This window comes from Pseudomonas sp. PSPC3-2 (genome assembly GCF_049897085.1).
GTDB lineage: Bacteria > Pseudomonadota > Gammaproteobacteria > Pseudomonadales > Pseudomonadaceae > Aquipseudomonas > Aquipseudomonas paraveronii.
Genome location: NZ_JAFCVO010000019.1, coordinates 1 through 57004, shown reverse-complemented (window position 1 = coordinate 57004; position 57004 = coordinate 1). Strand labels below are relative to the sequence as shown.

The 57004-nt window shown below is 60.5% G+C and carries 49 protein-coding genes and 3 pseudogenes; 29 read left to right on the top strand and 23 right to left on the bottom strand.

From position 1 onward, the window contains the following. Positions 1-329 precede the first annotated feature (329 nt). The 8 genes from ACP7CJ_RS24535 (at position 330) to ACP7CJ_RS24500 (ending at position 14697) form a co-directional block, all read left to right on the top strand. Positions 330-1475, top strand: a complete 1146-nt coding sequence (locus ACP7CJ_RS24535; RefSeq protein ID WP_426102417.1) for a 2-deoxy-scyllo-inosose synthase — start codon at positions 330-332, stop codon at positions 1473-1475. 154 nt (positions 1476-1629) lie between these two features. After that, positions 1630-3429: a hypothetical protein gene (locus ACP7CJ_RS24530; RefSeq protein WP_426102415.1), complete on the top strand. Its 1800-nt coding sequence runs from the start codon at positions 1630-1632 to the stop codon at positions 3427-3429. A 1-nt stretch (position 3430) separates the two neighbouring features. Next, complete coding sequence (locus ACP7CJ_RS24525) at positions 3431-4678, top strand: aminotransferase class III-fold pyridoxal phosphate-dependent enzyme (protein WP_426102413.1); 1248 nt, start codon at positions 3431-3433, stop codon at positions 4676-4678. Beyond that, a complete protein-coding gene (locus tag ACP7CJ_RS24520) occupies positions 4675-5406 on the top strand; it encodes a PIG-L deacetylase family protein (RefSeq protein WP_426102411.1) in 732 nt (243 codons plus the stop codon). The genes ACP7CJ_RS24525 and ACP7CJ_RS24520 overlap by 4 nt, the downstream gene beginning before the upstream one ends. 97 nt (positions 5407-5503) lie before the next feature. Further along, positions 5504-6778 carry a DegT/DnrJ/EryC1/StrS family aminotransferase gene (locus ACP7CJ_RS24515; protein WP_426102409.1) on the top strand — a complete coding sequence of 425 codons (1275 nt, stop codon included), beginning with the start codon at positions 5504-5506 and terminating at the stop codon, positions 6776-6778. 101 nt (positions 6779-6879) lie between these two features. After that, on the top strand, positions 6880-8712 hold the full coding sequence (locus tag ACP7CJ_RS24510) for an ABC transporter ATP-binding protein (RefSeq protein ID WP_426102407.1): 1833 nt from the start codon (positions 6880-6882) through the stop codon (positions 8710-8712). A 107-nt stretch (positions 8713-8819) separates the two neighbouring features. Further along, positions 8820-12527, top strand: a complete 3708-nt coding sequence (locus tag ACP7CJ_RS24505) for a hypothetical protein (RefSeq protein WP_426102405.1) — start codon at positions 8820-8822, stop codon at positions 12525-12527. 724 nt (positions 12528-13251) lie between these two features. Then, positions 13252-14697: a mechanosensitive ion channel domain-containing protein gene (locus tag ACP7CJ_RS24500; RefSeq protein ID WP_426102403.1), complete on the top strand. Its 1446-nt coding sequence runs from the start codon at positions 13252-13254 to the stop codon at positions 14695-14697. A 129-nt stretch (positions 14698-14826) separates the two neighbouring features. Here the strand turns inward: ACP7CJ_RS24500 and gudD are convergent, their stop codons facing one another. After that, on the bottom strand, positions 14827-16176 hold the full coding sequence (gudD, locus tag ACP7CJ_RS24495) for a glucarate dehydratase (protein ID WP_426102401.1): 1350 nt from the start codon (positions 16174-16176) through the stop codon (positions 14827-14829). A 12-nt stretch (positions 16177-16188) separates the two neighbouring features. Continuing rightward, positions 16189-17538: an MFS transporter gene (locus ACP7CJ_RS24490; protein ID WP_276193472.1), complete on the bottom strand. Its 1350-nt coding sequence runs from the start codon at positions 17536-17538 to the stop codon at positions 16189-16191. A gap of 319 nt (positions 17539-17857) precedes the next feature. Here ACP7CJ_RS24490 and ACP7CJ_RS24485 point away from each other — a divergent pair, with 319 nt between their 5' ends. Next, complete coding sequence (locus ACP7CJ_RS24485; protein ID WP_247396974.1) at positions 17858-18559, top strand: FadR/GntR family transcriptional regulator; 702 nt, start codon at positions 17858-17860, stop codon at positions 18557-18559. Between the two features lie 78 nt (positions 18560-18637). Continuing rightward, positions 18638-19225 carry a LysE family translocator gene (locus tag ACP7CJ_RS24480; protein WP_247396973.1) on the top strand — a complete coding sequence of 196 codons (588 nt, stop codon included), beginning with the start codon at positions 18638-18640 and terminating at the stop codon, positions 19223-19225. Here ACP7CJ_RS24480 and ACP7CJ_RS24475 read toward each other — a convergent pair. After that, positions 19167-20060, bottom strand: a complete 894-nt coding sequence (locus ACP7CJ_RS24475) for an AraC family transcriptional regulator (protein WP_247396971.1) — start codon at positions 20058-20060, stop codon at positions 19167-19169. The two genes, ACP7CJ_RS24480 and ACP7CJ_RS24475, sit on opposite strands and share 59 nt — an antisense overlap. A 254-nt stretch (positions 20061-20314) precedes the next feature. On the opposite strand from ACP7CJ_RS24475, the gene ACP7CJ_RS24470 reads away from it, so the two are divergent. Next, positions 20315-20872: a hypothetical protein gene (locus ACP7CJ_RS24470; RefSeq protein WP_253395060.1), complete on the top strand. Its 558-nt coding sequence runs from the start codon at positions 20315-20317 to the stop codon at positions 20870-20872. 11 nt (positions 20873-20883) lie between these two features. On the opposite strand, the gene ACP7CJ_RS24465 is transcribed toward ACP7CJ_RS24470, so the two are convergent. From ACP7CJ_RS24465 to ACP7CJ_RS24445, 5 genes are all read right to left on the bottom strand, one after another. Beyond that, on the bottom strand, positions 20884-21309 hold the full coding sequence (locus tag ACP7CJ_RS24465) for a GNAT family N-acetyltransferase (protein ID WP_426102399.1): 426 nt from the start codon (positions 21307-21309) through the stop codon (positions 20884-20886). Between the two features lie 258 nt (positions 21310-21567). After that, positions 21568-21705: a hypothetical protein gene (locus ACP7CJ_RS24460; RefSeq protein WP_276193471.1), complete on the bottom strand. Its 138-nt coding sequence runs from the start codon at positions 21703-21705 to the stop codon at positions 21568-21570. Positions 21706-21748: 43 nt separating this feature from the next. Further along, the gene (locus tag ACP7CJ_RS24455) at positions 21749-22141 is read right to left on the bottom strand and encodes a hypothetical protein (protein WP_426102397.1); all 393 of its coding nucleotides are present in this window, start codon (positions 22139-22141) and stop codon (positions 21749-21751) included. A gap of 206 nt (positions 22142-22347) precedes the next feature. Further along, a complete protein-coding gene (locus tag ACP7CJ_RS24450; RefSeq protein WP_426102395.1) occupies positions 22348-22713 on the bottom strand; it encodes a hypothetical protein in 366 nt (121 codons plus the stop codon). 322 nt (positions 22714-23035) lie between these two features. Further along, the gene (locus ACP7CJ_RS24445) at positions 23036-23527 is read right to left on the bottom strand and encodes a GNAT family N-acetyltransferase (protein ID WP_276193468.1); all 492 of its coding nucleotides are present in this window, start codon (positions 23525-23527) and stop codon (positions 23036-23038) included. Between the two features lie 504 nt (positions 23528-24031). Here ACP7CJ_RS24445 and ACP7CJ_RS24440 point away from each other — a divergent pair. The 4 genes and pseudogenes from ACP7CJ_RS24440 (at position 24032) to ACP7CJ_RS24425 (ending at position 28191) form a co-directional block, all read left to right on the top strand. Continuing rightward, complete coding sequence (locus tag ACP7CJ_RS24440) at positions 24032-26746, top strand: M10 family metallopeptidase C-terminal domain-containing protein (RefSeq protein WP_426102393.1); 2715 nt, start codon at positions 24032-24034, stop codon at positions 26744-26746. A 314-nt stretch (positions 26747-27060) separates the two neighbouring features. Next, positions 27061-27381 (top strand): annotated as a pseudogene (locus tag ACP7CJ_RS24435) (helix-turn-helix domain-containing protein); the annotation flags it as partial. Then, a pseudogene (locus tag ACP7CJ_RS24430) lies at positions 27366-27656 on the top strand (GFA family protein); the annotation flags it as partial. The pseudogenes ACP7CJ_RS24435 and ACP7CJ_RS24430, both read left to right, overlap by 16 nt. 97 nt (positions 27657-27753) lie before the next feature. Next, complete coding sequence (locus ACP7CJ_RS24425) at positions 27754-28191, top strand: GNAT family N-acetyltransferase (RefSeq protein WP_276193466.1); 438 nt, start codon at positions 27754-27756, stop codon at positions 28189-28191. Positions 28192-28454: 263 nt separating this feature from the next. Here ACP7CJ_RS24425 and ACP7CJ_RS24420 read toward each other — a convergent pair whose 3' ends face one another. Next, positions 28455-28727, bottom strand: a complete 273-nt coding sequence (locus ACP7CJ_RS24420; protein ID WP_426102391.1) for a fructose-bisphosphate aldolase — start codon at positions 28725-28727, stop codon at positions 28455-28457. A 250-nt stretch (positions 28728-28977) separates the two neighbouring features. After that, positions 28978-29259 (bottom strand): hypothetical protein, encoded by a 282-nt coding sequence (locus ACP7CJ_RS24415; RefSeq protein WP_426244313.1) that lies wholly within the window; start codon positions 29257-29259, stop codon positions 28978-28980. Positions 29260-29835: 576 nt separating this feature from the next. Here ACP7CJ_RS24415 and ACP7CJ_RS24410 point away from each other — a divergent pair. The 3 genes from ACP7CJ_RS24410 to ACP7CJ_RS24400 are packed head-to-tail and all read left to right on the top strand — an operon-like array spanning position 29836 to position 34139. Then, on the top strand, positions 29836-31422 hold the full coding sequence (locus ACP7CJ_RS24410) for a ShlB/FhaC/HecB family hemolysin secretion/activation protein (RefSeq protein WP_276193461.1): 1587 nt from the start codon (positions 29836-29838) through the stop codon (positions 31420-31422). 7 nt (positions 31423-31429) lie between these two features. Then, positions 31430-33244 carry a filamentous hemagglutinin N-terminal domain-containing protein gene (locus tag ACP7CJ_RS24405; protein WP_426102389.1) on the top strand — a complete coding sequence of 605 codons (1815 nt, stop codon included), beginning with the start codon at positions 31430-31432 and terminating at the stop codon, positions 33242-33244. Beyond that, positions 33213-34139 (top strand): FecR domain-containing protein, encoded by a 927-nt coding sequence (locus tag ACP7CJ_RS24400; RefSeq protein ID WP_426102387.1) that lies wholly within the window; start codon positions 33213-33215, stop codon positions 34137-34139. The genes ACP7CJ_RS24405 and ACP7CJ_RS24400 overlap by 32 nt, the downstream gene beginning before the upstream one ends. Positions 34140-34163: 24 nt before the next feature. Here the strand turns inward: ACP7CJ_RS24400 and ACP7CJ_RS24395 are convergent, their stop codons facing one another. Then, positions 34164-34631 carry a copper chaperone PCu(A)C gene (locus tag ACP7CJ_RS24395; protein ID WP_276193456.1) on the bottom strand — a complete coding sequence of 156 codons (468 nt, stop codon included), beginning with the start codon at positions 34629-34631 and terminating at the stop codon, positions 34164-34166. Further along, on the bottom strand, positions 34631-35236 hold the full coding sequence (locus ACP7CJ_RS24390) for an SCO family protein (protein ID WP_276193455.1): 606 nt from the start codon (positions 35234-35236) through the stop codon (positions 34631-34633). Before ACP7CJ_RS24390 ends, ACP7CJ_RS24395 begins: the two co-directional genes overlap by 1 nt. Before the next feature lie 395 nt (positions 35237-35631). Here ACP7CJ_RS24390 and ACP7CJ_RS24385 point away from each other — a divergent pair, with 395 nt between their 5' ends. The 4 genes from ACP7CJ_RS24385 to hemN all read left to right on the top strand — a co-directional run bounded on the left by ACP7CJ_RS24385 (position 35632) and on the right by hemN (position 40270). After that, positions 35632-36948: an OprD family porin gene (locus ACP7CJ_RS24385; protein WP_276193454.1), complete on the top strand. Its 1317-nt coding sequence runs from the start codon at positions 35632-35634 to the stop codon at positions 36946-36948. Positions 36949-37044: 96 nt separating this feature from the next. After that, positions 37045-37488: a CopD family copper resistance protein gene (locus tag ACP7CJ_RS24380; RefSeq protein ID WP_247405576.1), complete on the top strand. Its 444-nt coding sequence runs from the start codon at positions 37045-37047 to the stop codon at positions 37486-37488. A gap of 90 nt (positions 37489-37578) precedes the next feature. Beyond that, a complete protein-coding gene (locus tag ACP7CJ_RS24375) occupies positions 37579-38898 on the top strand; it encodes a coproporphyrinogen III oxidase (RefSeq protein WP_426102385.1) in 1320 nt (439 codons plus the stop codon). Further along, a complete protein-coding gene (gene hemN / locus ACP7CJ_RS24370) occupies positions 38885-40270 on the top strand; it encodes an oxygen-independent coproporphyrinogen III oxidase (RefSeq protein ID WP_426102383.1) in 1386 nt (461 codons plus the stop codon). The genes ACP7CJ_RS24375 and hemN overlap by 14 nt, the downstream gene beginning before the upstream one ends. Before the next feature lie 513 nt (positions 40271-40783). Here the strand turns inward: hemN and ACP7CJ_RS24365 are convergent. Genes ACP7CJ_RS24365 through nirS form a run of 11 tightly spaced genes read right to left on the bottom strand, consistent with a single transcriptional unit; the run spans position 40784 to position 49561 of the window. After that, positions 40784-42238 (bottom strand): cytochrome D1 domain-containing protein, encoded by a 1455-nt coding sequence (locus tag ACP7CJ_RS24365; protein WP_426102381.1) that lies wholly within the window; start codon positions 42236-42238, stop codon positions 40784-40786. After that, positions 42235-43059, bottom strand: coding sequence for a uroporphyrinogen-III C-methyltransferase (gene cobA / locus ACP7CJ_RS24360; RefSeq protein ID WP_426102379.1), 825 nt, complete (start codon positions 43057-43059; stop codon positions 42235-42237). The genes ACP7CJ_RS24365 and cobA overlap by 4 nt, the downstream gene beginning before the upstream one ends. A gap of 44 nt (positions 43060-43103) precedes the next feature. Then, the gene (gene nirJ, locus ACP7CJ_RS24355) at positions 43104-44285 is read right to left on the bottom strand and encodes a heme d1 biosynthesis radical SAM protein NirJ (RefSeq protein WP_276193449.1); all 1182 of its coding nucleotides are present in this window, start codon (positions 44283-44285) and stop codon (positions 43104-43106) included. A gap of 12 nt (positions 44286-44297) precedes the next feature. Then, positions 44298-44798 (bottom strand): nitrite reductase, encoded by a 501-nt coding sequence (locus ACP7CJ_RS24350; RefSeq protein ID WP_426102377.1) that lies wholly within the window; start codon positions 44796-44798, stop codon positions 44298-44300. Further along, on the bottom strand, positions 44773-45216 hold the full coding sequence (locus tag ACP7CJ_RS24345) for an Lrp/AsnC family transcriptional regulator (RefSeq protein ID WP_247407493.1): 444 nt from the start codon (positions 45214-45216) through the stop codon (positions 44773-44775). The genes ACP7CJ_RS24350 and ACP7CJ_RS24345 overlap by 26 nt, the downstream gene beginning before the upstream one ends. Continuing rightward, entirely contained in the window at positions 45209-45724 is a 516-nt protein-coding gene (locus ACP7CJ_RS24340) for an AsnC family protein (protein WP_276193446.1), read from the bottom strand. Before ACP7CJ_RS24340 ends, ACP7CJ_RS24345 begins: the two co-directional genes overlap by 8 nt. Further along, a complete protein-coding gene (locus ACP7CJ_RS24335; protein WP_276193445.1) occupies positions 45721-46179 on the bottom strand; it encodes an Lrp/AsnC family transcriptional regulator in 459 nt (152 codons plus the stop codon). Before ACP7CJ_RS24335 ends, ACP7CJ_RS24340 begins: the two co-directional genes overlap by 4 nt. Position 46180: 1 nt before the next feature. Continuing rightward, positions 46181-47350 (bottom strand): cytochrome D1 domain-containing protein, encoded by a 1170-nt coding sequence (locus tag ACP7CJ_RS24330; RefSeq protein WP_276193443.1) that lies wholly within the window; start codon positions 47348-47350, stop codon positions 46181-46183. After that, the gene (locus ACP7CJ_RS24325; RefSeq protein WP_276193442.1) at positions 47347-47664 is read right to left on the bottom strand and encodes a c-type cytochrome; all 318 of its coding nucleotides are present in this window, start codon (positions 47662-47664) and stop codon (positions 47347-47349) included. Before ACP7CJ_RS24325 ends, ACP7CJ_RS24330 begins: the two co-directional genes overlap by 4 nt. A 16-nt stretch (positions 47665-47680) precedes the next feature. Next, on the bottom strand, positions 47681-47995 hold the full coding sequence (locus tag ACP7CJ_RS24320; RefSeq protein WP_247408236.1) for a c-type cytochrome: 315 nt from the start codon (positions 47993-47995) through the stop codon (positions 47681-47683). A gap of 24 nt (positions 47996-48019) precedes the next feature. Next, on the bottom strand, positions 48020-49561 hold the full coding sequence (gene nirS, locus ACP7CJ_RS24315; protein WP_426102485.1) for a nitrite reductase: 1542 nt from the start codon (positions 49559-49561) through the stop codon (positions 48020-48022). A 327-nt stretch (positions 49562-49888) separates the two neighbouring features. Between nirS and ACP7CJ_RS24310 the strand changes: the two genes are divergently transcribed. The 7 genes and pseudogenes from ACP7CJ_RS24310 to ACP7CJ_RS24280 all read left to right on the top strand — a co-directional run. Next, positions 49889-50665 (top strand): CbbQ/NirQ/NorQ/GpvN family protein, encoded by a 777-nt coding sequence (locus ACP7CJ_RS24310; RefSeq protein WP_426102375.1) that lies wholly within the window; start codon positions 49889-49891, stop codon positions 50663-50665. Further along, entirely contained in the window at positions 50649-51212 is a 564-nt protein-coding gene (locus tag ACP7CJ_RS24305) for a cytochrome c oxidase subunit 3 (protein WP_426102373.1), read from the top strand. The genes ACP7CJ_RS24310 and ACP7CJ_RS24305 overlap by 17 nt, the downstream gene beginning before the upstream one ends. Before the next feature lie 7 nt (positions 51213-51219). After that, the gene (locus ACP7CJ_RS24300) at positions 51220-51450 is read left to right on the top strand and encodes a cytochrome C oxidase subunit IV family protein (RefSeq protein ID WP_276193437.1); all 231 of its coding nucleotides are present in this window, start codon (positions 51220-51222) and stop codon (positions 51448-51450) included. A 251-nt stretch (positions 51451-51701) separates the two neighbouring features. Beyond that, entirely contained in the window at positions 51702-56081 is a 4380-nt protein-coding gene (locus tag ACP7CJ_RS24295; protein WP_426102371.1) for an RHS repeat-associated core domain-containing protein, read from the top strand. Positions 56082-56090: 9 nt separating this feature from the next. Continuing rightward, positions 56091-56447 (top strand): hypothetical protein, encoded by a 357-nt coding sequence (locus ACP7CJ_RS24290; protein WP_426102369.1) that lies wholly within the window; start codon positions 56091-56093, stop codon positions 56445-56447. 98 nt (positions 56448-56545) lie between these two features. After that, positions 56546-56644: pseudogene (locus ACP7CJ_RS24285) on the top strand (hypothetical protein); the annotation flags it as partial. Positions 56645-56793: 149 nt separating this feature from the next. Then, a partial coding sequence (locus tag ACP7CJ_RS24280) for a contractile injection system protein, VgrG/Pvc8 family (protein ID WP_426102367.1) occupies positions 56794-57004 on the top strand: 211 nt, incomplete at its 3' end.

The window sequence follows — 57004 nt, the reverse complement described above, 5'->3', positions numbered from 1 at the left end:
TGTAAGAGTCTTCATACGAAAGCTGAAGCTCCTGCTAATTAGATATGTAACTTAGTGTCTCTGGTTATTGATGGCGCAGTAGTCTCGCGTGTATCAATATTTCAAATTATCTCTATTTGTTCGGCGTGATGCACATGATCGAAGGACAAAATAAGTTTGGTTTTCTTATGCGTGATGTGTTCCTGCATGGGTGCGATTGGTGAGTCGACGCTTCGTGATGTCATATATTTTGTTGACCTGCAATGCGGAGGCCGATAGCTGTGTTGATTAGCGCGGTGGCAATGAGCACCAGGTTGCTAACAGCGCTCTTGTATAACGGAGAGAGTCTTATGCGTAACTTGCGACTTCAATTCGAAGACGAGTGCTTTCCGGTATGGATTGGCGTTCGATGCCTAGAGGAAATCATATCGAATTTACGTGAGCTCAGTGCGTCGAGCTATCACGTGATTACCGATAGAACGGTCAGTCAGTTGCATGCGGGCGTATTGTGCGAGCAGCTTTCGGCTCAAGCTATTGCCAGCCTTTGGGTCGTCGATAACGGCGAATCATGCAAATGCTTGGGAACTGTCGAGCATCTTGCTCAAAAAATGGTACACGCTGGCATTGACCGGGGCAGCGTCATCGTCGCTGTGGGTGGCGGGGTGATCGGAAATCTCGCGGGATTAATAGCCGCATTGCTGTTTCGCGGCATTCGCCTCGTACATGTGCCGACGACATTGATTGCAGCGGCGGATTCAGTCGCCTCGCTCAAGCAAGCAGTGAATCTTTCTCTAGGTAAAAATCTGCTGGGCTGTTTTCACAAGCCCACAGCCGTCCTGATTGATCTTAACTTTCTGCGGACGTTACCGGCGATGCAAATTCGGTCCGGCATGTACGAGATCATCAAGAACGCATTGACCGTGGCCACCGAGAACATCCCTCTGCTCGAAAGTGGATTGAAGTCGGACGCAAATTATTCCGATACGGAACTCATGGCTATTGTCGAGGCAGGTTTGCTTGCAAAGCAGAATGTGATGAAAGGCGACAAATACGAACGGAAAGAGGCTCTTGTGTTCGAGTATGGCCACACGGTCGGCCACGCAATCGAACTAGCAGCGGAGGGGCGAGTACCGCATGGAGAAGCCGTCGGCCTTGGAATGATCGTGGCGGCGGAAGTTGCCAGTCGTCTAGGGCGGCTGAGCGAAGCAGACCGGAATCTTCATCATCAGCTACTCAGACGTAATGGACTGATGGTTCGGTTGCCTGTCGGGGTTACTGTCGCCGTAGTGATGGCCCTGCTACGCACGGACAATAAGCGAGGTTATCTCAACGCTCGTACTGACCAGGTTGTCATGATCCTGCTGGATGGCCTGGGGGTTCCGGCCGGACCGGTTGGCAGCCCCCTGACACTGGTCGACGCCTCGCTAATTCAGTCTTGCATTGAGGATTGTTTAACGGGGATCAAGGATATCGCCGTCGAGGAAAGTTGTCAGTGACAAGTGCGCTTTTCATGCGCTGGCCAATGGCGGGTCATCGATCTCTAACTACGTCGGTGTTTCGCGCTCGACGCGACCACGGCTCTCGGTACGTGCAATAACTATGATCGACCTTCTTGTGAGCCGGCCTGCCCCGGCGGGCCCTGTGGGACTCATGCACATCGATATTGGGCGAGTACTGAACCACTTGCGTGCCGCGGCTGCCCCAGGAAGCCTGGATCAATATCTGGTGGCCTGTGCCGGGGTGCAATTTTGGGCCGACCTGCTCGCAGTGGGAAAACTAAACGGCGTGCTCGTCGATACCACGATGGATGAACTCGAAGAGCAACTTCGCCGCGCCGAATGCGAAGCTGATCGCGCCGCACAGGTGATGCTGGGGCGGCGAGCGGCTGCGTCCGAAGACATCGATCACCTCGCGTCTGCGAGTGTCGCACTCCATGAAAACTCATCGCCCGATTCCCTGAGCAAAGTGCTCCACTTGCCGATGCCGGAGTGCTGCGGCTACGACCTTGCCGATCTCGCGTTGATTGCTGGCGACGTCGACCGATTGACCGCGCAGGTGCGCCTTGATCGGGCCTTCCTGATTGTCGGGATCCGCACCGGTGGGACATATCTTGCTCCACTCTGGAAGGCAGTGCTGACCGGATTGGGTGTCGCTGATGTGCATTGGTGTACGGTGCGGCTACGAGAAGGGGGCGCGACGTCTGATGGCTTAGAAACTGTTCGGGCCTGGTTGGAGCACCAATTCGCCCCCGTGATCGTGGTGGTGGACGATCGGCCGGATACCGGGGCCACCATGGAACGTGTAGCTGCGCAGTTGCGCGAGCCCGGCGTCGATCTATGGTTCTCGAGCGTCGGAAAGCTTTGGCACGGCCCGACGGCGCATCCGATACCGTCACACTCCCCGGCGTACGTGATGCGCGACTCGCGTGCACCACGGCTTTGGGAATGCTTGCGACCTGATGAACAACCTGAATTCATCGCACGACTGCGGGACACAGCAGGCATACCTCCGCTCCCCGCCCGGGTGCGACTGCACTTCCGGTGCCCACAAGGTGAGGTGCGTTACGGGCAAAGTCGCGCCTGGCTTCCGTGGAACGATCCACGGGTTCTGAACGGCCATCGGCCTTTGGTGAACCCGCGCAAGACGCCGATCGAAATTCTCGGACCTGATGGGGAGGCGCTGTTACATCTGCGTTTCATCGGTGAAGGCGTGTTCGGTCGCGCGGAGTTCGAGCGCGTGCGGAAGATGAGCGCTATGGGGGCAGCCTGGCTAGTTGACGGTTATGCCATTACGGTCGACATCGGGGCCACGCGATCATTCCAGGAGCAGTTTCATACCGCGAACCAGCCGGGACGAGCCGACTTACTGCTTCAAGCGGCGAACTGGCTGACTGTCCCTGCACGGCAAACCATTGCCCATACATACCACAGCCCTATGGTCATGGCCCTTGATCCGCGCTGGTCGGCAATGGCAGATACGATGCGAGAGCGCTGCGGTTGCGATCCGCTGCAGGAGATATCTGAGCCACTAAGCGCGTTTCTAGCGGAGCCGGTACCTTGGCCGGGACGGGCGGGCAGGACGTTCCGTTCGTCGTTGCGTTATGGCAGTGGCGGTTGGCATTGGCAGGTTGACCAACACGGAAGGCTTCATCGTTTTCAACTGGAAGCGAACTGGGGTGACATCAGCTTTCCCGAGCTGGAATTGGCAGCTTTCATTCTCGAAAATCGCCTGGCAATCGAAGACGCTGGGCAGCTCGCATCACTGTGCGGTCTTGCCTGGTCGAGTGTCCGGGAGAGCTTGTCACTAGCTGCGCTGATGATCGTCGAGTCTAGGGTCCGCAGCGTGAGAATACCCAGCGACAGTGGACGCATCACGCTCTACGAAGATTTCCATCAATTGATCAGGACAACTTCCGAGTTGGCCGAAATCAGTACACTTTCCTGGGAATGACATGGACAGACCTCACCACATCGTTACCGACATCTACACCGCACAGCCCAGGCTGCGCGCCGTCAGCTCCAGGGGAGCCACGGTGACGCTCTCGGACGGCAAGCAGTATATCGATCTGATGAATGGCAAAGGCAGCGTCACGCTCGGGCACCACCACCCAGCAGTGAATTCAGCGATTACGCGCCATTTACACCGCGGGCTGGCATCGGCGACCTGCTGGAGCAACCTGCATGAGGCGCTCACAAACCAGATCATCGACGACGTCGGAATGGACGAAGCACGGCTCGCCCTATTCAGCACGGGGACGGAAGCCTGCCGGGCCGCCGTTCAGGTCGCGCGGCAATTCACGGGCCGGCACGTCATAGTGAGTGCGGGTTATCACGGCTGGGGCGACTACTGGGCCAGCAGCGACTACTTGCTGGAAGCCAATGCGAGTGGAGTCATTGACTTCTACTTTGTGCCGGAACTACTGGAGCAGGTGCTCGAACGGCATCGCGGACAAACGGCCTTGGTGATTTTGTCGCCCGACTACGTCCACCTGCAACCGGATACACTTCGTCGGCTGGCGCAGATCGCTCGGCATGAGGGGGTGCTGCTGTGCTGCGATGATGTCAAGCAAGGCTACCGCTCGGTGTGCGCCTCCCAATTTCCAGGGACGGTCGGCTTCCATGCCGATCTGTACACCTTCGCCAAAGGGTTGGCGAATGGCCACCGACTGTCATGCCTGGTGGGCCGATCCGATGTGATGGCTGCGGCGAAGGAATTTACCTATACCGCCTATTTTGACACGATCCCAATCGTGGCGGCGTTGGCCACACTGGACTACATGGACAGCCACGACGGTTACCAGCGATTGGTCCAATGTGGAGCCACCCTGGCTGCGGAAATGCGTAATCTCGTGCAACGCAGGGAGCTGCCGATCGAGATATACGGCGATGGTCCACTGCTGCAAATCGTGGGTGCCACCGAGGCATTGGATCAGGCCCTGTACGCGAACTGCGCCACGGCGGGCCTACTTCTATACGAAGGGGACAATCAAGCGGTCTCGCTCGCGACCGGCGACGTGCTTGACGAATTGCTCGAATGTTTCGAGAAAGGACTCACTGCCACTTCGCAACGGTTCGGAAGAGGCGACCCCGCGTCGATCAGCTCGCAGCGGCGCTTCCAGGCAGCCTTTCGCATGATGGACGGAGCCAACGATGTCGTTCCTGTCGAGGAAGCGATTCGCTGGATCAAGGAGGAGCGATGACCCCATCATCCCTGGAGTCGATGACGGGCAGGCGCATCCTGCTGCTATCACCGCACGCGGACGATGTTGCCTACTCCATAGGAGGCATCGTTGCGCGGCTTTCCATGCGAGCGGATCTACGTCTCATGACAATCTTCGGCTACAGCGGATGGGCACTGCCGCAGGCTTCGTGCGAGAACTCCGCAGATGCGATATCGGCAGAACGGGAGCGGGAGGATCGTGCGTATTGCGCGCGACGGCGGATCGATTACGACCTCCTGTCGTGTCCGGACAGCTTTGTGATGGGATATGACAAGGCGACGGAACTTAGCATCGCCGCCCCCGATGATCCTAGGACCGAGGACGTCGTGAACTTGATCCATAAGGCCGTGGCGTGTCGGGGGCCTCAGGTCGTGCTTGCTCCGTGCGGCCTTGGCGGGCATGTCGATCATCAGATTGTACGAATTGCCGCAGATGAGCTGCATCACATCGAAGTCCTCTACTACGAAGACGTTCCCTACAGCTCGAGCTTGCCGCTCCCAGAACTTGAAAGGCAGCTTGCCGTTCAAGGCCTAACACCCGCCATGACGGTCGACATCGAAGTTGTGTTGGAAAGCAAATGCGAAGATATGTGGGGCTACCGTTCACAAACCAGTGCATACACCCTTTCTGAGATGCTGCTACATGCCCGCCGTGTCGGCACAGGCTCCGCACGATATGCGGAGCGTCTATGGCGCCGCTTAAATTGAATCCGCTCTAGCGAAAGAATTGATCTGGAACTACCGCTGGCCTGATCCCGTGGCTGCCATGGGCAGACCGAATTAACCCTGATTGACGGAGGCATCCATGTTGGAAAAGCTAGCAATTTACGGAGGGGCTACGGTCCACGACGGGAATTGGCCCAATTGGCCCCAGAGCAATGAGAACACTCGACGTAATATCAATGCCGTGCTAGGGAGCCACCGATGGTCCATCAGTGGTCAATACCGTGGGCAGCCGTCTTGGGAAGAGCGTTTCGGACAGGCGTTTGCCGTTTACACTGGCGCCGGGTATTGCGTGCCGTCCTCGACAGGCACCGCCAGCTTGAGCATGGCCTTGGAGGCCTGCGAGGTCGCGGCGTACGACGAGGTGATCGTGCCAGGAGTGAGCTGGGTTGCATCAGCGTCCGCGGTACTCGGGATCAATGCTATTCCCGTCCTGACCGATGTGGAACCCGAGACCGGCTGCCTTGATCCAGTGGCACTTGAGCGCGCAATCACATCGCGTACACGAGCCATCACTGTGGTCCATCTTGGATCGGCTGTTGCCAACCTGGATCGCTTGGTGGCGATCGCCCAAGCGCACTCCATTCCATTGATTGAAGATTGCGCCCAAGCACATGGCGCCCGATACGCCGGCCGGCATGTTGGTTGCTTCGGCGCGGCAGGCACCTTTTCTATGCAGCACAGTAAGCTGCTGACGAGCGGCGAGGGTGGGGCGGTGATTACTAACAACGAGGGCCTCGCACGCCGTCTGGCGCATCTGAGGGCCGACGGCCGAACGCTCTGCGAACAGCCGCCTGGAATAGACGAGATGGCGCTGGTTGAGACCGCGGAGATCATGGGTAACAACCACTGCCTCTCGGAGTTTCATGCCGCTATCTTGGTGGCACAACTGGAGGTCTTGGACGAGCAACTGGCGCATAGGCGTCGTAATGCCGCCGTTCTGGATAGCTTTCTGGTTTCTCTTGGTTTCCTGCCACAGGCTACTTCCCCTCGCACCACGGAGCGGGCGCACTACACCTACGTGGTGCGGTTGCCTCAGTCAATTGTGGATACGCAGGGTTCTGAGCGGTTCGCTGCGGCGTTATCCGCGGAAATCCGGTTGCCCTGCAAGACGATGTACAGCGCACTTAACCAGAATCGTCTCTACAACCCCTCCTCGCGAAACCGGTTCGAACTGGGCAAGGCATTCACCGATGCAGTCGATCCATCTTGTTATCAATTGCCTATAGCGCAGGAGTTTTCCAGGTCCTGCATCGCTCTGCCTCACCGCATGCTATTGGCCGATACGAGCGCGATAGAGCATGTGGCCGCCGCCTTCGAAAAGGTAGCCAGGTTGATTAACAATCGGCGTGCTTAAGCGGACGCGCAAACGGCGCATTTATCGCATTGTCTTGGTATGTCAAAGCATTGCCCGACATCCGGTAGGACGTGTGTCATCTGTCGCGGGGAGGCTATATTTTGCTCGGTTTCTTTGAAAAACTCGTCTACCCGTTCCCTTCCACCGAGCCATCGCCGCTGCCTCGGGGGTTCTTCGCCTTTCTTTGGGCTTGCACACAGGGCGTACGCGGCAAGATCACAGCCATGGCGGTACTCACGATGATAATGTCGGCCTTAGAAGTGATGCTGATTGCCATGCTCGGACACATTGTCGACTGGCTCAGCGTCCAGGTGCCGTCGCGCCTGTGGGCCGAGCGCGGCGAGACATTGCTTTGGTTGGTCGCCGCGATGGTGGCCAGCATCGCCGTAGTGTCCCTGCAGACTGTCGTCAAGCATCAAGCCCTCACCGTGAACTTGCCCATGCGGCTGCGGTGGAACTTCCACAGGCTGATGCTGGGGCAGAGCATGGCCTTCTATCAGGATGAGTTCGCGGGTCGTATCACGGCCAAGGTGATGCAAACCTCACTTGCAGTGCGCGAAACCATTTTCGTGCTGGCCGACGTCATGGTCACTACGAGTGTATACGTAACGACAATGATCATCCTGGCTGGCACGCTCGATGCGCAATTGGTATGGCCCTTTGTGAGCTGGCTCGTCCTCTACGTCGCCGCGTTGTTCTATTTCGTGCCTCGACTTGGCAAGTTCGGCAAGGAGCAGGCTGACGCGCGCGCGCTGTTGACGGGGCGTGTGACCGACGCCTATACCAACATCGCCACTGTCAAACTGTTCTCGCATACGCAGCGCGAGGCAGGGTTCGCGCGCGAGGCCATGCGCGACTTCATGCGCACTGGCTACGGCGAGATGCGGCTAGTGAGCGCCTTTGAGATCGTCAACCATGTCCTGAGCATCGGGCTCACGATTGGCGCGACGGGTACTGCATTGTGGCTGTGGTCACAAGGTGCAGTAGGAGTGGGTGCCGTTGCAGCCGGCTGTGCTATGGCGTTGCGGCTGCAGGGCATGTCGCAATGGCTCATGTGGGAGATGACCGGTCTATTTGAGAACGTTGGCATAGTGCAGGACGGCATCAAGACGCTGTCGATCCCTCCTTCCGTTCTCGAGGCGCCTGACGCCATCGAGTTTGCAGTAACGCGCGGCGAGATATGCTTCGAACGAGTGAGCTTCCGTTACGCTGAAACTGGTCGCCGCGTGATCGACGATCTGGACCTCACGGTCAGGCCTGGCGAAAAGATTGGTCTGGTCGGCCGCTCGGGGGCCGGCAAGTCGACGCTATTGAACTTGCTGCTGCGCTTCCATGATCTGGAATGCGGTCGCATCTTGATCGATGGGCATAACATTGCACACGCTACGCAGGACTCGTTGCGCAGCCAAATCGGTATGGTCACGCAGGACATCTCGCTGCTGCATCGGTCGGTAGCCGACAATATTTCCTACGGCAGACCCGATGCGACGCTGGCGCAGATAGAAGTGGCGGCCCGGCGCGCAGAGGCACATACATTTATCCAAAATCTCGGCGATGCGGGCAAGTGCTGTGGTTACGAGGCGCATGTGGGCGAGCGCGGCGTCAAGCTCTCGGGCGGGCAGCGTCAGCGTATCGCCATTGCGCGCGTGATGCTGAAGGACGCACCGATCCTGCTGCTCGACGAGGCCACCAGTGCACTTGATTCTGAAGTCGAAGCCGTAATCCAGCAAAGCCTTTACCGGTTAATGGCAGGCAAGACCGTGATTGCGATCGCGCACCGGCTGTCGACCATCGCGGCGATGGACCGTTTGATCGTGCTTGATGAGGGATGTGTTGTCGAACAGGGCGACCATCCGACGCTGCTTGCTCAAGGAGGTCTTTACGCGAGTTTGTGGGCTCACCAGAGTGGCGGATTCCTGGGCGACCCAAAATGAAAGTACGCGGACCATTGAAGACGCGCCGGCACCGACAGTGTAGCGAGGTTGATATCCCCCATCTCCTCGCACCACCACCCCACTCATCGAATTTTGGGTGCTAAACCATGACTACAGACGAAGAACAGCTCTACGGACCCAAGGTAGATCGACTACTGCGCATTCGGAAGATCGAATCCCTGGGGAATCTTGTCCTGCCCGTCTTTCCAATCGCCCCATTGCCGACCACAGTGTCGGGCAACCTGACACATGCGGATGATGCGGTATCGATTTACGCAGCCGCTTTTGAGGAGGCTTTTCCGCGTCTGATGCGAAGCGTGGAGGACGTTTGTGGTCCAGCGCCCTGGATCGTGCGTAGTGCGGGTAACGAGGACCTGACGAATCACGTTAATGCCGGCGGCTACGAAAGCCTGATATGTCCCGAGCCACAAGCGCTGATACAGTGCATTGCCGCTGTGGCCATGAGTGGATCGACCGAGCACGCTCGACGCCAGCTTGCGCTTTCAGGGCGTTACGATCCTGTCGAGGCAATTCCATGCTTTGTGCAGCCGCTGCTGAAGATCGATGTCTCCAGCGATGTCGGTCACAATCATTCGCCGTATTTGGACACGGCAGTTCTTGATCACATGGAGGCGGTATGTAACGAGCTGATGCGGACGTTTGACTTCATAGCGATCGATTGCGAATGGGGCCTCGAGACGACACTTGGTTTTGTGTCCGTGACCACCGTCATGCCGAGAAACCCACAGCTGATGAACGTCGTGCATACGATTGGTTTCGGTTTCGCCAGCGCTCAGAATACCGGCTCGCTGGCGACGGCCTTGGTCCTGCGTCCGGCTTGCTCAGACCTTAGGCTATGGCGCGGACGCCATCTGCGCGAGACGGCGGTGCGGCGGTTGCATCTGCTGCAGGCGCGGCCGGCGTATTCTGATGATGCATTTCGCGATCGTTATGTGTTGACCGATGTATGCCGTGAAGCGTTGATCGGGCGCTACGATGTCGTGGAAGCAAGCTTGTTAATGCTGGGCGCACAATCCTCGGGCCGCGCACTGGTGGCACCGGATCTTATGAGCGCCTGGCGCCGGTATCTTGCGCTCAGCGCAGGGGAGCAGATCGACGTGGCGGTGGTGATAGTGGACGAAGGCAGTGCGGAGGAACACGCGGGTATCATGTTCCGCCAGCAGGGAACTACCTGCGTCAGGATGGACACTCGACGCATGCCAGCCGGAGCAGACTGCGTTGTATTTGATCGCGGCGCCTGCATTCTCGGCGACTCGACGATGCTGCGATCAATTCAAAGTGAGCTTCGCCGAGAGTTGGTGTTGCCCGACGACTGTGCTCTTGTCTTCACCGCTGAGGTGCTGGTACCTGGCGGCGAGCTGAAGCGAGACTGCATCGATGTCCTTTCCCAGTTGCGTCGTCTGCCGGTCGCACGAGAAGTCAGGGAACGGCTGTTCGCACGTAGCGAACAGCCGATGTCAGCGAGGTGGATGCACCGCGCCGACGGCGTAGTGGAGTCCCCCTCTCTACTCGCGGCAATCTGGCGGTCAATGCACCCAGGGTATGCCGGCGAATGCTGTGCGCTTACTGAATTTGCGAGAGACTACGAACGCGCCGTCCAGGTGTTACAGGATGCGCCGCAGCGCGAACTGCGCACGCTGTTCGCACTGTCGTCCGTGACACGCACGTTGGTGGCGAGTGGTGACCTTCGAATCGTCATGGCCCTGCTCGACTGTGAGGCATCAACGTCATGGGTACCGCCGCAAACATTGCGGCGCCTGCTTGATTCGGCCGCTGTGCAATTGACGGCGCTTCGGCGAGACAACGCCGTGTTGATTCTTGAAAGCGTCGCGTTCGTCAGGGCGGAGTGCGCGCGACTGCCGGTTTATGTGCTGGACGATACCATCTCCTATCTCGACGCATTGGCGCACGATCTTGAAGAGGGCTTGTTTGTCGAAGCGATGGTATCCATCCGCTCATTGGAATTGCCGATCCCAAGTGGAGTCCTGCTTATGCGACAGGCTCTCGATAATCCAGCAATCCTTGATCCGGTGGATGCATTCCGGCAGTCAGTAGCGTCGTTTAGATGCATTGTGTCGGGTGGCGATGCGACGGCAAGGCTTCCTCAGCAACTCAACGATACTTATTTGACGCTCCGGGGCACGCTGCACGAGGTCGGTCTGGAAAATGTCGCCGAGCAGATCAGAGGATCGCTAGTCGAAACTTACGACGCCTCATTGAAAGGGTTGCTAGTGCGCGCGGTGGAGGAGGGCGACGCTAGCAGCTACCGCCGCTACCTCAAAGTGATGCAATGGTGGATCGAATTCTTGAGCATCGGATCGCTGTCTGAGCGCGATGCCGTAGTGCTTCAGCGTTTTCAAATTTGGCTGTGTCAGTGGACTGATGAAGCGATCCCTGAGTCATTCGAGATACAGGATCGTAACTGGCAGTTCGAGTTTGACGTCATTGTGGTTTTCCGCGAGACTCCGCAGCGGTACGAGAATCCGCACGTTCTACACAATCTCCTCCACCAATACTCCCTAGCGGGACTACGGCTTGATACGCTGGGGCTACCACGACGCGTACAAGCGCTCGAACACTTCTGCTCGACGTTTAGTAGTCGCTCGACGAAGGTTCTGCGTTTCGAGCGAGAGTTGCTCGAGATTCAGATTCCGATGGGAACGCACAAGGCGAGCTACGTGTTCACGCCGCGGCAGATCTCGGTAGAGTGGACGGAGCCGCCTGATTGCCCCGAGGGCGAAATCGCGCGGATCCTGGCGTTTGAGATATTCCTAGATCGATTCCGCACTTGGATGTTCCCAGCACTGACGATCCGGCGCGAGCAAGTGCTGGGTACCTGGACACTGTTCATCCGCCTCAACGCGCAAGGATCAGATCCCTGGGATTACGAGCATCTCTGGCACTTTTTGGTCGCCACGCGTTTGCTATTCGACGCCTCTTACGATTTCTCGTATGTCGCCAACGAAGCCGTCGATGCCTTCGTCGAACATTTCGACGGGTTGGAATGGAAGACGATGCTCACCACGCTAATACGGCATCGGGCGGTGCTTGAGGACGCGTCGCAGTACGTCGCCTTGCACGCCCTGCCGATGTCATCGACGGTCGCAGCTATAGCGCGGAGCCGAGTCGTTCGTGGTCTGCTCTTACGTTGTCAGCGCAGGGGGTTCGATTATTGCTGGGGCTTAATTGACGGGTATGCGCGTTGGCTGAATGTGGCGGCCGAGGACGACGGGCGGTGGTACGAACGCTATGAGTCGCTCCGGCAGGCCAGCCTTTTCCTGGCGGCCAAGTGGCCAAGCAAGGCGCTTTCGGAACTCGCCGGGCGGGCCGTCTACAATGTCGGCGATGACCTGATCGCAGCCTGCCTGTTCAAACGCTCGGACCTGGCGGATGATCTCCGGCACGTCGTGGCGGTGAGATCGTCAACGCTATCGGGAATGCCGGGGATGATCGTGCGGCATGCCCCCGAGATTGCTGTGGCGGGCCGTGGCGCATTGCCCCTGGCTGAGCAACTGGTCGGCACCGGAATTCGATTTCGCCGCGCGAAACATTTTTTGGTCGCTCGATTCGGCGACCGTCTTGATCAGGATATATTGGCGGCTCTACTACGGGACTTGGACGCGGTTCCGTGGGGGTATACCGCCGCCGCTGAGCAGGCCATCCAGACGCAGCTATTGACTCGCGGGCCTGTCTGTCGATTTGAACTAGAAAAAGGCATCGATTGGACGACGTTAGATTCGTGGCCGACTCTTGTGCAGAGGCGTCCCGCCTACTTGAGGCCAACCGAGTGTTGATTTATCTTGCGGACCCGAGAGCCTATAGCGGAATTCGTCTTGGTCTGAAATGGAGATTTCCGGCTTAGCGAATCCATTTCTCGCTTGCAAGTTGGCCGTACCGCCTCGAATGACGGCAATGCCTTGCTTGTCTCATGTTTGCACTGCGGGTGGACCGTGGGAACGACTGCACCTTGCAGCCATGGATTCGGCAATGTTCACACGCAACCTTACAGCAATGAGGCTTTCTTGCCGCTGTGGCGATTGTCTACGTCCAGTTGCGGGCGGCGAATGTGAAGGTGTCCGGAACGGCGGTGAAGGAGTCTGTCCTCACAACAGAACGCGGATCCCGTCACGACGCTGACGTTTTCCTCCGCGCTGGATATGGCTCGGTTGAGTTCGCCTAGGTAACCCGAATGAGGAGGCTGAAACGCTTATGTCGCGGTTGGGCTGCGCCAGGAGCAGATCCGCCAGCCTCGATAGAAAGAGCGAGATAAAAAAGCGAGGTAATCCTTACGCATAGGGAACTCCTTTGTGTAAGCAACGTGGCATAGCGGTCTGAAGAAACATCAGTATGAGTTTACAAGGTGTCTAGATAATCCGGGGCGATTCAAATGCCTGGTCAGTGCTGATGCAATCAGGTGGTCAGATACGGTGCAATTTCCCACCCGCATTTCGCTCCGCGCTATACCCCCACATCCCCATTTCATGCGATCTTCTCGGCATTCACCCTGGAGTCGTCTGGATGCCCTCATTTATCGCTGATCACCCCATGTTGTGCGCCCTGGCGCTGATCTTTATCGACATCGGTGTGTGGCGCCTGATTTCCGCTGACCTGGCTAACTGGAAGCTGGCGGCGCGGCTGGTGATTTTTGCGGTGTTCAGCGCCGTGTTGTTCAACGACGGCATGAACCCGATGCTCGTCGCGCCGTATGCCGACAACACCGCGTTGCACCTGGCCGCTACCGCGTTGCAGATCGGTTGGTGGCTGTTCGCGGCGCGGACCCTGACGGTGTTGTTCGGTGCGCTGATGATGCAGCGCGTCGGCCATACCGGTCGGCTGTTGCAAGACCTGCTGGGCGCGGTGATTTTCCTGATTGCGATCATCGCCGCCATGGCCTACGTGCTCGACCTGCCGGTCAAGGGCGTGCTTGCCACCTCCGGCGCGGTGGCGATCATCGTCGGCCTGGCGTTGCAAAGTACCCTCAGCGATGTGTTTTCCGGGATCGTGCTCAACACCACCAAGCCGTACCAGCTCGGTGACTGGATTTCCATCGACGGCACTGAAGGCCGCGTCACCGATATCGACTGGCGCGCCACGCGGTTGCAGACGTCCCAGGGCAGCATGGCGGTGATCCCCAATTCGTTGGCGGCCAAGGCCAAGATCATCAATTTCTCGCGCCCGGCGGATATGTTCGGCCTGTCGGTCTGCCTGCAAGTCAGCCCTCACGCACGTCCGCAAACCGTGATCGAGGCGTTGGAGCGGGCGATGCAAGGTTGCCGGCCGCTGCTGGCCAAACCGGCGCCGAACGTGGCGTTCAAAACCTCGTCCAGTGGCGGCGTCGAGTATGAAATCAGCGGTTTTGTACCGGCGATGCTACTCAAGCGCGAAGTGCGCAATCAGCTATACGACCTGGCTTTCCGGCACCTGCAGGCGGCGGGCGTCGGTTTGCTGTCGGCCACCGAAAGCAGCACGCCGCTCGCGCTGTCAGGTGCGCGGGCGTTGCTGGAGCGCTCGTCGATTTTCTCCACGTTGCGCCAGGAAGAGAAGGACACCTTCAGCCAGAATATGACCCTGCACAGCTACCGTGCTGGCGAGATGATCCTGCCGGCGGGGGAAGTCAGCGATCATTTGTTTATCGTCGAAACCGGCGTGGTCTCGGTGATGCTGAACAAGAGCGGGCACACGTTCGAAGCCGGGCGCATGGGGCCGGGGGAAGTGATCGGCGAGGCCGGGATCTTGTCCGACGAGGCCACGCTGGCGGACTTCTGCGCCAAGACCTACTGCACGCTCTACCGCGTCGAGAAGGAATACCTCAAGCCGTGCCTGGATGCGCGGCATGACATCGGCGAAGCGATGAAAGCACTGCTGGATTTTCGCGTACATACGGCGCAGACCCTGACCCAGGAAGCGCCGGTGGTACCGGTGAAGAAGGGCTTCCTGCAGTGGTTGCGCAAGCGCGGGTTGTAAAACGATCAGGCAAACGCCTCCCTCGCCGCCTGCTCGGTGGCGCCGGCCTGATGCCCGAGGATGGTCGGGTGCTGGGCGTTGACGATATCGTCCCCCAGGCACCCGCAGCGTTGTCCGTCAAATACGCGTTCAGCGCACCAGGCACGGGCGCTTGTTATCGAAGCTCCAGCCGGGAATCAGGAACTGCATGGCCACGCTGTCATTGCGCGCGCCCAGGCCCATGCCCTTGTAGCGTTCGTGGGCCTGGGCCACGGCGTCCATGTCGATCTCCACGCCCAGGCCCGGTTTGGCCGGCACCTGGATGTGACCGTCGACAATCGGCAACGGCGCCTTGGTCAGGCGCTGGCCGTCCTGCCAGATCCAGTGGGTGTCGATCGCGGTGATAGCGCCCGGTGCGGCGGCCGCCACCTGGGTAAACATCGCCAGGGAAATATCGAAGTGGTTGTTGGAGTGCGAGCCCCAGGTCAGGCCCCATTCATGGCACATCTGCGCGACGCGCACCGAGCCTTGCATCGTCCAGAAGTGCGGGTCGGCGAGGGGAATGTCCACCGATTGCAGCTGGATCGCGTGGCCCAATTCGCGCCAGTCGGTGGCGATCATGTTGGTGGCGGTAGGCAGGCCGGTGGCGCGGCGGAATTCAGCCATGACTTCGCGGCCCGAATAGCCGTTTTCCGCGCCGCACGGGTCTTCGGCGTAGGCCAATACGTGATGTTGGTCGCGGCACAGGGCGATGGCCTCCTTGAGTGACCAGGCGCCGTTTGGGTCCAGGGTGATGCGTGCGTCGGGGAAGCGCTCGGCCAGGGCGGTGACCGCTTCGATTTCTTCGGCGCCGCGCAACACGCCGCCCTTGAGCTTGAAGTCGTTGAAACCGTACTTGGCCTGGGCGGCTTCGGCCAGGCGCACGATAGCGTCCGGGGTCAGGGCCGGTTCATGGCGCAGGCGAAACCAATCGTCTCCATCGGCTTCGCTGCGGTAGGCCAGGTCGGTCTGCTGGCGGTCGCCGATATAGAACAGGTAGCCGAGCATCTTTACCGCGTCGCGCTGCTGGCCTTCGCCGAGCAGGGCGGCCACTGGCACTTCGAGGAATTGGCCGAGCAGGTCGAGCAGCGCCGCTTCCATGGCGGTGACGGCGTGGATGGTGATGCGCAGGTCAAACGTCTGCAGGCCGCGCCCGGCGCTGTCGCGGGCGGCGAAGGTGCGGCGCATGGCATTGAGGATGCTCTGGTACTCGCCGATCGGTTTGCCGATCACCAGGCTGCGCGCGTCTTCCAGGGTTTCGCGGATGCGTTCGCCGCCCGGTACTTCGCCCACGCCGATGTGCCCGGCGCTGTCTTTGAGGATCACGATGTTGCGCGTGAAAAACGGCCCGTGGGCGCCGCTGAGGTTGAGCAGCATGCTGTCGTGGCCGGCCACCGGGATCACTTGCAGGTGGGTGACGATTGGGGCGTGACTGGCGTGGTGCTGGTGTTCTGTGTTCATGAAAACGCTTCCTTATTTGCTCAAGACGGGGGCGGGGTGCAGCACGCTCGGGCTTTGGGCGCCGGGCCGGGTCTTGGCGAAGAACACCAGGATCGCCGCGAGGATCGAGGTGCCGGCCAGCCCATACAAACCACCCTGGATCGACCCGGTGGTCTGCTCCAGAAACCCGAAGGTGGTGGGCGCGACAAACCCACCGAGGTTGCCGATGGAATTGATCAGCGCGATCACTGCCGCCGCGATGCGCGCATCCAGGTAGCCCTGGGGAATCGGCCAGAACAGTGACGACGCCGACTTGAACCCAATCGCAGCAAAACAGATGGCGACAAAGGCAAAGACCGGCCCACCGGTGGTGGAGAAAAACATCCCCGCGGCGGCAATCAACAGCGCCGTGGCCACCCACGCCTGCTGGTGCTTGTACTTGCCGGCCAGGGCCGCGAACGAGTACATGGCGATGATCGAAATCAGCCAGGGGATGGAGTTGTAGAAGCCCACCTGGATGTCACTCAGGTCGCCCATCTTCTTGATGATGCTCGGCAGCCAGAATGTGGCGGCATAGATGGTCAGTTGGATGCAGAAATACAGGGCGCAGAACAGCATGATCTGGCGGTCCTTGAGCAGCGTGCCCAGGCTCGGCTTGACCGTGGTGGCGGCGTCACGCTCGCGTTGTTCGCGCTCGATCTCGCCCACCAGCGCGTCCTGTTCTGCGCGGCTGAGCCATTTGGCATCGTGGGGTTTGGAGTCGAGCCAGAACCACACAAAAAAGCACAGCAGCACCGAGGCCATGCCTTCGATGATGTACATCCATTGCCAGCCGTGCAGGCCCAGCCCGTTGATTTGCAGCAGCACGCCGGACAGTGGGCCGGAGATCAGCGAGGCCAGGGCCGAGCCGCTGAGGAAGATCGCAATCGCCTTGCCGCGTTCCACCCCAGGCAGCCAGCGGGTGAAGTAGTAGATCACGCCCGGAAAGAACCCGGCCTCGGCCACGCCCAGCAGAAAACGCAGGATGTAGAAGTGGGTTTCGTTCTGGATAAAGGCCATCAGCGTTGCGGTGATGCCCCAGGTGAACATGATGCGGGTCAGCCAGATACGCGCGCCGACTTTTTGCAGCAGCAGGTTGGAGGGCACTTCGAACAAGGCATAGCCGATAAAGAACAAACCGGCACCGAAACCATAGGCGGCCGCACCGATGCCCAGGTCGTGTTCCATGTGGGTGCGCACAAAGCCGATGTTGACGCGGTCGATGTAGTTGACGATGAACATGATCACGAACAATGGCAGCACGTGCTGCTTCACTTTCTTGATCGCGCGGGCCAGGACGGGGTCGAGGGCGGGCGCAGCTGTCGCAGGGCTGGAAGAGGTCACGGGGTAGAACTCCCACGGATTATTGTTGTGCGGGGATGGGTTCAGGGCTGCCGGAGATGTCTGACAACTTGATAGACATCATACAACTGCTTTTTTCCATGTGGCAACGTAAATTTCGGCGGTATGAGCGCGCCGTTGGAGCTTTGTTTCCTAAGAATTAGGCTTCGTTGTGCTTTATTTCAACCACGTCGACGCAATCCAAGGCAAGCCTACTCTCACAAAAATCATGGCCAGACATAGTGGAATTTGTTTGTTGTCATACAAGTTGATGGCGGATGGAGATGTTAGTATTGGCCGGGCCCAACCCATGGAATGACCGATGCACAACGACGCCCCCCGCAAGCGCTCCCAGGGCCTTGCCCATGACATCGTCACTACGTTGACCCAGCGCATTCTCCTCGGCCAAATGGCGCCGGGCGAGAAGTTGCCCTCCGAGTCGGCCATCGTTGGCGAGTACGGCGTCAGTCGCACGGTGGTGCGTGAGGCGTTGTCGAAGTTGCAGGCGGCGGGACTGGTGGAAACCCGGCATGGGGTGGGCACCTTTGTGCTTGAGCGGGACCAGCGCCAGGGCCTGCAACTGAACCACGACACCGCCGTCAGCGTGCGCGGCATCCTTGAGTTGCGCCTTGGCCTGGAAACCCAGGCCGCTGCCCTGGCCGCGTTGCGTCGCAGCGAGGCGCAGTTGCAGCTCATGCGCCAGGCCCTCGACGACTACCAGGCCTCGCTGGCCAACAACGACAGCAGCGTCGAACCCGACGTGCGCTTCCATCAGTTGATTGCCCAGGCCACTGGCAACAGCTACTTCACCGATGTGATTTATCACTTGGGTAACTCGGTGATCCCGCGCACGCGCATCAATGCCCAGGAGCGCGGCGATATCGACCTGATGAAGCTGGGCCAGTTGGCCAACCTGGAACACGAGGCGATCCTCAAGGCGATCCGCCGCCAGGACCCCGACGCCGCCCGCGCCGCCATGTGGTTGCACCTGAGCAACAGCCTGGAACGCATGACCGGCGAGTAGCAGGGGTATTTTCTTCAATACCCGGCTCGCCGGGGTGTTTACCGTGGCCCTTGTTCATCACTACAACAAGGAACCGCAATGAGCTTGATCCTTTCCATGGCCGCCTTCGCGTTGGCCACTTCCATCACACCGGGGCCGGTGAATGTGGTCGCCCTCAGTTCCGGCGCACGCTTCGGGTTTGCCGCCAGCCAGAAACACGTGTTCGGCGCCGCCGCCGGCTTCACGCTGTTGCTGGTGTTGATCGGCCTGGGGCTGCATGAAGTGCTGGTGCGCTGGCCCATCCTGACCCAGTTGATCCAGTGGGGCGGGGTCGCCTTCTTGTTGTACATGGCCTGGAAGCTCGCGGTGGACGATGGCCGGCTGGACGCCGAAGGCACCGCAACGGCGCCGTCGATGTTGTACGGGGCGATCATGCAATGGCTTAACCCCAAAGCCTGGCTGGCCTGCGTGGCGGGGATGGGGTTGTTTGTCGCCGATGGCGACGCCAGGCAAGTATGGCTGTTTGCGGCGCTCTACCTGGTGATCTGCTACCTGTCGGTGGCCTGCTGGGCCTACGCCGGCACGTTTTTGCGGCGTTACCTCGGCAACCCGCAGGGCGTGCGGGTGTTCAACCGTTCGATGGCCGCGTTGCTGGTGGCCAGTGTGGGTTATTTGCTGATGGCTTGAGCAAGTCGCGGTATTGCCCCGGCGTGGCGGCGAAGTGTTGCTTGAAGGTGCGCTGGAAGTGCGCCTGGTCGGCAAAGCCGGCGGCCAGGGCCACGTCGGCGATCAGTTCGCCGTTGCGCAATTGAGTGCGGGCAAACTGGATGCGCCGGTTCACCAGAAACGCATGGGGCGTCAGGCCGTAATACAGCTTGAACGCGCGGATCAAATACGAAGGCGACAGCTCGGCCGCCAAGCAAATGTCTTCGAGTTTCAAGGCCTGAGTGCAGTGTTCGCGGATGTACTCAGCGGCGCGTTCCAGCTTGTGGTTGACCTCCCGCACCGGCGTGTTCGAAGGGTTCAGGCGCTGCTGCACCTCACTGAAGTAACTCACCAGCACGCTCTGTTTTTGCAGCAGTTCGGCCTGCTCATCCAGCAGCACCCGGTACAGTTCGATCAGGCCGTTGTACAGCACCGGATCGCGGGTATAGGGCGTATTGAACGGTCGATAACCCAGGTCGGTGCTGAAACCCAACTGGTGTTGCAGGTCCGTCAGCCAGGGCGTGTCGAGGTAGAGCATGTGATACGACCAAGGCTGGTCGCGGATCGGGTTGCACGCATGCACATCGCCGGGGTTCATCAATACCACCGTGCCGGCACTGATCTGGAAGGTGTCCGCACCGTGGTGGTAGTCGCTGCACCCGGTGGTGATCGCGCCGATGGAGAAATGCTCGTGGGAGTGGCGGGTGTACGTGACCTTACGCCCATCGGCGATGGTCCGTGCTTCGATGAACGGCAAGCGCTCGTCGCGCCAGAAGCGCGGCGCTTGTGCGGGGTGAGTGGCAGTGTTCAGCGACATGGCGGTGGCTCCATCCCTCGAGAGATCGAGGGAGGATCATTGCACAGACGGCTGGGACCGTCAGCCTGGAAGTCCGATTTAGTCGCCAGTTGCAGGCTGCGTGGTATGCCGTGGAACCCGGTGCCTTGCTGGTCGATGACCGAAGGTCAGCAGGGTGTCGGGCGCAAGGTCTGCTTCAGGATGGCGTATCGATTGCTTAAAGAAATCAGTGGTGACGTCGATAGGCTGTCATCGCCCACAAGGACCGTTACCCGATGAAATGGCTGAAACTCACTGCCGTACTCACCTTGCCACTGCTTGGCGCCTGCTCCGACTACCACTACAAAAACTATCAGGGCGACTGGGCCCCGGAAAAACTCCAGCCTGTCGACCTCTCCAATGGCGCGCCCGACGCCGCGCTGGTGTACTTCGACACTTGGCGTGAACGTGAGCTGGGCGTGCCGTTTCACCGCCTGGCCCTGGCGATGGAAGTCGACGGTGTGCCATTGCCCGGCGCGGGTCGCCACTCGATTCTCAACGTCACCGGCGAACAAGCCCTGAAACTGGCCCCCGGCAAACATTCGCTACGCTGGTGCAACGTGTCGATGAATGCCCTCGGCACCGGTGGTGCGTTCTGCAACAACGGCGCGGACGACGTGGAGTTCAAGGCCGGCCAGCGTTACGTGGTGACCTACCGCCTGACCGCCAGCACCAAGGGCATCGGGCCGAACTACAGCACCCAATACCACACCTATTCGAGCATCAAGAACCTGGATACCCAGGAAATCATCTATCCGCCTGTCGGTACCGGCACGTTGATCTCCAACGAGTAAACGCCTGAAGCTCACAGCTGTTTAGACAGAAACACCCGGCTGCTGCCCTCGGGTTCACAGGGTATTTCGCCAAACCGCACCCAACCGTTCTTCTCATAGAACCCCGGCGCCTGGAAGCTGATGGTGTAGAGCACGGCATTGCGACAGCCCCGGCGTCGGGCTTCGTCTTCGAATGCGTGCAGCAATTGGCTGCCGATGCCTGCACCGCGCAACGTGGCGGGCAAGTGGAAGAGGTCGAGGAAGGCCATGCCGAATGCGCTCCGGCCGGTGATGCCGCCGAGCACTTGCTTGGTGTGCGGGTCTTTGACCAGCACCGTCAGCGGGCGTCGGTCATGGTAGCCGGTGGCTTGTTCGTTGAACGCCGCCAGGCCGTTGGCGAGGATGCGTTCGGCATCGGGGTTGGCTTGATCGCTGATTTCAATGAGGGGGTGCTGCATCGCGCCGGATTCCTTGTTGTGCTGAGCCTTGACTCTGTCCCTGGGGGCAGACTTTATGCTTTTTTCGCTGCGTCTGCCGCAGGATTTCCTACGCGAATTCCTGGGGTGTTTGCAGGTGTCGTTACCGTGGCGGTTGCCGGCTGCGACTTTTTGGGGGCGCGAATCGCGTTGCTGTTTTGGGTGAGCACGCAGTCGGCCGATTGTTCCTTTGGCCTCGAGTGCGGCGGCCATCACGTCGAGACGACCTATCGCAGTCGCCTAGCTCGACAACGTATAAAACCCCAGCAGGGCGCCCAGCCCGGTAAAAATAACGCTGAGCGGCGCCCAGAAGGTCAGCACCTGTTTGAGGTTCTTTTTCAACGCTTGTTGAAAGGTGAGCGGTCTTGCGGTGATCACGTGGCAGTTCCTTCCCAGGACTTAAAATGAGCGGCGCTGATTGTTACTGAGCCTTTTGTTCGGTGTCGACAGGGGGCTCCTCCAGCGCAGCAGCGTCAGCTTTCGACCGCTGCTCCTGCCCCAATTGCTTTTCCCTGGCTTCCAGGCGCGCCTTACGATCGGCCTCGATACGTTCCTGTTCGTGGCGCTGCATCAACGCCTCAAGGTCCTTGGCCTGCTGGCGATTACGTTCTTCGAGTTGACGTAACTGCTCCCTGGACTGGCGCGCCTGCTCCTCGGCGCGTTGGTCGGCCTCCCGGCGTAACTGGTCGGCGGATGAGTTTCTGATGTGCTCGATGTCTTGAGCCGTGGCCCCGAATGAAACCGGCACCATCGCCATCATCGTTGCAGCGATCAAAGAGGAGGTTAGCAAGCGGCTGATATGCGTCCCGGACATCAAGGCATTCCGTGTCGATTCGTGGTGCCTTGTTGGAGGCTGCAAAAAGGATAAGTTCCCAGGGTGGCCATTAAAAGGCCATCACCCTTGCGTGCCACGCCATCCCGCTGTGATCCGACGCCGAGGGTAGTACCGCGCGCCAGCCCTATGGCGTGCTGGCGGGGTGCTACTGGGGAGGATGAATCCGCCCCAGCCCGCCAGTTGCCTTACGCCCGCTGCCAGCCGACCATGTTATCGGGCGTGATCTCGAAATCGATGGCCTCGCGGTAAGGATCGCCAAGCGGGGCGTATTGGCCGTTGCCGGCTGCCTGGGTGGGTTGCCAGCTTTGGGTATTCGGATCGAAGACCTCGGCATCGTCCCCGGCGGTGCTATCCAAGGGGTTATGGCGTGGAGAGTCGTTATCGATGCTGTCCTGCACGCCGTTATCGTAGCCGCCCGGTTTGGCGATCAGGGCATCATCCCCTTTCGCAGGGCCCCGTGAGTTGTGGCTTGAATTGTCGTTAGTGAACCCGCTTGCGCCTGACACTGGGTAAAGCGCGGGGTATAGGTTGGAACCGCCGATGGAAGACATGAGTACACCTCGTTGATGGGGAATGAAAAGATCCGCCAGACCCCGGTCTGGTTGATCGCATCGGCAGGCTACCGAGTCATCAAGGGGCGCTCAATAAGGTGAATTCGGGCGGATGTAACCGGTTAAAACCGGCGCTGGGCGCATCCACAGAATGCGCGAGGTGGCTGTAGGGCGTGTCCGCGTCATCCTGCGCCGCGTCAGGCGTGGCGTCAGATGTTGGGCATGCCGATACGGGTTTTGCGGGTTGAAATACATTTGCTGATTGGGCAGTCGATGACGGTTAGACGTTTCGACACATAAATGCGCCCCATGCGGCGCCGACCTAAAGGTCCATCACCATCTCGTGCCACGCCATCCCGCCATGATCCGACGCAGACGGTTGCACATAGCGGTAGCCCATGCGTGTGTACAACTCGACATGGCGGTCTTTGCACATCAAGTGAAGGGTCTGCTTACCCATCGCGCGCATGCGCTGCACGAACTCGCGCATCAACGCGCTGGAATAGCCCTTGCCCTGGTGCGCCGGGGCGACCACCACCGACATGATCACCGCATTCGGCGCCTCGGCCGAATGGCCGACCAACTCCTTGAACGCCTCGTCTGACATCACCACCTTGTGCGCGCAGCCGCTGTTGATGAAGCCCACCACCTCGCCATCTGCCTCCAGGATCAAAAAGCCTTGCGGGTACAACGCAATGCGCGTGGCGATTTTTTCCAAGGTTGCGGCTTCGTCGCCTTCGTAGGCGCTGATTTCAATGTCAAAGCAACGGGCGGCGTCGGTGGGGAGGGCGTTGCGGAAGGAGAGGGCGGGCATGCGGTTTCCTGGGGTGTTAAGCGAAGGGCCACATCATAGCGGGGTGTCAATAGCGTCGCCATCGCGGCCTCGCTGGGGTTCGTATATTGATAATAAAAGCGTGGAACTTGTCAGCGATGTATTTGCTGGTAGTAGGAGGTCGTCCCGGTGAAAATGCAAGTTTGTTAACGTCTTACACGGCAACTGATAATGGTTGTAAGAACGTGAGTGGTTGATGAGTTAGAGTGTTTCTGAGTGCTGTAGGATTTGGTTCCTTTGCTCTCGATTGTAGTGTGTTTCTTTATTTTTTGTTGTTAAAACATTGGGTTGGAACGGTGTGTTGTATATTCTGCGTTTTTTGGGCATGAGTGAAAGTTTGATTGTTTGTCAGGATGGTACTTTTATTTCCATGTGTTAAATAGGCTTTGGATTTCTATGGGAGGATAGGGTAACTAACGACTGAGGAGGTCGGTCGTTTGTAGTTCTGTTTGTGGTTGTCCAGAAAAACTAATCTAAGGTTTATTTATGACGCTTTCTGTTTCACCCTCCTTTCCATGCTGTATAGACCCTGGCTTACTGAGTGCGCTGCCTGATAAGCCTGATCACTCGATTTTCTACGGGGGGGGCAAGAAGCCAAACTTCAGCACGGACGAAGCTGCAAAACATATCACGCGTGGTAGTTATAAGTTTCACGATAGAAACAGCGATGGACAGGTCGTGATCTCTTATCGTTTTGAGGGCAATCTGACCCCAGGGCAAAAAGAGAGAGCCCTGCAGGCGTTGCGCTCCTGGGCGGATCTGGCCAATGTGACCTTTGAGGAAAATGCCCAGAACGCGGACGGATTAATAACTATAAAGGATATACCCGATGCTCGCGGCGGTGTGGCGACATTCCCGTTGAAAAACTTCGCCAATGTATCGGCAGATATTGGTACTGAGGACGCAGAGAGTTATCCAACGCTGGGCAGTGATTTTCCATTTGTCGCGGTGCATGAATTGGGCCATGCCATTGGCCTTGAACACCCTGGCGGTTACAACGGTGGTGGCAGTTACGATGACAACGCCGATTACACCGAGGATACCCGGGCGCGCTCTGTGATGAGTTATTTTTCCGAACTTCATCGGCCGGGTTATGATTTCAATCACCTCTTGCCTTCCGCGCCAATGATGGATGATATCGCGGCGATCCAGCGTGTTTATGGCGTAAATACCAAAACCCGAAATACCGATACAACGTATGGCTTCAACTCCAACAGCGAGCGTGATGCTTACAGTCTGAAAAGTGCTGACGACAAGCCGATTTTCTGTGTGTGGGACGGTGGTGGAGAAGACACTCTGGACTTTTCCAACTTCGTCCAACATCAGGTCATCAACCTCAATGCCGAAGCGTTCTCTGATGTAGGGGGGCTCAAGGGGAATGTCTCGATTGCCAAAGGCGTGACCGTGGAGAACGCCATTGGTGGCAACGGCAATGACAACTTGACCGGTAATCAGGCGAACAATCGCCTGAAGGGCGGCGGCGGGGCGGATACGTTGACGGGCGGTAGTGGCGCAGATACGTTCATCTACGCGCAGGCGAGCGACTCTACGCCCGAGGCGCCCGATATGCTTGCCGACTTCACCTCTGGCGTAGACAAGATCGATGTCTCTGGGCTACTCAAAAAGTCGGGAATTAAAGCGCTCAATTTTGGTGGTCTGAACGGACGGCCTGGTGATGCACTGCTGAGCTTCGACCATAAAAGTGGAATGGGAAGTCTTGCCATCGATCTGACGGGTAATGGCAAGTCAGATCTGTTGGTCAACAGCAAGGGTGAAATCAAGTCGGGTGATGTGCTGGGATACGACGGTAAACCGGATGACCCCACGCCCAAACCCAAGCCGCGTAGCCAGGACACCATTTATGGGTTCAACTCGACCAGTGGTCAGGCTGAGTCCACCCTCACCTCGTCGTCAGACCAACCTCGGTTCAAGGTCAAGGACGATGGCGGAATCGATACCCTGGATTTTTCGGGATTCACCCAGAATCAGATCATCGATCTGCATGCCGGGTCGTTGTCTGACGTAGGCGGGATGAAGGGCAGCGTGTCGATTGACGCGTCGTCCACCCTTGAAAACGCGATAGGAGGCACAGGCAACGACCTGTTGATCGGTAACCACGCGGGGAATCGACTTAACGGGGGCGGTGGCGCCGACAAGTTATGGGGGGGAGGTGGCGCAGACATCTACGTGTACGACAAGATCAGTGACTCCGCACCCGATAGCCCTGACCTGTTGATGGACTTTGCGTCGGGCGAGGACAAGATCGATGTGTCCAGGCTTATGCGCGATGCTGGCGTTAAAAAGTTGAACGTTGTGAATACACTATCGGGGAGCGCCGGCGACGCTGTCCTGAGGTTCAACGGCGAAACTGGCTTGAGTCGCCTTGGCATTGACCTGGCGGGGGACGGTAAGGTTGACCTGTTGGTGACTGCGTTGGGTGAGATCAAGCCAAGTGACTTGGTGGCGCATGATGAAAAGGAGCCCGATTCGAAGCCCGATTCGAAGCCTGATCCGAAGCCGGAAAAAACTGAAGACACCATCTACGGCTTCAACTCCAACACTGGCAAGCCGCACATGACGCTGGTGTCTGCCAACGACAGACCCGAATTCGTCGTGCATGACAAGACCGGCAATGACACTGTCGACTTTTCCGGCTTCAGCCAGGATCAGACCATCAGCCTGCGCGGCGGTACACACTCCAGCGTAGGTGGAATGAAGGACACTATTTTTATCACGAAGAAAACGGTCGTTGAAAATGCCATCGGCGGAAGTGGCAATGACCGGATTATCGGAAACAAGGCTGATAATGTCCTGGTGGGTGGCGCCGGGGCTGATCACCTGCTGGGCGGTGGTGGCTGGAACACCTTCAAATACAACGCTGCTTCCGACTCTGCGCGTAACAGGCCAGACCTGCTGCTGGACTTCGCCACTGGCATGGACAAGATTGATCTGTCCGCCGTCGGACAGGGTGAAGGCATCACGCTGAACTATGTCGATAAATTCACCGGCAAGGCAGGTGACACCATGATCACATTCAACCCCACCACCGCGCGCTATCTGTTGGCGGTGGACCTGACCGGCGATGGTAAAACCGACTTTCTTATCAAGAGCACGCGTTTAATCAGCCCGGAAGACGTAGTTGGTCTGACGATGGAGAATGAACAATATATGTTGCGGCGTGAGGGGGTGTTAGGCGCTTGAAAAAAATCAGAGGTGTACGTTAATCGAAAAGTATAAATCGGGGGGGCGCGTGACCATCAGGTATTAACGATGGTCATGGCCCTCTTTTTATGCGTTTTTATTGAACTGGATGTTAGACGCTAAACGCCCGTACATATCCGTTTCTTCGGTAACGGCCACTGATGGTTCCGCTCTTGCGGCGGCTCACTTTTGAAAAGCGCAAAAGTAAGAAAAACGCTCTTGCCGGTATGACTCATCCACATGGGTTACCAATCAGTTCACACACATAGATAACAGTTTTTAACTGGCAGGGTCGATTTCGCGAGGATCTGACCATGCCCTGGAGAGAGCTCAAACCTATGGACCTCAACGTGATGTTCATCGTTGAGTATCTATCTGAAAAGCACAGCTTTAGCCGGCTGTGCCAGGACTACCCGATCAGCCGAAAGACTGGCGATAAATGGGTCGAGCGCTATGAACTGGAGGGACCCAGTGGGCTCGACGAACGTAGTCGCCGAAGGCACCACCAAACCTATGTGGTGCCGCTGGTTGTGAGGCAGGCAATTATTGAGCTTCGTTCGGTTGGCGAAACGATTCCAGGTCCTAAAAAGATCCAGAACGACCTGATGAAACGTTTTCCGGGGCAGCATTCGCCTCTTACGGGAGCGTTCCCCGTCGCGCGCTTCGAATACTTGGCGGCTCCATCAGCATCAAAACCTATGCGTCTTCCGAGACTGTTTTACGCAAGTTCTGCGCGGAGTGTGGTTCGATCCTTTTCTGCTCACGATCACAAGGTGAGTTTGCGAACTGGGTTTTGATAGCACTGGGCACACTCGACACGCGCTACGTGCCTCAAAAGCAGAAACACGTTCATGTCGATACCGCTGCCCCCTGGTACACACCATCCCACCCCGGCCCTAAGGTTGACTGACGGCGTTGAGTGGATTGGTGCCTCTTGCATCGCTCAACCTGTCCGCACGAATATTCTCTTTCGGTGAAAATGGCTCACTCCAAATCAGGGGCGATGAATGAAATATGTCGAGATTCAACAGATCGCACATCTGCCACCACAGATTCTTACCTTGGAAAAAGAAGCGATTGGGGAGGGTTTCAGGTTTCTCACTCGCCTGATTGCCGAATGGCACTCCAGGGCAAATCGCTTCGATGCGCCCGGCGAATGTCTGATGGCGGCATATTTGAACCAGCAACTGATAGGCATCGGAGGCCTGTCGGTTGATCCATATGCTGAGAACAATACGGCTAGACTGCGACGCGTGTACGTCGCAGCTTCGTCAAGGGGGAAACACGTCGGACAGACGCTGGTGAAAGCACTTGTTGAACATGCGGCTCTTCGGTTCGAGATATTGCGTCTTTCTACCGATACCTCTGAGGGAAACGCGTTTTATCTGCATTGCGGCTTCAGGCGTTCAGATGACGTGCACGCCACTCATGTCATGCTGCTTTAGAACGCCTGATTCAGACTGCACTCGGCCCGTCTTCACTACGTTGGTTGCTGGTCAAATCAGTGCTATTACGCAGCCAAGTGAGGTGGTCTGGTGGCCGACCTGATTCTGGTGGCCGGACTCGGTCAACTGTGGGAGCTGTCGAGCCCCCGCGAGGCTGCGATGGCGGCGGCACAAACACCGTCAAATCCAATTTCCCCCCAACTTTCAGTTCACCAAAAACCAGAAAACCCGCCACAGCGGGTTTCCTCATAACTCAAATCACATCAACTCACCGCAGGCGAATCAAACCCGCGTCGTTCCATCACCGTAAACACATCCGCCACATCCTGGACCATGATCCGGGCGGTATTGGCGGCGGTATTGATGTCGTGCTCGGCATAGTTGGACACATTGGAACAGGCCATCAGGTGCAGGTAGGCGAGCGCGGCATTGAGGCGCTCGCTGGCGCAGGCGTGCAACTCGCTGAGCGGGGCCGGGTAGTCGGTTGCGGTTTGGGACATAGGGGTGAAGCGGCGGGGCGGATTTTGATGGGTCATAAGGTTCGATTCTATTTGGGAAAAAAGAATGACCACCTTGCTGCTGCGAAACAGATTGGGTGGCAACTGTGCGCGGGTTCGCAGACCAGGAAGAATCACCCCCGGCAGACCCGAAGGTCTCCCACGCACAGCCGCCATAAAGCGAGACGCAGGCGGACTCCGCCTGATCGCCGCGCTCAAGCCAGGGCCGACAACGCATCGGCCTGGCTGTGCTGAGTCACGCAGGCGTTACCCCTGATCAGCGATGGGATTACTCGCTGGGTCCGACGTTTTGGATGTTCAGTTGCTGCAGCCGTGCGTCGAGTTGCGTGCCGAAGTTGTTGACCGCCTTCAAGTGTCCCGGGCTGTAGGTGTCATCCGGACGGTCCGGGCGGAAGTGGACGGACAGCGGCACCACGTTGCCCGGCGGGTTCAAGTTGTTATCGAAGTAGGGCTTGCCGTGGTGTGGGTTCAGATCCTTGATGCCGTTAGCTTCTGCCACGTCAAAAAAGGTATCCAGCGTGCGGTATGCATCCTCTTCTCTTACGCCCATGCGTATGGTTTCCCTGTCAGGCGCGCCTGCTTGGGGGCGCATACGCAACTCTTCGGGCGGTGCAGCGTTGAGCGGGCTGTTCAACGGCGAGTGCGGTGGAATTCCTATCATGGTCAATACTCAAAGGCTGTTGAAGTGAAAACGGCTATTAGCCGTTTCCCTATGTGGGCAGCCTTCAAATACGGTTCCGTCAGGCACGGGCGGCGATTGATGCAGGTTATGTCGCCCGCACCGCCGAGGGGCGGTCAACGCAGCGAGTTCAGCATTTTTTGCAACATCTCATCACGCTGCGCCAACTAGTGCGGTGTCGGTCGGTGCAATCGCCGGAATTACCGACGTCTGGAACGGCCCGGTCGTCGCCACCACGCGCTCTTTCGGCGCGAAGGCATCGGATACAGAGCGCTCGGTTGCGGCCGCCCGTGGCGGGGTGATGCGCGCAAACCCTTATGGATGCGAGGGAAATATATTTCGAAATGGCAATATAGTGGCTACAATCCGCGCCACGGGGGACTCGCCCCTGCTGGCTCTTCACGCAGCGTAAGCCGTTTAAACCTCACGCTGCCCAAGGGCCAATCCATGATCGATCGTTTCATGCAGTTGCTGGTGCCTGCGTCATTGGCGCTCTGCACTTCTTTCGCGGTGGCCGCTGATAGCGAACCGCTGTCTCCACGCTTTGACATCACCCGCTTTGAAGTCCGCGGTAATACGCTGTTGCCAGCCCTTGAGCTGGAGCAGAGTGTGGCGCCGTTCGTCGGCACCCAGCGCGATTTCAGCGATGTGGCCAAGGCCCAGGAGGCGCTCGAAGACGTCTTCCATCGGCACGGCTATCAACTGGTGCGCGTCAATCTGCCTGAGCAGGAGTTGAACGGCGGGGTGGTGGTGCTGGAGGTGGTGCAGGTGCGTGTGGGCACGGTGACGGTGACCGGCAATCAGCATTTCAGCGAGGCGAATGTGCGCCAGTCCTTGCCGGGCTTGCAGGAAGGTGGCTCGCCCGACCTGACGGCGGTGTCCAAGAGCCTGAAGCTGGCCAACGAAAACCCGGCCAAGCAGACCGTGATGAAACTCAAGAGCAGCCCTGCCGGCAACAGCGTCGACGCCGATGTTCAGGTGAACGACGAGTCGCCGTGGAGCGCCGCGCTCAACCTGGATAACGGCGGCGCGAAGGAAACCGGGCGCACCTACGTGGGCGCGGTGCTGCAAAACGCCAATCTGTTCGGCCGCGATCAGGTGATGAGCCTGCAATACACCACCACGCTGGAGAAGCCCGAGCGCGTCAGCGTCTACGGACTTGGCTACCACCTGCCGCTGTATGCGCTGGGCGATTCCCTGGACTTTTTCACCAGCTATTCGGACGTCGACAGCGGGACTGTGACGGCGGGCATCTTTGACCTGGCGGTCAGCGGACGGGGTACGGTCTTCGGCTCGCGCTACAACCAAAACCTGGCGACGGTGGGCAATTACCAGTCCAAGTTGATCTACGGTGTCGACTATCGGGCCTATAAAAGCAGCCTGGAACTGTTCGATGTACAACTGGGTAACGACATCACCGTGCATCCCGTCAGCCTCGGCTACCAGGGCACTTGGGTGCGCGTGGATGGAGACGCGAACGTCGGGCTGTCGCTGCTGCACAACATTCCCGGTGGGCCCAAGGGCCAGCAGCGCGATTTCGACCTGGCGCGCGCCCATGCCAGGGATGACTACACCGCGTTGCGGTTCGCGACGAGCATCACCCAAATCCTGCCGGCTGCCTGGCAGTTACGCGCCGCGTTGAACGGTCAGTACACCAAGGATGCCCTGGTGCCGGGCGAGCAGTTTGGGGCGGGCGGGGCGTCGTCGGTGCGGGGCTTCCGTGAGCGCGAAGTGAGTAACGACTCGGGTGTGGTCGGCAACCTGGAAGCCTACACGCCGCCGCTGTGCCTGGGGGGAGGGAGCTGGCAGTGCCGCGCCCTGGCGTTCTACGACGTCGGCTACCTGACACGCAACGACGCACTGCCGGGCGAGTTCGAGCACGTCAACCTGAGCAGTACCGGCCTGGGCCTGCGCCTCATCTACCGGCGCAACCTCAACCTGCAAATGGACTACGGCCATGTGTTGCATGCCCAGGCCAGCGAAACCCAGCGTGGCGATGATCGCCTGCATGTCCGTCTCAGCCTGGCCTTTTGAGGGTGCCATGAACATCAAACTTACCTTAATGGCGCTGTCCCTGGCTGCGGCAACGAGTGCCCTGGCGGCACCGGTCAACCCGGTGGTTGTCAACGGCCACGTGACCTTCACCCAGGACGGCAACGCCCTGACCGTCACCAACAGCCCTAATGCAATCATCAACTGGTCGAGTTTTTCCATCGCCCAGGGCGAGCTGGTGCGTTTTCAGCAGCAGAGCAGCAGTAGCAGCGTGCTCAACCGCATCACCGGCCAAGACCCCAGCGTGATCCTCGGCACGTTACAGTCCAACGGGCGGGTGTACCTGATCAACCCGAACGGCATCGTGTTCGGTGGCGGTTCCCAGATCAATGTCGGTGGCCTGGTCGCGTCGAGCCTGGCGATTTCCAACGCCGACTTTCTCGCCGGTAACCGGCGCTTTGCCGCCGACGGGGCGGCCGGCCAGGTGAGCAACCAGGGCGCGATCACGACGCCGTCGGGTGGCCAGGTGTATTTGATTGCGCCGGATGTGAACAACAGCGGCATCATCACCACACCTCAAGGCGAAACGGTGTTGGCGGCGGGGCACTCGGTGCAATTGGTCGACTCCAGCAACCCTGGCATGCATGTGGTGGTGTCGGCGCAGAAAGACCAGGCGCTGAACCTGGGCACGGTGATCGCCCAGGGCGGCAACATTGGCATCTATGGCGCCCTGGTCAACCAGCGCGGCACGCTGAATGCCAACAGCGCCGTAGTCGGAGCCGGCGGCAAGGTAGTGCTCAAGGCCAGCGGCAGCACCTTGCTCGAAGCCGGCAGCACCACCACCGCCACGGGCGTTGATTACGGCGGTGATATCCAGGTGTTGGGCGAGCAGGTCGGTGTGATGGGCAATGCGCGCATCGACGCCAGTGGCCAGCGCGGCGGTGGCCGGGTGTTGGTGGGCGGTGACTACCAGGGCAAGAACTCGGCGGTGCTGAATGCCAAGCAAAGTTATGTGAGCAAGGATGCCCGGATTTCCGCCGATGCGCTGGCCAGTGGCGATGGCGGCAAGATCATCGTCTGGGGCAATGACACGACGCGAGTCTATGGCACGCTGTCGGCACGCGGTGGGGCGGCCTCGGGCAAGGGCGGTTTTGTCGAGACGTCCGGGCATTTCCTGGATGTGGCAGGCGCGCGAGTCGATACGCGCGCGGCCCACGGGACGGCCGGCTTCTGGCAGTTGGACCCGGCGAATATCCTCGTCACCTCGTTCCTCTCCGGCCCTTCGGCCTCGCTGGGCGACGTGTCGGCTTTCGCCAACGCCCCGGGCGCCGACAGTGAAATCGATGCCGATCTGCTGTCCAATGCAACGTCCAACGTTTTGCTGCAAGCCACCCACGACATCACGTTCTACACGGGCGTTAACAACACCAGCGACGGTGTCAGCCTCACCGCCCAGGCGGGCAACAACATCAACGTCAACTCGCTGATCCATTTCAACGGGGATATCACCCTGGCGGCCAACCATAACGGCGCGGGCACGGCCAGTGGCAGCGGGCGGGTGTTCACCGAGGGCGTGCCCACCGCAGGCGGGCGCTTGACGATCACCGACGTTGATCGGCTGCCAGTTCCAGAGCCAGTGCCAGTACCCGCGTCAGTGCTGACGGAACCGGTCTCTGTTGCGTTGAACTCAACACTGACCGTCATCATGAATCACGGCACATCCAGCTTTCCGGGTTCCAATGATTCGCCCGGGATGATCGCCAGTAATTTGCCCAAGGCGCCCGACGACAAGTCGACCACAACCCCAAATAATGATTCCCAGGCCGTCAAAAATGACTCTCTTAAAAAACCCTTCTGCAATTGACTTGCTGCTGTTGCTGGCGCTGGTGAGTGCGGCGCCATGGGTTCAGGCCGCCCCGGCGGCCGGTACCGTAATTCATCTGAGCGGGCCGCTGTTCGTCAAGAAACTCGACGGCAGCATGCGCGTGCTGGGCGAACAGTCGGTGGTGGAAGTCGGCGATACGTTATCGACCCAGGGCAAGGGCTATGCGCAAGTACGCCTGCGCGATGAGAGCCTATTGACGTTGCAGCCGCGCACGACGTTGAGCGTGGACACGTTTGCCTACGATGTGGCTTCGCCTGCGACCGATGCAGTGGTGTTCACCCTGAAACAGGGCGGGTTGCGCTCGGATGGCGGGTTGCTGGGCAAGCGCAGCCAGGATCGCTCGACGTTGATCACGCCCGGTGGCCGTATCGGCCTGCAATCGGCCAGCGTGGTGGTGTATTACCAGCCGGGGGCAGTTGTCGCGACGCATGCTTCGACCCGGCTGAAAAGCCTGGCCGTGGGGTTGGCATCATCGGCTGGGCACACCGACTCATCTTACCGCGCCTTCGCCGCTGCGGTGTCGGCGCGTTATGCGTATCGCCTGGCCAATGTCCTGGCATCGGCCGAGTCATGGGCGGAGCAAGGGCGCGCTTCGCTCGCGGTGTTCTCGTCTGAGTTGCCGGCAAAGTCGCCAGTTCTCGCTCCGGGTTTATACGTGCAGGTTTTAGATGGCGTGATCAACATAACCAACGGCGGCGGAACGCAGAATTTCGCGCCCGGCCAGTTCGGATTCACGCCAGGCTTCACTACTGCGCCAGTGGTGGTACCGAAAAATCCCGGCATGCTGTTAACTTCGCCGCCCTCATTCACCGCGTCTACGCCTAAGGCGAATAGCGGTAGCGAATCGACTGACGTCAAATGTGAGGTGCGCTGAGCCCTATTGCGTGCGATATACCGATCAATGCATCTTGCCAGGGTCCATGCCACCCAACGCGCGGGCAGCCGCCTTGACCTCGACGCTCTGCTGCTCGCCCTTGGCATTTTCCACGGTCAAGGTCAGCGGCACCTGGTCGCCTTCCTTGATCTGGCCGGTCAGGCCCATCAGCATCACGTGATAACCGTTCGGGTCGAGCTTGACCGCTGTGCCTGCGGGCAGGGCGATTGAGTCCACTGGGCCCATGCGCATCACGTCGTCCTTCATGCTCATTTCATGGATCTGTACGTCCTTGGCCACCGGCGAGGCGACGCGCAGCAGTTTGCTGTCGCTGTCGGCCGTCACGGTCATGAACGCGCCGCTGGATGGCTGGCCCGGCACCGTGGCGCGCACCCACGCGTCGCTGACGTGGACCTGGGCGCTGGCGTGCGCGGCGAGACCCAGCAGGGACAGGCCGATCAGGGTGCGCTTGAGGTGTTGAACGGCAGTCATTAGCAGACCTCCATGACGGTGAGCAGGTCTTCTGCGCACTCTTTAGCGGTAAGGGATGCCGACAGGCCCAGGCGCAGGTTGCCGCGGGTGTCGAACACGAAACTGGTGGCGGTGTGAGACAAGGTGTAGGTGTCGCCGGCGGGGACCTTTTCATAAAAGATCCCGAACTCCTTGGCAGCCACGGCGATTTCTTCTGGGGTGCCGTACAGCGCTTCGAAGCTGGGGTCGAAGGCCTTGACGTACTTGTCGAGAATCTGCGGCGTGTCGCGCTCGGGGTCGAGGGTGATAAAAATCACCTGCATGATTTCGCCGTCGCGGCCCATCAGTTTCTTGGCCTGGGCGGCGCGGGCGAGGGTGGTCGGGCACACGGCCGGGCATTGGGTGAAGCCGAAAAATACCATCGGCATCAGGCCACGGAACGAACTCAGGGTGACGGTTTCACCCTGGGTATTCTTGAGCTTGAAGGTGCGGCCCATGATCTTGTCGCTCAAGTCCTTGCCGTACTTGAAATTCAACTTGGGGCTGTTGTCACAACCGGCCAGCAGGCCCAGACCCAACAGGCCCATGCCGGTCAGGACGTTGCGGCGGGTGAATAACGTATTCATCAACTGTGCATCCTGTGAAGCGCCTGCCTTGCTCTGGATCTATACACCAGGCGTTGAAAAGGAGTAAACGCGGAGGGCGCCAAGTCTACCAACCCTGGCCAGTCTGCGTAATCTGCGACGTTCTGCCACAGGGGGGCGCAGCAGTGAGCGTGGCCGTCGTGTTCCTGATCAGCCTGCTCGCAGGCGGCTGCCCGTGGGGGCTTGCGAGCCCCGGCGCGGCGGCTGCGCGCGTGGGATTGTTACAAGAAATGAAAAACTGAATGACGGTTTTAGCGACTGTTTCCCGGCCGCCCAACGCTATACCGTGCGCGCACCCGTTGAATGCAGCACCACCCGACCTACAAAGAACAGGGCTGGGCTGTGACGGGTCGCCTCAATTACTTTCAGGAGCCTTCATGAATCACAAGACTTGCATGGCGCTCGCCGTCTCCCTTGGCGCCGCGCAGCAGGTGGCTGCGTCGGGTTTTATCGACGACAGCAAAGCCACTCTCGACCTGCGCAATTTCTACTACAACCAGGACACTCGTAACGCCAAGGCCCCTACGGATAAGGAGTGGGGCCAGGCGTTCATGTTCAACTACCAGTCCGGTTTCACCGAGGGCCTGGTCGGTTTTGGCCTGGACCTGCAAGCCATGTACGGCCTGCGCCTGGACGCCTCGGGGCGCGCAGGCAAGGCCGGTGAGGACTACACCCCCGGCAGCGTTTTTCCGTTGTCCGATGGCAAGGCCGCCAACGACTTCAGCAAAACCGGCGCCACCGGCAAGATGCGCATCGCCCAGACCCAGTTCAAAGCCGGCACGCTGATGCCCAAGCTGCCCGTGCTGACCACCGAAGACGGCCGGCTGTTGCCGCAGACGTTCCGTGGCTACCAAGTGGACTCCAAGGACCTGGAAGGCTTCAACCTGATCGCCGGTAAAATCGAGCAGGTATTGGACCGTAACTCCAGCAACGGCCAGGGCATGTCCATCGCCGGTGCGAATGATCCGGTCAAGGGTAAGTCCAGCAACCAGTTCTACTACGGCGGGGTGGATTACGCCGTCAGCAAGCAACTGCAACTGCAGTACTACTACGCCACCCTGGAGAACTTTTACCAGCAGCACTTCTTGGGCCTGGTCCACAACTGGCAGTTGCCGGTGGGGCAGCTCAAGACCGACCTGCGCTATTTCTACAGCACCGCCGACGGCAAGAACGCCAGCGCCGCCGGGCGTGGCGAAGGTTATGTCAGCTCCGGGTATTACGGCGCGGGCGTCAACGCCGGCAAGGTCGACAACCGCCTGTGGAGTGCGCTGTTTACCTATGGCCTGTACGGCCATTCCGTGAGTCTCGGTTATCAGAAAACCACCGGCGAAAGTGACTTTCCCCATATCAACCAGGGGCAGGGCCGTTCGCTGTACCTGATTACCAACGCCCAGTCGCTGAAGTTCGTCAATGCCGGGGAGCAGGCCACGGTGGGCAGCTACGCCTACGATTTCAGCAGCCTTGGCATTCCGGGCCTGCGCTCGAGCGTGACCTATATCCACGGCAGCAACATCCAGGCGGCGCGTCGCGACAACAGCGAATGGGAGCGCGACCTGCGTGTCGATTACGTGATCCCCTCGGGCACGTTCAAGGGCCTGGGCCTGACCTGGCGCGGTGCGGTATGGCGCGGGAATGACACGGCCGACAAGGACGAGACGCGGCTGATCGTCAGCTACAGCATCCCGCTGCTGTAAACCGCGCAGCCGCAACGGCTTGATCGGTATCAAGGCCTGGCCGTGCGCCAGGCCGCACACTGAAGTCCCAACGGCCGGTCCCCTTGAGAGGCCACCATGCTTTACCCCCTGTTTCTAGTGGCTCACCTGTTCGCCGCGCTGATCTTCATCGGCACGGTGTTTTTCGAGGTGCTGATCCTGGGGCACCTGCACCGGCAATTGCCGGCGCGGGTGATGGTCTTGGTGGAGCAGGGCGTCGGCCAGCGTGCCCGGGTATTGATGCCGTGGGTGTTGCTGGTGCTGTTCGGCGCGGGCCTGGGCATGGTCTGGTTACGATACCTGCCAGTGCTGGCTGCGCCGTCGGCCTCTGCGTTTGGCACCTTGCTGACCCTCAAGCTGATCCTGGCCGCCAGCGTGCTCGTGCATTTTCTGCTGACCATGGCGCGGATGCGCTGGGGCTCGGTGAGTGCGCGTTATGTGCGCTGGGTTCATCTGAGCCTGTTCGCGCACATGGTCGCCATTGTGCTGCTGGCCAAGGGCATGTTTTACCTGAGCTGGTAGACGGGCGGGGCTGCGACCTTGACGCATATCAAGGTGCGTTGCCGGGTCGCACCGGACAATGCACCACCGCCGCCCGAACCGGAGTCTGTCATGCGCACCCCTCTTCATCCCGCTCGCTTTCGTCACGATCAAGGCGTGTTGGACCTGGCTTGCCAAACAGACACCCGCCGCTTCCATGCCGGTGTCGGCTCCCTCGACCTGTTGCGCGCCTTGCGCGACAGCCGTCTGCGCCAGCGGCCCCTGGCGCTGAACCTGCACTGGCCGACGAGCGACGTTGGCGGTGACTATTGGCACAGCCTCGCCCAGGAAATCCATCTGATCGGCTGCCAACTCGGCCGCCGCCAGCCGGTCGATCACTTTCACCTGCGCGGCACCACACCGGCGTTCGCCCAGGTGCAGCAGTTGATGGCGCTGTTGCATGAGCGCTTCAATTTTCTCGACCACGACCGGGGCGACTACTGCATCGACCTCGACCCCTGGCACATGGACTGGGCCACGATGGGCCTGCTCCGCGAACAAGGCTTCAACCATGCAAGCATCGGCGTGCCGGACGCCAACCGCGAGGGGCCGCTGTGCCAGGCGCGGTATCAGGACCCGGCGCCGATCGAGTCGCTGGTGGATGCGGCCCGCACCTTCGGGTTTCGCTCGGTGAACATCGACCTCGGCTACGGGCATGCCTGGCAGACCCCGGCCAGTATCGAGCTGAAACTGGCCAGCCTGATCGCCCTGGAGCCGGATCGCTTGCAAGTATTCGATTACGCCCACGCGCCTGTGCGCTATCAATCCCAACAACCCCAGGCGTTCTGCAGCGAGTCGGATAAGAGCGCCATGCGCCGTCTCTGCTTTCAGCACCTGGCGGCGGCGGGGTATCACTACATCGGCCTGGGCCAGTTCGCCCGCGCCGACGATGACCTCAAGCAAGCCCAGGAACGCGGGCGCCTGAGCCGTAACTGCGAGGGCTTCACCCTGCACGGTTACTGCGACCATGTCGGTTTCGGCCTCGGCGCCATCAGCCAGATCGACACCCTGTGCGTGCAGAACACGGCCGATGCCCGCGAGTACCGCGAACAGTTGGGTAATGCTCAGCTCGCCACGCAGCGGGGCTGGTTTCGCGAGACTTCTGACCCGGTGCGCCTGCACGTGGCCGAACGCCTGGCCTGTGACCTGGAACTGGATGTGCAGGCGGTGGAACGGCGCTACGGACTGGTGTTCGCGCGCTATTTCGCCTACCTGTGGCCGCTGCTGGAAGCCCTGCACCGCGACGGTCTGATCGAGCTGTCCGCGACGTTCATCTGGTTGCTGCCGGCCGGCCTGCCGCACGTGGATGGTATCTGCGCACTGTTTGAACGGGCAGCGCTTGCCACCCCGATCAGCGCCAACGACGAGGTGATCGACCATGAGTGCGTTTGAATTCGACCGTGCCCTGGTGCACAAATACGACCGACCGGGACCGCGCTACACCTCGTACCCGACCGCGCCGCAGTTCAACAGCGCCTTTGCCCTGGATGACTATCATCAGGCGGTCCGCGCCAGCCATCAGGTGGCCGCGCCCAAGGCGTTGTCGGTGTACATCCACATCCCGTTTTGCCAGAGCCTTTGTTATTACTGCGGTTGCCACAAGATCATTACCCGCAAGACCCACCGGGCCGTGGAGTACCTGGCTTACCTCAAGCGCGAGATCCAGATGCAGGCGGCGTTGTTCGAGCGTTCCCGGCGCCTGACCCAGTTGCACCTGGGCGGCGGCACGCCGACCTACCTGGACGATACGCAACTGGCCGAGTTGATGGCCTGCCTGGCCGAACACTTCACCCTGGATGACAGCGACGCCCATGAGTTCTCCATCGAGGTTGACCCGCGCACCATCAGCGTCGAGCGGATCAACACGCTGCGCCGCCTGGGCTTCAATCGCCTGAGTTTCGGCGTGCAGGACTTCGACCCCGACGTGCAGGCGGCGGTCAATCGCGTGCAAAGCGAAGCGCAGATTCTGCAACTGGTGGCCGTCGCCCGTGAGGCACGCTTCAAGTCGGTGAGTGTCGACCTGATCTATGGCCTGCCGCTGCAAACCGTGGCCAGCTTCGACGTGACCTTGAACAAACTGATTGCCCTGCGCCCCGACCGTGTGGCCGCCTACAGCTACGCGCACTTGCCGAGCCAGATCCGCGCCCAGCGCATGATCCGCCCCGAAGACATGCCCCCGCCGGCGCGCAAACTGGAACTGCTGGAACTGACTATCCGCCGCCTGACCGAGGCCGGTTACGTCTACATCGGCATGGACCACTTCGCCTTGCCCGACGATGAACTGGCGCTGGCCCGCGCCAACGGCACTTTGCAGCGCAACTTCCAGGGTTATTCGACCCATGCCGACTGTGACCTGATCGGCCTTGGCGTATCGGCCATCGGCAAGGTCGGTGACAGCTACAGCCAGAGCGTCAAGGAGCTGTCCCAGTACTACGCCCGGCTCGACGCGGGGATGCTGCCGGTGCAGCGCGGCTATCGGCTCAACCCGGATGACGTGCTGCGCCGTGAAGTGATCAACGGCCTGATGTGCGATGGCCGGGTCGACTTCCCACGGATCGAGGCCACCCACGGGGTGCGCTTCAACGACTATTTCGCCGAGGCATTGGTGCAATTGGATGAGCAGGTGGCGGACGGGTTATTGCTGATCCAGGCCGATGCGCTGCAACTGTTGCCCAAGGGCCAACTGATGGTGCGCAGCGTGGCCATGGCCTTTGACGCCTACCTGGGCGGCGCGCACAAAGGCCAGTTTTCCCGCACGGTTTGAGTGGATAGGGCTGTATGCCCTGTGGGAGTCCGCCCGCACCGCGGTCCCCTTGTGGGCGCTGTCGAGCTGCAGCGAGGCTGCGATAGCGGACTGTCAGGCGCCAAAAGTGTCAGCTGAACCGGCCCCCTCGCAGCCTCGCCGGGGCTCGACAGCTCCCACAGTAGATCGCCATTTCCCCCCGAAGCGCGGTCCCCTTGTGGGCGCTGTCGAGCTTCAGCTAGGCTGCGATAGCGGACTGTCAGGCGCCAAAAATGTCAGCAGAACCGGCGCCCTCGCAGCCTCGCCGGGGCTCGACAGCTCCCACAGTAGATTTCCATTTCCGCCCGCACCGAGTTCCCCTTGTGGGAGCTGTCGAGCTTCAGCGAGGCTGCGATAGCGGACTGTCAGGCACCAAAAGTGTCAGCAGAACCGGCGCCATCCCAGCCTCGCCGGGGCTCGACAGCTCCCACAGGGGATTTTCATTTCAACCCATACCGGGTTCCATCGCTGGCGAGCAGGTGTCCGGCGCGATGTTCAGTGCGATGTGCCTTCGGCAAATTCAACCTTGTTGCCCACGTTGTACTTGCCCGACGGTTTGTTCATCGGGATGCGCTTGATCTCCTTGAGCGTCTGGCTGTCGTAGACGATCAATGCCCCGTCGGTGGCCCAGATGCTCAGCAACAGGTAACGGCCATCGCGGGTGAATTCAACGTGGGCGGCGGTCTTGCCTGGCATTGGGCGTAGGGTGTGGGCGATCTCCAGGGTTTGTTTGTCGATCAGGTGGATCGCATCGTTGTCCGGCCCAAAAAATACATCGCTCCACACGTAGCGCGAGTTCGCATGGCTGCGCATGAAAAAACCCGGGCCCAGGGTGGGGATCTGCTTGATCAGTTTCCAGGTCTTGAGGTCGATCACCGAGATTTGCCCCTTGCTGATATTCGGCGTGGCAAACACCCACTGGCCATTGCGCTGCCAATACGTGCCCGAACCCAGGTGCGGCATGCCGGACAGCGGGATGTCGGTGACCACGTGGCCGCTGTCCAGGTCGATGACCTGGCCGCCGCCGGCCTTGCGTGAGGTGGCGATCAGTTGGCGGTAGTCGGGGGAAAACGAAAAGTCATCGAGCACGTCCTGAGCCTGGATTCGCCGGGGTTCGAAGCTCGGCTGGGCGGCGGCATAGGACAGCTCCCAGACTTCATTCACGTCCTTGAGCGCCACGATAAAGCTGTTGCGCGGCGGTGCGGTGTACACCGCGCTGACCCGGGACGCGGTGTCCAGGGTCTTGACCAGCGACAGGTCGCGGGCATCCAGCACCACCAGGTTGCCTGGCAGGTAATTGCCCACCAGCACCCAGCGTCCGTCCTTGCTCACCGCGAGGTTGCGCGTGTTGAGTGCCACGCGGGTCTCGGCGATCAGTTTCAGGTTGTGCAGGTCGTACAGGCTGATCCAGCCGTCGCGCGAAGCGAAGTACACAAAACGCCCGTCGGGGGAAAATTTCGGCCCGCCGTGGACCGCGAAATGGGTCGGGAAGCGGTCCAGCACGGCAAAGGTGTCACCGTCGAGAATGTCGACGTGATGGTCGCCGGACTCCACCACCACAAACAGGTTGAGCGGGTCGGCGTGATGCGAAGGCGTGGTCGGCAAGCGGCTCAGGTCTGCCAGCAGGGTGTGGCTGTTACGGATGTCCTGCTCGTTCCAGGTTGCCGGTGTGGCGGGCGGTTGCTGCAGGAAATTCGCCAAGCCGTCGATCTGCGCGGCACTCAGTTGTGGCGCAAACGCGGCCATCTGACTGGCCGGGCGCCCTTGCTCGATGACCTTGCGCACTTCCTCGGGCTTGATCCGCCCCAGGCTTTCCGGGAGCAGCGCCGGGCCGCTGGCGCCAATGCGGTTGAGGCCGTGGCAGCTTGCGCAGTGACGTTGGTAGTCCTCGGCCGGCGTGCTGTGTGCGGCGGTGGCCCAGAGCAAGGGCACCAGCAGCAGGCGTTTCATACCGCCACCGCTTCGCGGGCCGGTGACAGGCTGGCGGGGAAGTGCAGGGCGGCCCCGGCGAACAGGTTCACCACGTGGCCAATTACCGTCAGGGTCGGCACACCGGGTGCGCAGTCGGCGGCCATTGTCGGCAACTGGCGCAGGGTGCCACGCGCCACGTGCTGGTCGGCACGCGCGCCGTTGCTGATCAGCGCTGCCGGGGTATCCGCCGGCAGGCCTGCCGCCACCAGGTGTTCGGCGATCAGCGCGAGGTTCGACAGGCCCATGTAGAACACCAGCGTCTGGCTCGGCTCCGCCAGGCTGGCCCAAGGCAGCTTCAACGCGCCGTCGCGTTGCAGGTGCCCGGTGACGAAGCGGCAGGAGTTGACCAGGTCGCGGTGGGTCAGGGGGATGCCGGCATAGGCGCTGCACCCGGACGCGGCGGTGATGCCCGGCACCACCTGGCAGGGCACGCCGTGGGCCAGCAGGTATTCCAGCTCCTCGGCGCCACGGCCGAAGATAAACGGGTCGCCGCCCTTGAGGCGCACCACGCGTTGGCCCTGGTCGGCCAGTTCCACCAGCAATTCGTTGAGCTCATCCTGGGGCAGGCTGTGGCAGCCGCTGGCCTTGCCCACGTAATGGCGCGCGCAAGTCAGCGGGATCAGCGCCAACAACTCGGCGCTGACCAACCGGTCGAAGACCACCGCATCGGCCTGCATCAGCAGGCTCCAGGCGCGCAGGGTCAGCAGGCGCGGGTCGCCGGGGCCGGCACCCACCAACGCGACTTCGCCGGGGTGGAAGGGGCTGTGCAAACTGGCAGGTAAGGCGGTCGGAGTGTGCATGAGACGTCCTTGATACATCATCAGGTGGGCCGCCCCCGGTTGTGTCACCGGGTGGTCGAGCAAGGGATCAGGCTGCAAGGCTGCAGGGCGATCTCGGCGTCGCTGAGGTGGCAACCGGGGTCGGGGCCCCAAAGGTCGCCATCGGCCCAGGCGCGGGTGCGCGTATTGCCGTTGCAGATCGGCAGCCAACGACACTCGGCACATCGCCCGCCGATGGCCCGCGGGTGTTCGCGCAGGCGCAGCAGCAACGGGTCGGGTTGGTCGAGCCAGAGTTGGCGGAACGTGGTGTTGCGCACATTGCCCACCGAATGCTGCCACCAGTAAGTGTCGGGGTGGACCTCGCCGGTGTTGTCGATGTTGGCGACGCCGCTGCCCGAGGCATTGCCGCCCCAGTTGTGCAGCAGGTGTTCCAGTTGCGGGTAATGCTCGGGCAGATGCCGGTGGACCCATTGCAGCAACAGCACCGCGTCGGCGTCGTTGTTGCCGCTGACAAAATCGCTGTCGATGCCGTGCTCGATGTCATGCCAGGCCTGCTGGAATATCAGCATCATCGCATCGCGGCTCATCTGCCGGTGCGCGTCCAACTGGCGGCTGCGCTTGCCGCGCCCGCTATAGTTGAGGTGCGACAGGTAGAACTTCTGTACATCGTAGTCACGCATCAGCGCCAGCAGTTGCGGCAACTGCCCATGGTTTTCCTGGGTCAGGGTGGTGCGCAGGCCCACGCGAATCCCGGCCTCGCGGCACAGGCGGATAGCGTGCATCGAACGCTGGAAACTGCCCTGCAACTGGCGGAACGCATCGTGGGTCGCCTGTAGGCCGTCGATGCTGATGCCCACGTAATCGAAACGCGCGTCGGCGATCTGCTGGATATTCTGTTCGTCGATCAGCGTGCCGTTGCTCGACAGCGCGACAAAAAAACCTTTGTCGCGGGCATAGGCGCTGAGCTGGAACAGGTCTGCGCGCAGCAGCGGTTCGCCGCCCGACAGAATCAGCACGCGCACCCCGGCCGCGTGCAAGTCATCGATCACCTGGAGCGCGGCCGGGGTGTCCAGTTCATCGCGAAACACACTGTCGGCGCTGGTGGCGTAACAGTGTTTGCAGGTGAGGTTGCAGCGCCGCAGCAGGTTCCAGATCACCACCGGCGGCCGGTCTTTGCCGGGCGGCGAGGTGCGGGGCGGCGGGCATTGTCCGGCCAGGGTACGCAGGTACTGACTGATCCGCAGCATGGGACGCTCCTTCTAGTGGGCCGGCGTCAGGCGCAGGCCGGTTTTTTTCAGGATGCGGCTGCTCACCAGCATCTCGTCGGCGCGGCAGGCATCGCCGAGCAGGTAGCGCAGGTGCTCGCGGTAGCTGTCGATTTCTTCGCGGCTACGCCCATGCACCATGGCGAACAGGTTGTAGGGCCAGTCGGGACGGCGCGGGCGGCGGTAGCAATGGCTGACAAACGGCTGCGCCCCGATCAATTCGCCCAGGCGCGGCATTTGCTCGTCGCGCACATCCCACACGGTCATGCCGTTATGGCGATAACCCAGGCGGTAATGGTTGGGCACGGCGGCGACACGCCGGATCGCGCCCTCGGCCTGCAGGCGCTTGAGCAAGTCGAGGGTCGACTCGACGCTGATGCCCAACTGCTCGGCGAGCCAGCCCCAGGGATCGTCCACCAGCGGCAGGCCACCCTGGGTGAGGGCGACCAGGCGCAGGGCCAGGCGGTCGTCAGACCGGGAAATACAGACCGACATGGTAGGTTTGCTCCTTCGGCAGATTGAGCACCGCCAACCCCGTCAGGGTCTCGATGCGGGACAGCGTGGCGGCCAGTTCCGCCTCGGTGCCGCAGGCCAGCACGAACCACATGTTCCAGCGGTGTTCGCGGCGGTAGTTGTGGGCCACCTGGGGCAATGCGTTGAGTTGTTCGGCGACCGCCTCAAACCGCGCCTCGGGGACAGTCAACGCGGCCAGGGTGAAGGCGCCACCGAGGCGCTCGACATCGAACATCGGACCGAAGCGCGTCAGCACCCCGTCTTCGAGCAGGTCATGCAGGCGGTCGAGCACTTCACTCGGCTGGCTGTGCAGTTCCTGCGCCACCTGCTGCCAGGGATCGCGCACCAGTGGCAGGCCGTGTTGCAGTCGATTGATCAGGCGCCGGTCGAGATCATCCATGGGCCCACACCTGCGACGACGGCGGCGTAAAGCGCCCACCGCATTGCTTGAAGGCGCGGGTGCTGAACAGCAGTTGGTGCGGCAGGTCACTCAATTGCTGCTGTTCCAGCATCCGCTGGATATGCGCCGTGACCTCCTCGCGCTCGCGGCCATGCACCATGCAGAACAAGTTGTAGCGCCACTGCGGCAGCCGGCGCGGGCGCTGATAACACAGGTTGACGCCGGGCGCGCGGCCCAGGCGGTTGCCGACTTCATCCACCAGCGCATCGGGCACGTCCAGCACCAGCATGGCATTGGCGACAAAGCCCAGGGCGCGGTGATTGAGCACCAGGCCGACGCGGCGGAACAGGCCTTGTTCCTGCCATTGCTGCATCTGTTGCAACACTTGGTCATGGTGCGCGCCGATCTGTTCGGCGAGGTTGTCGTAGGGGCGCGAGACAAGAGGCAAGCCGCGTTCCAGGCATTGGCGCAGGTCGAGCATTTGCTCTTGGCTCAGTGGGACGATCATGGATGCGCTCCCAGGGAAAACCCGAGGTCGATGCGGTAGGCGGTGAGCATCGGCAGGTCCAGGGGGATGAGGCCGGTGTCTTGCTCCAGTTCGTCGAGGATGTGTTGCAGGTGCTGACGGTGCGGGCCAGTCAAGACAAACCACAGGTTGTAGTGATGCTCGCGGGCATAGTTATGGTTGACTTCCGGGTACTGGTTGACGCGTCGCGCCACCTGTTCCAGGCGGTCGACCGGCACCGCCAGGGCGGCCAGGGTGCTGGCACCGGCGCGGGTGTGTTCGAACACCGGGCCGACCCGCGACAGCGAGCCGGCCAGTTCCAGGCGGTGCAGGCACTTCATCAACTGTGCTTCGCTGCAGCCCAACACCTGGGCCATTTCGCGATAAGGTTCGGCGCACAGCGGCATGCCGTGCTGGTAGCGTTCGATCAATTGACGGCTGAGCAGGTCAAGGTCCATTTCAATACCCCATTTTTTGCGCGCGGCTGCTGAAGAAAATTCCACTGGGACTCAAGGCCGGCAAGGTCTTGAGCAAGGTCATGCGGTACGGGTCCCAGATCTGCACCTGCTCGCCGTCGCGCACCGACAGCCACAGCTGTTCGCCACGTCCGGTGAACTCCATGTGCAGCACGCCGGGGCCGGGGCGCAGGTCGGCCACCACGCGGTGAGTCTCGGTGTCGATCACCTGCACGCGGTCGTTGTCCGGGTAGGCGAAATTGACCCACAACTGGCGCCCGTCGGGGCGTGCGGTGACGAAAATCGGTTGGCCTGCCACCTCAATAGCGGCGGTCTGCTGCCAACTGCGCGCATCCATCACCAGCACTTGGTGATGGCCGACGGCGGGCACAAAGGCTTGGTTGTCGGCCACGGCCCAGCCTTCGAGGTGCGGCATCTTGTACACCGGCAGTTTTGCCTGGCCGCGCCCGTAATCCGCGAGCACGCGCTTTACGCCGCGCTCCGGATGCCACAGGTCGAGTTGGGCCATGCCGTCCTCACCGAACAGCCCGGCCATGTAGTAACGGCCGTCGGCGGTGATCAGCGCGTCATAGGGTTGCTCGCCAATGCCCGGGTACCGCGTGATCCGCGGGGTGTTGCCCTGGCTGAAATCGGCGCTCCAGATCTCGCCGCTGTCGAACAGGCTGAACACGAAGCGCTGGCCGGGCGCATCCACCAGGCCCACCACCCGCGAGCGTTTACCGTCGGCCAGGGGCGTGGCGGGAATGTCGGCGACCTGGGCCAGGGTCACCGCATCGAACACCTTGACCCCGCCGGGTTGGTAGTTGGAGACGGCAATCAGGCGTCCGTCCTGGCTGATGGCGCCGCCGATGCTGTTGCCGCCCTGGAGGATGCGTTTTTCAAGGCGTTGGCGCAGCAGGTCGACTTTGGTCAGGCCGCCGTCGCGGCCGAAAATGTAGGCATAGCGCTGGTCGCGGGAAAACACCGCCGAGGCGTGGGACAGGTCGCCCAAGCCGTCGATCCGCCCCAGCTGGCTCATCCCGCTGGTTTCGATGATTTGCACACTGGCGCTGGCGCGTTCGATCACCAGGCCCAGGTCGCCAGTCCCGCGCAGCGGCGGTTGGGCACAGGCGCCGAGCAGCAGGCACAGCGATAGAAGAGTGGGACGCATCATGGTGCGGGGCTTCCTTGCAGGAGGCGTTCGACCAGCCAGGCGATCTCGCCGGCACTGAGCAACGGCGCCCAGCCGGGCATCGCGCGGGCAGGGCGGCCATAGGTAATGGTGGCGTTGAGGCTGTCGCGGCTGTGCCCGGCGAGGGCCGCCGGGGTGAGGGGCGGGCCCAGGCCGCCGGTGAGGTACAGGCCGTGGCAGGCGCCGCAGTCCTGGGTCAGCAGGTGTTCGAGGCGGGCGGCGTCCGGTGTGGCCAGCGCCCGCGCGGGAATCAGCAGGAGCAGCGCCATGGCCGTACCGATCGTCGATGCATTCATGGCGCGCTCCTTGTGCTTATTTCAAGGTCAGGACCCATTCGGCCAAGACCTTGGCTTCGTCTTCCGTCACCTGATTCGGCGGCATCGGAACCGGTCCCCAATTGCCCTGGGTGCCGTTTTTGATGCGGCTGGCCAGGGTCACGGCGGCGTCTTTCACACCGGCGTTCTTGGCCGCAACATCCTTCAAGGCCGGCCCCACCAACTTGCTGCCAACCATGTGGCAGCCGACGCAGGGTTTGCTGTTGAACAAGGCCTGGCCGTCTTGTGCAAGGGCCGGTTGCAGGCTGAATGCAGCGATGCAGGCCAGCAGCGCGAAGAGAGTATTTTTCATTGGAAGTCCTTGTGTTGATGGGGCTCAATAAATGTCGTGTTGGGTGTTGTAGACATTGAATTTTCCGGTCGGGGTGATCAGGCGCTTGTCCTTGATCACCGCCTTGAGCTTCAAGGTCTGGTCGTCGATCACCACCAGCGCCGATTCCTCGGTCTGGCCGTTCCACACCGAGAACCACACCTCGTCGCCGGCCTTGTTGTATTCCGGCTGCACCACCCGCAGCGCGCCTTGCTTGATGCCGGCGTATTCGGCGATCGGCAGCACGCTGTAGCCCTTCTCCAGATGGTCGATATCAAACACCGCCGCCGATTGGCTGAGCTTGGCGTCGGGGTTGAGGGTGGTGTCGACATACAAATGCCGGGAGTTGGGATGGGTCTTGATAAACAGCGAGCCGCCGCCCTGGCCCTTGAGCGATTCCACCTGTTTCCAGGCGTATTGCGGGTGGTTGATCGGGTCGGTGCCGATCACCGAAATACCGCCGTCGCCCAGGTGGCTGGTGGCCCAGACCGGCCCGTAGGTGGGGTGCACAAAGTTGGCGCCACGGCCTGGGTGCGGGGTCTTGCCGACCTCGACCAGCGCGGTGAGCTTGCGTTCCTTGGAGTCGATCACCGCGACCTTGTTCGAGTTGTTGGCCGCCGTCATGAAGTAGCGGTGCGTGCTGTCCCAGCCGCCGTCATGCAGGAACGGCGCGGCGTCGATGGTGGTGATGGTGAGGTTCTTGATGTCCTGGTAATTGACCAGCATCACCTTGCCGGTTTCCTTGACGTTGACGATGAACTCCGGCCATTCGTGAGAGGCGATGATCGCCGCGACACGTGGCTCGGGGTGGTATTCCTGCTTGTCGACGGTCATGCCCCGGGTGGAGACGATCTGTTTGGGCTCCAGGGTCTCGCCATCCATGATGGTGAACTGTGGCGGCCAGTAGGAACCGGCGATGGCGTACTTGTCTTCGTAGCCCTTGAACTTCGAGGTCTCCACCGAGCGCGCCTCGATGCCGACCTTGATCTCGGCGACCTTGGTCGGTTCGGCGGGCCACAGGTCGATCATGTCGATCTTGGCGTCGCGGCCGATCACCAGCAGGTAGCGGCCCGAAGCGGAGATCCGCGAGATGTGTACGGCATAGCCGGTGTCGATCAGTTTGACGATTTTCTTGCTGTCGCCATCAATCAACGCGATCTTGCCGTCGTCGCGCAGGGTCACGGAGAACAGGTTTTCCAGGTTGAGGCTGTTCAGCTGTTTCTTCGGCCGGTCTTCGGGCTTGACCAGCACTTTCCAGGTCTTGAGGGTTTCGGCCATGCCCCATTCCGGTGGGGTTGGCGCGGTGTGCTGGATAAAGCTGGCCATGTGGGTGATCTGGGTTTTGGTCAACGCGTTGGAGGTGCCCCAGTTTGGCATGCCGGCGGGGGAGCCATAGGTGATCAAGGCTTCCAGGTAAGCCTGGCCACGGGCCTGGGTGATGTCCGGGGTCAGCGGTTTGCCGGTGGCACCCTTGCGCAGCACGCCGTGGCAGCCGGCGCAGCGCTCGAAGTAAATCTGTTTGGAGGTGTCGAAGTCGGCCTGACTCATGTCCGGCGCGCCGGCGCTTTTCACTTCTGTCGGCTGGGGTGCGCCATGGGCGCTCAAGGGCAGTGCCAAGGCCAGCGCGCAACTCAGTGCGGCGAGGCTCAGGGTGAAGGGGTTTCTGTTGCGAGTCAGCATTCCATTTACTCCTCAGGCGGGACCTTTGCGGTGCCTCGCAACGCGGTGCGGGGCGCAGGTTCTTCGTGCCGGCACAGACTATGGCGCCGTGCCGGAATACCTGCTTGACCGCGATCAAGTTCGCCGCAGGCGACGCTTGCCAAGTTGTCGCAGGCGCCCGTAGCGTGGCCGTCAAACCCGCTGTGGATGCCTGTCATGACTGAGCCCTTCTACCAACCCCTGGACAATGAACACCTGCTGTTCGAACACGCCTGGCGCCACCGCATGCCGGTGCTGATCAAGGGCCCTACGGGCTGCGGCAAGACTCGCTTCGTGCAGCACATGGCGCACCGTCTGCACTTGCCGCTGTACACCGTGGCCTGCCACGACGACCTGAGTGCCGCCGACCTGATTGGCCGTCACCTGATCGGCGCCGAGGGCACCTGGTGGCAGGACGGCCCACTGACCCGCGCGGTGCGCGAAGGCGGCATCTGCTACCTGGACGAAGTGGTCGAGGCCCGCCAGGACACTGCCGTGGTGCTGCACCCGGTGGCCGACGACCGCCGCGAGTTGTACCTGGAGCGCACCGGCGAAGTGGTCAAGGCGCCGCCGTCGTTCATGCTGGTGGTGTCCTATAACCCCGGTTACCAGAACCTGCTCAAGGGCATGAAGCCCAGCACCCGCCAGCGTTTCGTCGCGATGCGCTTCGATTACCCGGCCGTCGAGGGCGAGGCGCGCATCGTGGCGCGTGAGGCTCAGGTGGACCTTGCCCTGGCGACCCAGGTGGTGCGCCTCGGCCAGGCCTTGCGCCGCCTCGATCAACACGACCTGGAAGAAGTCGCCTCCACGCGCCTGCTGATTTTCACCGCGCGCCTGATCGCCGCCGGCATGCCCATTCGCGAAGCCTGCCTGGCGTGCCTGGCCGAAGCGCTGACGGACGACCCGCACACCGTGGCCGCCTTGATGGACGTGGTGGATGTGTACTTTGCCTGAACCCCGCCGCCTGCCGGGCGACCTGGCGATGTGGTTTTTCATCCTCGCCGAGTTGTCGGTGTTCGCGATTCTGATCCTCGCGTTCGCCGTGACCCAGGTGCTCAAGCCCGAGGTGTTTGCCGCAGGACGCGCGCAGTTGGACACCTCCACCGGGCTGGCGATGACCCTGAGCCTGTTGACCGCCGGGTTGCTCGCCGCGCTGGCGTTGCAGCAGGTGCGATTGCAGCGCTGGCGACGCGGCGCCGGTTTATTCGTCGCGGCGTTGTTGGTGGCGCTGGTCTATGTGGCGATCAAGCTCACCGAGTACGCCCACCTGGGCGCTGCGGGACTCGGCCTGGAGCACAGCACGTTTTTTACCTTGTACTGGATACTGACCGGGTTTCATTTCCTGCATGTGCTGCTGGGCATGGTGATTCTCGCGTGGCTGGCGCTGGGCTGCTGGCGCGTCGGGCTGTTGGTCGGCGGGCTGGAGTCGGGGGTGCTGTATTGGCACATGGTGGATCTGGTGTGGGTGGTGCTGTTTCCGTTGGTTTACGTGATTGGATGAGGTGCTGATGACCGCTTCCCAAGGGTTGATCGTGTGTTGGGCTACGTTGGTGTTGCTCAGCGTCGGCACCGTGCTGGCCGGCGGCTCCGGGCTATGGCTGGCGGTTTTGCTGCTGGCGGTGGTCAAGGCGTGGATGATTGCCGATGGGTTCATGGAGTTACGGCATGCCCCCAGGTTTTGGCGCGCTCTGGTGCTGGGCTGGCCTGTCGTTTTGGTGTTGGTGGTGGGGCTTGTCTAGGCTCGGAGTGCCCAAGATCAAAAGCCAAAGCGAGGCGGCCGTATAGCCGACTTGATCCGGTCACCTGTGGGAGCTGGCTTTCCTGCGATGGCATCGCCTGGGTGGACCTGATGGACTGAGGTGTCTGCATCGCAGGCACCTGCGCTCCGCCTGCTTTGGGAAAATTCTTACGCCTCTCTCGGAAAGTCTCACCTGAGCAACGCGTTAGTTGCGTGATTTGATTCCGGCCTTTTCAGGCAGGGATTGCAGGCATGACTGACGCGTTTTGGGCCGCCCGCGAAGGCGATGCGCTGCTGCACACCTCAATGATGGCCGATGTTCTCGGCGGTGTGCTGGAAGTCGCGGCCTATGCCGCCATCACGTCCGTGGGCTGCCTGGCCGCTGGCGCGTTGATCGCTGCAGCGACCGGCGTGACCATCGCCACTGGCGGCGTTGGCTGCGTCGCCCTGGGGCTGGCGGTCGGCGCGGTGGTGGGGATCACCGCCGGGCTCTCGGGGGCTGACGTGAAGCTCTCCAGTTGGTGCGAAACCGCCGCCAACTGGGTTTTTCCACCGGTGATCGAGGCCTTTATCACCAGCGGCTCAGACGACGTTTTCATCAATGGCAAACCGGCCGCCCGGGCGGCCGGAAAGATGATGGCTCTGCCGGTCGCGCCCAGTGAGCCACCGGCGCCCAGTTTTCTGGACATGGCACAGGGATTTTTCTCACAACTGTGGCGCCCGACGGTCGCCACACCCGCTGCCGGTACCGTGCCGTGTCCGCTGGACACGGTCGCCTGCACCAAGCACCCGCCCATGCCCGAGCAATTCATTGCCGAGGGTTCCAGTTCGGTCTTCATCAACGGGCAACCGGCCGCACGCAGCGGTGACCGCAGCACGTGTGACGCCAAGATCGGCAGCGTCGAGGGGCTGATTTCTGCCGATGTGCGTATCGGTGGCGACCCCGTCGTGGTGCGCGAAATTCGCAGTGGCAAGACACCGGGCGTCGGCTTGGCGATTGCCGCGCTGCTTGCGCTACGCGGCAATGTGAAAGGCTTTTGGAGCACATTGCCGTGCCTGGTCGGCGGCGCGGCGGTGGGCGGAGCCGTGGCCTATGGAACCAGCAAAATCACCTCGGCACTCAACAGCGCGGTCAACGGCTCGCCCAACCCGGTGCATAGCCCGACCGGGGCCAAAATCCTCGGCGCCGAAGAAGAACTGGACTTCGTGCTGCCAGGCCTGCTCCCCATCGACTGGCAGCGCTTCTACAGCAGCCTTGACCAACGCCACGACGGCCTTTTCGGCGCCGGCTGGAGCGTTGCCTATGAAGTCGCCGTCGAGATCGATAAAGATGAACACCTCACCTACATCGATGAGCAGGCGCGCCGTATAGACATCGGCTACATCCCGTTGTCAGGCGGCGCCTTCAGCCCCGGCGAAGGCCTTGCGGTCCGGCGCAGCGCCGACGGCGCCATCCTGATCGAAAGTATCGACGGCCTGTATCGGCTCTTCGAACCCGACCCTCTGAACCCCTCGCGGATGCGCCTGCATCTGCTGGGTGATCGTAACGAAGGGCGCATCTTTCTGGATTACGACGCCCAGGGTCGCCTGTGCCGCCTGCGCGACAGCCATGCGCTGATGCACGTCGACGTGAGCTACACCGCCGAGCATCCGCGGCGCGTGAGCCATATCGAGCGCCGTTACCTGCATCAGCAACATTTTGCTGGGCGCAGCGACGTGTTGGTCAGCTATCGCTACGACACCCACGGCGACCTGGCTGAAGTCCTCGACGCACAAGGCACGAGCCAACGACGTTTTGCTTACGACAGCGCGCGGCGCATGGTCGAACACCAACTGCCGAGTGGCTTGCGTTGCTTCTACCAATGGCGCGCAGTGCCCGGCCCGCATGGCGAGGAATGGCGGGTCAGCCGGCATTGGACCGATGCCGGCGATGAATTCACCTTCGACTACGACCTCGATGCCGGTATCACGCGCGTCACCGATGGCCTGAAACGGGTCAGCACCCGCTATTGGAACCCGCAGTACCAGATCACCCGCTACGTCGATAACCTGGGCCATGCCTGGCAGTTCGAATGGAGCGAAGATCGCCAATTGCTCGGCGCGATTGATCCGCAAAACGGCGAGTGGCGCTTCAGTTACGACGAATCCGGCAACCTGAGCGCAGTGACCGATCCACTGGCCAGGATCAGCAGCACCCAGTGGCTGGCGCATTGGGCATTGCCCGAAGTGGAAACCGACCCGGCGGGTAACCATTGGCATTACCGCTACGACCGGCATGGCAACTGCATCGAAGAGATCGATCCGCTGGGCAACCGCACCCGCTATGTCTATGACGATTTCGGCCAGCCGGTGCAGATCATCGATGCAACCGACAAAACCCGGAAGCTGCACTGGGACGAGTGGAGCCAACTGATCGAGGAAGTGGATTGCTCGGGCTACGCCACCGGCTACCAGTACGATGCGTTCGGCAATGTGCTGGTGCAAACCAATGCCGAAGGTGAGTCGGTGCGCTATCAGTACAGCCCGCGAGGGTTGTTGCTGGAATGCCGACTTCCGGACGGGCGCCTTGAGCATTTCCAGCGCAACGCCAGTGGTTATCTGACGGGCTATGTCGACCCCGCCGGTAACACTTCCCGCTATGCCTACGACCGGCGTGGCCAGGTCAAACAACGCTGGGACGCGCATAACCGCTGCGTCACCTTCGATCACGACGCCTACGGGCGACTGCTGAAACTGACCAATGAAAACGGCGAAAGCTATCGTTTTGAGTGGGACGCGGCCGATCGCCTGGTGCAGCAACAAGACCTCGACCACAGTCGGCGCTGCTATGCCTATGACCCGCTGGATAACGTCGTCGCCGTCGGTTACCTGCCGGGCACCGAAGGCGAGCCGGTAGACGCGCTGACACACCAATTTCAACGCGACCCGCTCGGGCGCCTGGTCAGCAAAGTCACCGCCGACGGCACCACCGTTTATAAGCACGACCTGAACGACCAACTGGTCGCGGTCACCTTCACCGCCCTCGACGGGCGCGAGCAAGCACTTGGCTTTAGCTATGACGCGCTGGGGCAACTGCTCGAAGAGCACAGCTCGGCGGGGTGTTTGCAACACCATTACGACGAATTGGGCAACCTGACTCAAACCCACTTGCCTGACGGACGCTGGCTCAATCGCCTGTACTACGGCAGCGGCCACCTGCATCAGCTGAATCTCGACGGCCACGTCATCAGCGACTTCGAACGCGACCGCCTGCACCGCGAACTGCAACGCACTCAGGGTCAACTCAGAACAAATACCGACTATGACCGCAGTGGCCGGGTCCGCTCACGCCAGCGGCGCAGCATCGACCAGCCGTGGCAGTTGCCGCCATTGGTCGAAACCCACTACAGCTACGATCCCAGCGACAACCTGATCGGACGCCGCCGTACCGACCGCCAAGAGCACCTGGCCTACGACAGTAGCGGACGTATCCTCGTCAGCCAACAAATAGGCCGGATCGAAACCTATGCCTACGATGCGGCAGCCAACCTGCTCGACGGGCCACAACAAGGCGGCCTGGTAAGGCATAACCGGCTGCTGACGTATCAAGACAAGCGCTATACCTACGACGCTTTGGGGCGAATGGTTGAAAAGCGTAGCGCTGTGCGAGGTGTGCAGCGTTTTGCCTATGACGCCGAAAGCCGGTTGATTGAAGTGCGCAATGAAAACGGCGGCGTGGTCAGGATGGTCTACGACCCGCTGGGTCGGCGCATTGAAAAAACTGAACACGGCAGCGATGGCTGTCCGCTGGGCGAAACCCGGTTCACCTGGGATGGCCTACGGTTGTTGCAGGAGCATAAACACAGTCAGACCAGCCTCTATCTCTACGATGGCGACAGTTACGAGCCTCTTGCCAGGGTCGACGGTAACGGTGAATACCAACGCGTGCGGTATTACCACAACGACCTGAACGGCTTGCCGGAGCAACTCACCGAGGCCGACGGCCATGACGTCTGGCGAGCGACTTATCGGGTGTGGGGCAACACGCTGGAGGAGGTGCGGGAGCCTTACTTCATTGAAGAGCAGAATTTGCGGTTTCAGGGGCAGTATCTGGATCGGGAGACGGGGCTGCATTTTAATACGTTTAGGTTTTATGATCCGGATGTGGGGAGGTTTACGACGCCGGATCCGATTGGGTTGGAGGGGGGCTTCAATCTTTACCAATATGCTCCAAACCCTATCAGTTGGATTGATCCATGGGGTTGGGCTAGCTCAAATCCTGGTGTGTATGACGTGTCGTTTGAGGCTCATATCAGCAAGGATATTTGGCATTCGAAAGACATGGTGCATTTCGCCGAATCCAACAGGCAGCTTCACTACGCGATGAAGAATGACCCCGTGTTGAGAAACACCGTAGAAACGAAGCACCCAGGTATTTCAGAGTGGGTAGCACCGAAGAAGAATGGCAAATTCAGATCGATAGCCTTGGCGGGTTCTACCTGGCACCACCATCCCGTCGTAGGCGGTAATCTACAGTTGGTAAGTTATGCAGACCATAAAGATCGTCACGGCGATTACCACCCTAAAGGTCCTAATGGGAAGCGTGTAGGCGGACGAAAAACCTGGGGCGGCGGTTCGTCTTGTAGAAAATAGGAGTTATCTGTGAAAAAAATACAAGGTATTGCAAACCTTTTTGACACCATTCACCCAGTTTCCGAGAATGCGTGGGTATATACCAATTTAAAAAAATGGGAGCAGCAGCCAGAAAATGCAGTTTTTTATCTTATTACTGAGGATGAGATTGATGAGCTTGAAGAAGATGATGAAACAGTAGAAAACACCGCAGGTGAGAGCATCCCTAAGTCTTTGGAGCGAGAAAACGTCGAAACTTGGCTTGAAGTTCAAACCTTGCAAGCAATATCACAAATTATCCAGAAAAACGTTAAAGCTCCCAATAGCATTATTTTGATCCAAGCAATTAACCACTATCGGGAGTACGACGACTTCATGGAGGTCTGATTTGTACACTGAGACGAAATTTCCCGTTAATAGTGTTTGTTTTTTCGGCCACTTAATCGAGTGCAAAAAGGCATAAATAAAACGGTCCTGAAGGGCATGAATTCCTCACGCGCATGCTCGAAGGCAAGGCGCAGGCGGGTGTGCGGATCAGTAGCCGGGATAACGAATTGCACTACGCCTTCAGCGACGCCGAATAACGACTGTTGGAATGCGGTTTAAATGTGGGAGGGGGCTTGCCCCCGATGGCGGTGAATCAGTCACCACATGCATCAACTGACACACTGCTATCGGGGGCAAGCCCCCTCCCACATTTGGATTGGGTTCCTTCAGCTATTAGGGTACTTCGATGCTATTCAACCAAACCTCACGCCTGGCCAAAATCACCAGCCCCCTCGGGCCGGACGTGCTGCTGCTCAATCAAATGGGCGGCGGCGAAGCGTTGGGAAGGCTGTTCACCTACGACCTGCAACTGACCTCCCTGGACGCCAACATCGACCTCAACCAGTTGCTCGGCAAGCCGATGAGCGTCGGCGTGCAACTGGCAGACGGCGGCGAGC

Bases quoted from the DNA above. Each gene is read 5' to 3' on its own strand.
- ACP7CJ_RS24535 (WP_426102417.1), top strand. From the start codon at position 330: ATGCGTAACTTGCGACTTCAATTCGAAGACGAGTGCTTTCCGGTATGG.
- ACP7CJ_RS24530 (WP_426102415.1), top strand. From the start codon at position 1,630: ATGCACATCGATATTGGGCGAGTACTGAACCACTTGCGTGCCGCGGCT.
- ACP7CJ_RS24525 (WP_426102413.1), top strand. From the start codon at position 3,431: ATGGACAGACCTCACCACATCGTTACCGACATCTACACCGCACAGCCC.
- ACP7CJ_RS24520 (WP_426102411.1), top strand. From the start codon at position 4,675: ATGACCCCATCATCCCTGGAGTCGATGACGGGCAGGCGCATCCTGCTG.
- ACP7CJ_RS24515 (WP_426102409.1), top strand. From the start codon at position 5,504: ATGTTGGAAAAGCTAGCAATTTACGGAGGGGCTACGGTCCACGACGGG.
- ACP7CJ_RS24505 (WP_426102405.1), top strand. From the start codon at position 8,820: ATGACTACAGACGAAGAACAGCTCTACGGACCCAAGGTAGATCGACTA.
- ACP7CJ_RS24500 (WP_426102403.1), top strand. From the start codon at position 13,252: ATGCCCTCATTTATCGCTGATCACCCCATGTTGTGCGCCCTGGCGCTG.
- gudD (WP_426102401.1), bottom strand. From the start codon at position 16,176: ATGAACACAGAACACCAGCACCACGCCAGTCACGCCCCAATCGTCACC.
- ACP7CJ_RS24485 (WP_247396974.1), top strand. From the start codon at position 17,858: ATGCACAACGACGCCCCCCGCAAGCGCTCCCAGGGCCTTGCCCATGAC.
- ACP7CJ_RS24480 (WP_247396973.1), top strand. From the start codon at position 18,638: ATGAGCTTGATCCTTTCCATGGCCGCCTTCGCGTTGGCCACTTCCATC.
- ACP7CJ_RS24475 (WP_247396971.1), bottom strand. From the start codon at position 20,060: ATGTCGCTGAACACTGCCACTCACCCCGCACAAGCGCCGCGCTTCTGG.
- ACP7CJ_RS24470 (WP_253395060.1), top strand. From the start codon at position 20,315: ATGAAATGGCTGAAACTCACTGCCGTACTCACCTTGCCACTGCTTGGC.
- ACP7CJ_RS24465 (WP_426102399.1), bottom strand. From the start codon at position 21,309: ATGCAGCACCCCCTCATTGAAATCAGCGATCAAGCCAACCCCGATGCC.
- ACP7CJ_RS24455 (WP_426102397.1), bottom strand. From the start codon at position 22,141: ATGTCCGGGACGCATATCAGCCGCTTGCTAACCTCCTCTTTGATCGCT.
- ACP7CJ_RS24450 (WP_426102395.1), bottom strand. From the start codon at position 22,713: ATGTCTTCCATCGGCGGTTCCAACCTATACCCCGCGCTTTACCCAGTG.
- ACP7CJ_RS24445 (WP_276193468.1), bottom strand. From the start codon at position 23,527: ATGCCCGCCCTCTCCTTCCGCAACGCCCTCCCCACCGACGCCGCCCGT.
- ACP7CJ_RS24440 (WP_426102393.1), top strand. From the start codon at position 24,032: ATGACGCTTTCTGTTTCACCCTCCTTTCCATGCTGTATAGACCCTGGC.
- ACP7CJ_RS24425 (WP_276193466.1), top strand. From the start codon at position 27,754: ATGAAATATGTCGAGATTCAACAGATCGCACATCTGCCACCACAGATT.
- ACP7CJ_RS24420 (WP_426102391.1), bottom strand. From the start codon at position 28,727: ATGACCCATCAAAATCCGCCCCGCCGCTTCACCCCTATGTCCCAAACC.
- ACP7CJ_RS24415 (WP_426244313.1), bottom strand. From the start codon at position 29,259: ATGGGCGTAAGAGAAGAGGATGCATACCGCACGCTGGATACCTTTTTT.
- ACP7CJ_RS24410 (WP_276193461.1), top strand. From the start codon at position 29,836: ATGATCGATCGTTTCATGCAGTTGCTGGTGCCTGCGTCATTGGCGCTC.
- ACP7CJ_RS24405 (WP_426102389.1), top strand. From the start codon at position 31,430: ATGAACATCAAACTTACCTTAATGGCGCTGTCCCTGGCTGCGGCAACG.
- ACP7CJ_RS24400 (WP_426102387.1), top strand. From the start codon at position 33,213: ATGACTCTCTTAAAAAACCCTTCTGCAATTGACTTGCTGCTGTTGCTG.
- ACP7CJ_RS24395 (WP_276193456.1), bottom strand. From the start codon at position 34,631: ATGACTGCCGTTCAACACCTCAAGCGCACCCTGATCGGCCTGTCCCTG.
- ACP7CJ_RS24390 (WP_276193455.1), bottom strand. From the start codon at position 35,236: ATGAATACGTTATTCACCCGCCGCAACGTCCTGACCGGCATGGGCCTG.
- ACP7CJ_RS24385 (WP_276193454.1), top strand. From the start codon at position 35,632: ATGAATCACAAGACTTGCATGGCGCTCGCCGTCTCCCTTGGCGCCGCG.
- ACP7CJ_RS24380 (WP_247405576.1), top strand. From the start codon at position 37,045: ATGCTTTACCCCCTGTTTCTAGTGGCTCACCTGTTCGCCGCGCTGATC.
- ACP7CJ_RS24375 (WP_426102385.1), top strand. From the start codon at position 37,579: ATGCGCACCCCTCTTCATCCCGCTCGCTTTCGTCACGATCAAGGCGTG.
- hemN (WP_426102383.1), top strand. From the start codon at position 38,885: ATGAGTGCGTTTGAATTCGACCGTGCCCTGGTGCACAAATACGACCGA.
- ACP7CJ_RS24365 (WP_426102381.1), bottom strand. From the start codon at position 42,238: ATGAAACGCCTGCTGCTGGTGCCCTTGCTCTGGGCCACCGCCGCACAC.
- cobA (WP_426102379.1), bottom strand. From the start codon at position 43,059: ATGCACACTCCGACCGCCTTACCTGCCAGTTTGCACAGCCCCTTCCAC.
- nirJ (WP_276193449.1), bottom strand. From the start codon at position 44,285: ATGCTGCGGATCAGTCAGTACCTGCGTACCCTGGCCGGACAATGCCCG.
- ACP7CJ_RS24350 (WP_426102377.1), bottom strand. From the start codon at position 44,798: ATGTCGGTCTGTATTTCCCGGTCTGACGACCGCCTGGCCCTGCGCCTG.
- ACP7CJ_RS24345 (WP_247407493.1), bottom strand. From the start codon at position 45,216: ATGGATGATCTCGACCGGCGCCTGATCAATCGACTGCAACACGGCCTG.
- ACP7CJ_RS24340 (WP_276193446.1), bottom strand. From the start codon at position 45,724: ATGATCGTCCCACTGAGCCAAGAGCAAATGCTCGACCTGCGCCAATGC.
- ACP7CJ_RS24335 (WP_276193445.1), bottom strand. From the start codon at position 46,179: ATGGACCTTGACCTGCTCAGCCGTCAATTGATCGAACGCTACCAGCAC.
- ACP7CJ_RS24330 (WP_276193443.1), bottom strand. From the start codon at position 47,350: ATGATGCGTCCCACTCTTCTATCGCTGTGCCTGCTGCTCGGCGCCTGT.
- ACP7CJ_RS24325 (WP_276193442.1), bottom strand. From the start codon at position 47,664: ATGAATGCATCGACGATCGGTACGGCCATGGCGCTGCTCCTGCTGATT.
- ACP7CJ_RS24320 (WP_247408236.1), bottom strand. From the start codon at position 47,995: ATGAAAAATACTCTCTTCGCGCTGCTGGCCTGCATCGCTGCATTCAGC.
- nirS (WP_426102485.1), bottom strand. From the start codon at position 49,561: ATGAGTCAGGCCGACTTCGACACCTCCAAACAGATTTACTTCGAGCGC.
- ACP7CJ_RS24310 (WP_426102375.1), top strand. From the start codon at position 49,889: ATGACTGAGCCCTTCTACCAACCCCTGGACAATGAACACCTGCTGTTC.
- ACP7CJ_RS24305 (WP_426102373.1), top strand. From the start codon at position 50,649: ATGTGTACTTTGCCTGAACCCCGCCGCCTGCCGGGCGACCTGGCGATG.
- ACP7CJ_RS24300 (WP_276193437.1), top strand. From the start codon at position 51,220: ATGACCGCTTCCCAAGGGTTGATCGTGTGTTGGGCTACGTTGGTGTTG.
- ACP7CJ_RS24295 (WP_426102371.1), top strand. From the start codon at position 51,702: ATGACTGACGCGTTTTGGGCCGCCCGCGAAGGCGATGCGCTGCTGCAC.